The organism is Comamonas sp. FG99 (assembly GCF_057808605.1).
This window is the reverse complement of the sequence record NZ_JBMDII010000007.1, coordinates 1-55,688: the sequence shown is the minus strand read 5'-3', so window position 1 is coordinate 55,688 and position 55,688 is coordinate 1. Positions and strand designations below refer to the sequence as shown.

Here is a 55,688-nt window from a genome sequence, read left to right as displayed (position 1 = left end):
CGCGCATCGCAAACCGGCTGCTGCGGCGCGTGCGCGACTATGCCGACGTCAAGGGCAACGGCCGCATCACGCTGGATATGGCCAGCCGCGCGCTGGCGATGCTGGATGTGGATCCGCAGGGCTTCGACGTGATGGACCGCAAGTTCCTGGAGGCGGTGGTGCACCGCTTCGACGGCGGGCCGGTGGGGCTCGATAATATCGCCGCCAGCATTGGCGAGGAGCCGGGGACGATCGAGGATGTGATCGAGCCCTACCTGATCCAGCAGGGCTTCTTGCAGCGCACGCCGCGCGGGCGGGTGGCCACGCAGGCCGCGTACCGCCACCTGGGCCTGGCCATGGGCCGCGAGCGCGGGCCCGGCGGGCAGCCCGAGCTGCTGTAGGCGCGCGCTATCTCAGTACCCGAGGGCGGGCTCCTGCATGCCCATGTGGGCGCACAGGTAGTCCCAGCCGTCCTGGATGACCGAGCGCCGGTCGGGCGATTTGCGCGTCATCAGGCAGATGCGCCGCGACAGCAGCGGGGCCTGCAGCGGCAGGATGACCACGCCTTCGGCCCGATGGCTCTGGGCATACAGGTTCGAGAGCAGGGCGATGCGCAGGCCGCTGCGCACCATCGCGTAGAGGGATTCGGTGAACGCCACGGTCTCCGTCTGCATCAGGCCCACGCCCTGCTGCTCCAGCGTGTGCGAGATCATCTGGTGGGTGCTGCTGTACGACAGCATGGCCAGCGGCTCGCTGCGCAGATCGGCCCAGCTTAGGCTGAGGCGCTGGGCCAGCGGATGGTTGGCCGGCACGATGGCCACGATGTCGTCCTCGGCCACGAAATGGGTCTCGACCGATGCGGGCACCGTGAAGTCCAGCCCCAGGCCGATATCGATCTCGCCGCTTTCGGTGGCGGCCACCAGGTCTTCGTTGCGCATGTCGCGCCAGTGCAGCAGCACCATCGGGTGCTCTTCCTGCCATTGCGCGATCCAGGGCGCGGCCAGCTGCGCGGCCGAGGGAATGCAGGCGATGCGCAGCGTGTCGGTCTGGTATTTCAGCAGTTGCTGCAGGTCCTGCACGCCCTGCTGGTAGTTGTTAAGCATCCATTCCACCTGCGAGCGGATGGCTTCGCCGGCGGGGCTCAGGCGTACATGGTGGGTGCTGCGGTCGAACAGCGTCGTGCCCATCAGCGATTCCAGCTCCCGGATCGCCGACGACAGCGCCGGCTGGCTCATGGCCAGCGCCATTGCCGCACGGCTGAAGCTGCGGTGCGCCGCGACCTCCTTGAAGCAGGCCAGCTGCCGCAGGGTGGGCGTGGGCGGCTGCTGCTCGGCCGCTGCAGTAGGGGTGCCGCTGGAGGGCGCTTGCTTTTTGGTCATGCGAGCCACGAATGTTTACTGAATATACTTTTTTATCATGATATATAAATATTTGATTGTACGAAACTATTGATTGCGTTTGTCAGGGCTGACTGACAATTCTTGATGGTCTTGGCTCAGGCGAGCCGCTCGTCCATGCCCGGAGCTTCGAGGTGGCGCGCATCGGCCCAGCCCACCAGGGTCAGACCGGTGTCGGGCGTCCACAGGAGGCGGTTGATGGCGGCGTTGCCAAGCTCCCAGGTGCGGGGCGCCTGCAGCGGCTGGCGGGTGGCCAGGCGGTACAGCACGTCAAGCAGTCCGCCGTGGGCCACCAGCGCGATCTGCTGGCCCGCATGCCGCCCGGCCAGCCGGTCGACCGCCGAGGACGCACGTTGTTGCAGTACTTGCAGCGACTCACCTTCGGGCGGGGCGTAGTCGGGGTCGCGCTGGCGCCACCGGGCGGCGTCGGCCGGGTGGCTGGCCGCGATGTCGACGAAGCGCCGGCCCTCGAAGATGCCGAAGGAGCGTTCGCGCAGCGCCGGCTCGGCCGCCAGCGGCGCCCGCGTGCGCGCGGCGATGGCCTGGGCGGTGGCCCAGGCGCGGCGCAGGTCGCTGCTATAGATCGCGGCCAGCGGCTCGTCGGCCAGCGCGTCGGCCACCTGCCGGGCCTGCCACTCACCCTGTGCGTTGAGCGCGATATCGGTATGGCCCTGGATGCGCGCATCGGCGTTCCAGGCGGTTTCGCCATGCCGTATGGCAACGATGCGGGTCGGCAGCTGCATGGCGGGGCGGATCAGAGCAGCGACTTGGCGTTGTCGAGCACGAAGTCGCAGGCCTTTTCCTTGAGGTCGCCCTTGACCTTGTCCAGGCTGAAGCTCTGGCCGTTCGAGCCGGTGATCAAGCCGCCCAGGCCGCTCTGGTAGCCGCTGTCCTTGGGCTCTTCCTTCGTGCCCAGGCCCATCTTGCCGAGCAGCTGGTCCTTGACCTGGGCGGCCTTGTCGGCGTTCAGGTAGTTGTTCTTCATGCAGTAGGTGATGACGCCGGCCGCGTTGCCGGCGGTGCCGGAGCTGGTCAGCCCGCCCAGGCTGCCCAGGCCAAGGGCCGATGCGCCATCGCTGCCGCCGGCCAGGCCGCCGAGGCTGCCCAGGGCCGAGGAGCCGCTGCTGCTGCCGCTGCCGAGCTGCGAAGCGCCGTCGCGCAAGGCATCGCCCAGGCCGGCGGCCTGCGCGGTCAGCGCTGCGGTGCACAGCAGTGCCGAAAGGGCTAATTTCTTCATGGCATCTTCCTTTTCTTGATCCATCCGCGAGACGGACGACGGTAGCACGCTGCAGCCAGGGCATCTGTATACGATTGCAAACCAGGCCCTTGGGCCCGGCCGCTTTCCGGGCCTGGCCTATTTGACGGTGGCGGGCACCGCCGGCTGCGCGGGCTGCGTGGCGGCGCGCACGGTGCGCGGCCCTTGCGGCGGCTTGGGAAAGCCGTTGAGCGCCGAGTCGAACAGCATGCGGTAGATCACGCTGTCATCCGACCACACGTCTTCGTAGACCGCCGAGGTCTCGTAGACCACTTGCTGGGTCTTGAAGTCGCGCATCGTGAGCTGCACCGCGCGGTAGTACAGCGAGGGGCCGGTGTCGCGCATCATGAAGCCGCCGCCCCAGCCCCAGCCGCGGCCGTAGCCCATTCCCCAGCCCCAGCCGGGGCGGCCGTAGGGTGAGTTGTAGTACAGCCAGCTGTCGGGGATGTAGCGGGCCTGGGCGCCGATCTGCACCACCAGCGTGCCGGCGGCGTCGTCGCGCGTGAGCCCCACGCCGGCCAGCGACTGCTCGGCCTGGCGCTCGATGGGGGCAAAGGCTTCGGCCTGCTGCTGCTGCGAGGGCAGGCGCTCCAGGCGGTAGGTGGCGGGCGTGGGCACGGCCTGCAGCGTGGAGTAGCTCTGCACCTGGCTCTCGACGGTGCGCACGCTGGAGCAGCCGGCCAGCAGGGCGGCGCAGGCCAGCACTGGGGCCGTGACGAGATAGGTCATGCGGTTCATGGTTGGCTCCTTCGCGATCGGATTATCTTGATAAAGCGCACCATAGCTGGCTGGAACACGGCTGGCTGTCGGTGGTTGCCGGATTGAAAAAACTTTACCCCAGCTGTATCACCTGCATACCTGGGAGGCTGGGCGCGGCGGGGAATTCCTCGGCGTCGAAGGCCTTGTCGCCGTTCTCGTCGGGAATGCCGGTGGCGCGCGCCTGCCGGAAATCGTACAGCTGATTGTCCGCCAGATGGGTGGGAATGACATTCTGCAGCGCGTGGAACATGTTGTTCACGCGGCCGGGGTACTTGCGGTCCCACTCGCGCAGCATCTCGCCCACCTGCTGGCGCTGCAGGTTCTCCTGGCTGCCGCAGAGGTTGCAGGGGATGATGGGGAAGTCGCGGTACTGTGCCCAGCGCTCGGTGTCCTTCTCGGCGATGTAGGCCAGCGGGCGGATCACCACATGCTTGCCGTCGTCGCTGACCAGCTTGGGCGGCATGGCCTTCATGATGCCGCCGAAGAACATGTTGAGCATCAGCGTCTGCACGATGTCGTCGCGGTGGTGGCCCAGCGCCACCTTGGTGCAGCCCAGCTCGTCGGCCACGCGGTAGAGGATGGCGCGGCGCAGGCGCGAGCACAGGCCGCAGGTGGTCTTGCCCTCGGGCACCACGCGCTTGACGACGCTGTAGGTGTCCTGGTTCTCGATGTGGAAGGGCACGCCGGTGCTCTTGAGGTATTCGGGCAGCACATGCTCGGGAAAGCCGGGCTGCTTCTGGTCGAGGTTGACCGCCACCAGGTCGAACTTGATCGGCGCGCGGGCGCGCAGCTTGATCAGTATGTCGAGCAGGGTGTAGCTGTCCTTGCCGCCCGACATGCAGACCATGACCTTGTCGCCATCCTCGATCATGTTGTAGTCGCCGATGGCGCGCGCCACCTCGCGGCACAGGCGCTTTTCGAGCTTGTGGTTCTCGCGCTGGATCTTCAGGCGCTTGGCGCCGGGGTCCGCGGCGCCCGCGTCCGCGGGCTCATCGTCGCCCAGGCTCCAGGCGTTGGCAGGGATGTCGTTCAGAGTGTCATTGAATACGGCGCTCATAGGCTTACCATTGTCCGGTTTCGATGCGAATGGCTACTTCGCAGTCGTCAAAGATTTCAAGTTTGGCGATTTTCACCCGCACGCCGCGCACACTCGGCAGCTGCAGCAGGCGTTGGGCGAGCTTGCCGATCAGGCTCTCCAGCAGGTTCACATGCTCGGCGGTGCATTCGTCGATGATGATCTGGCGCACCTTGCGGTAGTCCAGCACATGGGTGATGTCGTCGTCGTGCGGCGCCAGTGGCTGCTGGCCCAGACTCAGCTCGGCATCCACCTGGATGGGCTGGGGGCGCTGCTTCTCGTGCGCGAGTATGCCCAGGTTGGCGTCAAAGCGCAGGCCGGTCAGCGTCAGGGTTTGCAACCCGGTGTCAAAAGTCGTCATCGCGGTGCCTTAGAGCGTGTTATGCACTTTTACGTGCCCGCGAAAGCCGGGGAAAGGCCCGGCAACGCGACGCAGGCCGCGCCGCGGTTCGCACACCGCCAGCGGACTGCAACAAAGTGGCCGAGCCTTTCCCCGGCTTTCCCGAAGGGTTGGCCCGCAGGCCGGCGCTCGCGGCGTTGCAGCGCTTGCCAAGGCACCAGCCTTGGCTGCGCACTGCGCCTTGCGATCATCCGGCCTGCGGGCCAACGCGGGTACGTCAAAGTGCATAACACGCTCTAGGGGCTTACATCATCGAAAAATCGCGGTCGAACCGCATCAGGTGCTGGCCGCCGTCCACCAGCAGCGTGGTGCCGGTGATGGCCGGGTTCTCCAGCGCAAAGCGCACGGCCGCCGCCACGTCCTCGGGCGTGGAGGAGCGGCCCAGCGGGCTCATGCGGTGCAGCTGCGCGAACTTGTCTTCGCTCAGGAACTCGCTGGTCAGCGTGAGCCCGGGGGCCACGCCCACCACGCGCACCCGCGGCGCCAGCGCCTGCGCCAGCAGGGTGTTCGCGGCCTCGAGCGCGGCCTTGCTGAGCGTGTAGCTCACGAAGTCCGGGTTCATGTTCCACAGCTTCTGGTCGAGCAGGTTTACCACCGCCCCCGCCGCGTTGCGCGCCTGCAGGTGCTGGTGCAGCGCCTGCGCCAGCACGATGGGCGCGCCGGCATTGCTGCGCAGGTGGCGGGCCAGCGCCTCGTAGCCGAAGCTGGCCACGTCGTCGTGCTCGAACAGCGAGGCGCTGTTGACCACCGCGTCCACCTGGCCGAAATGCGCCGCCACGCGGGGCAGCAGCGCGCGGGTTGCCGGCTCGTCCTGGAAGTCGGCGTCGAAATGGGCGCTTGCGCCCGACAAGGCAGCGCATTCTGCCGCGGTCTGCATGGCATCCGCCGCCGAGTCCCGGTAGTGCACCGCCACCCGCCAGCCCTGGCGGGCCAGGTCCAGCGCAATGGCGCGGCCCAGGCGCCTGGCGGCGCCGGTGACGAGCACGGTGCGGGGGGATGCGGTGGTGGAGGCCATCGGCAATGCGGGAGACAGCGACAATAGGGGGGTGAATACCGAACCCGATAGTTTAACGACCGCGCTGTCCGCGCGCATCGCCAGGGCCATTGCAGGCGCCGGCGGCTGGCTGCCTTTCGACGAATTCATGCGCCTGGCGCTGTACGAGCCCGGCCTGGGCTACTACGCCAACGAGCGGGCCAAGTTCGGCGCCATGCCCGCGTCGGGCAGCGACTTTGTCACCGCGCCCGAGCTGTCGCCGGTCTTCGGCCAGCTGCTGGCCGCGCAGGTGGCCGAGGCGCTGCAGCGCACGCAGAGCGACGAGGTCTGGGAGTTCGGCGCGGGCTCCGGCGCGCTGGCCGAGCAACTGTTGTCCACCTTGGGCGATGCCTGCCGGCGCTACACCATCGTCGACCTGTCGGGCACGCTGCGCGCGCGCCAGCAGGCGCGGCTGGCCGCATTCGGCGACAAGCTGCGCTGGGTGGCCGAGCTGCCGGCGCAGATGCAGGGCGTGGTGGTGGGCAACGAGGTGCTCGATGCGATGCCGGTGAAGCTGCTGGTGCGCCAGCAGGGCGAATGGCAGGAGCGCGGCGTGGTCGTGGCAGGCGACGGCTTTGCCTGGAGCGAGCGCCCCACCGCGCTGCGCCCGCCGCTGGAGCCCGGGCTGCCGGCCGGCGCCGAGTACCTGACCGAGATCCACCCGCAGGCCGAGGCCTTTGTCGCCACGCTGGGCGAGCGCCTGGCGCGCGGCGCGCTGCTGCTGATCGACTACGGCTTCGGCGAGGCCGAGTACTACCACCCGCAGCGCCACATGGGCACGCTGGTCTGCCACCACCTGCACCGGGTGGATGCCGACCCGCTGGCGCTGGTGGGGCACAAGGACATCACCGCCCATGTCAACTTCACCGGCATCGCACTCGCGGCCCAGGAGGCCGGCCTCGACGTGCTGGGCTACACCACCCAGGCGCACCTGCTGATCAACTGCGGCCTGCCACAAAAACTGGAACTGCTCCCACAGACAGAGCGCGCCGCCGCGGCCAAACTGATGATGGAGCAGGAGATGGGCGAGCTGTTCAAGGCCATCCTGTTGTCCAAGGGCGTGGAGCCCTGGCCGGCCCTGGGCTTTGCGCGGGGGGATCGTACGCACCGCCTGTAGCGGCGGCATGGGAGTGTTGGATGAAGGCATGCATTGACATCGGCGGCACCAAGGTGGCGGTCAGCCTGGCGGGCGACACCAGCCGGGGCTCGGGCGGCAAGCCCGTCGGCCGCCGGGCCGAACCCACGGCCACCGCCGGTGATCGGGGAGCGCTGGCGCGGCAGATCCTGCGGCTGGTGGATGAGGTCTGCGCCGCGCAGGGCGTGGATGCGGCGCGGCTCACCCAGGCGGGCGTGTCTTCCTGTGGGCCGTTCGTACATGTGAATGGCGATATCGAGCTGGCCAACCCCAACATCTGTGGTGGCTTGGCGGGCCCGGCACGCGGGCTCTCCAACGACTGGACCTCGGTGCCGCTCGAAGCGCCACTGGCTCAGCGCTTCACGCAGCTGCGCATCGAGAACGACGCGGTGGCCGCGCTCGAGGCCGAGCGCCTGTGGGGTGCCCTGCAGGGTGTGCCGCACTGCGCCTACGTGACCTGGAGCACCGGCGTGGGTGCGGGCCTGTGCGTGGATGGGCGCGTGCTGCGCGGCAAGAACGGCAATGCGGGCCATGCCGGCCACACCTTTGCCAGCGGCGACCCCGTGGGCCTGCTGTGCGGCTGCGGCAACTGGGGCGACGTGGAGGCCCTGGTGGCCGGCAATGCGCTGCAGCGGCGCTTTGCCGAGCGCGGCTGGGCCGACGCCGCGGCGCTGATGCAGGCCGCCGGCGGCGGCGATGGCGCCGCGCTCGCCGTGGTGGACGAGCTGTGCCGCGTGCTGGGGCGCATGCTCTACAACCTGGTGGCGCTGCTCGACCTGCAGCGTATCAGCCTCGGCGGGGCGGTCTTCCTGCACCACCAGCGGCTGCTGCTGCCGCGGCTGCAGGCGGAGGTCTGCAGCCATCTGCCGGCCTTGACCGCAGGCGTGCAACTGGTGCCGGCCGGCCTGGGCCTGGCGGTGGGGGACTATGCGGCGATGGCGTTGGTGGTGTAAGACGAAGGCATCTTTGCAGCGCTGTGGGGTGTTTGTTGGTGGAGGCTGTGGCGCCGTCAGTAGGGGGAGGCAAGCCACCGGGCCGTCGCTGCGCTTGGTCCGCAGGGTGAGCGCTGGGCTCTGCAGTCAAAACATCGTTGCTTATGCTTTCTGTGTAGGCGCAAATGGCTTATTTCATTCAAAGATTTCCAATCACCAAATGCGCCCGGTCCGCGCCATCCCCCGCCTGCTCCAGCGCCTGCAGAAAGGCCTTGCACCACCAGTGCACATCCTGCTCGCGGATGCGCTGCAGCAGCCGCTGGTGGCGGCGCTGGCGCTCGGCCAGCGGCATCTGCAGCGCGGTCTGGATGCTGTCGGCCATGCCTTGGGTGTCGTAGGGGTTGACGAGCAAGGCCTCCTTGAGCTGCTCGGCCGCGCCGGCAAAGCGCGACAGCACCAGTACGCCGGGGTCTTGCGGGTCTTGCGCCACCACGAACTCCTTGGCCACCAGGTTCATGCCGTCGCGCAGCGGCGTCACCAGGCCCACCGCCGCCGCGCGGCACAGCCCCGGCACGCGCCGCCGCGCCACCGTGCGGTGGATGTAGCGCAGCGGCATCCAGTCCAGCTCGCCATAGTCGCCGTTGATGGCGCCGCACAGGCCCTCCAGCTCCTGGCGCAGGTCGGCATAGGCATGGACGCTGTCGCGCGAGGGCGAGGCAATCATCACCAGCGTGGCGCTGCGCTCGTTCTCGGGGTAGCGCTGCAGCAGCTCGCGAAAGGCGCGCACGCGCTGCGGAATGCCCTTGGAGTAGTCGAGCCGGTCTATGCCCAGCAGCAGCCGCCGGCGTGAGTATTCGCTGCGCAGGCTCTCGTAGGTTTCCAGCGCGTCGCGGCAGTGCCCCAGGCGCGTGAATTCCTCCACGTCGATGCCGATCGGAAACGCGCCCACCCGCACCGTGGCGCCGAAGGCGTGCAGCCGCTGGCCGCCGGGCCGGGGCGCATCCAGCTCCTGCGCGCCGGCCTCGTTGCCCAGGTAGCGGGTGAAATGCGCCACGTCGGCCTCGCTTTGCAGGCCCACCAGGTCGTAGGCGAAGAACGAGCGCATCAGCCACTCGTGCTGCGGTATCGCGGCCATGATGAGCGGCGGCGGCACCGGGATGTGCAGGAAGAACCCCATGCGCTGGCGGCAGCCAAGGGCGCGCAGCTCGGCCGCCAGCGGGATCAGGTGGTAGTCGTGCACCCAGAGGATGTCGTCCTCGCGCAGCAGCGGCAGCAGCTTGCGCGCGAACAGCTGGTTCACCCGCCGGTAGCCGGCGATGTAGCGCGCATCGAAGTCGGCCAGGTCGAGCCGGTAGTGGAACACCGGCCACAGCACGCTGTTGGCATAGCCCTGGTAGTAGCTCTGGTGGTCTTCGCGGCACAGGTCCACGGTGGCCAGCGTGACGTTGCCGGCCTGGCGCGTCTGCAGCGCACCCTCGCCGGGTGCGCCACCTTCGTTGATGGCGCCGCTCCAGCCGAACCACAGGCCGCCGGTGCGCTGCAGCGCTTCGCCCAGCGCCACGGCCAGGCCGCCCGCCGCGGGCTTGCGTGGATCGGCCAGGCGGTTGGAGATGACTACGAGACGGGCCATGTCAGATCACGCTTTCCCATGGCGCGGACAGGCGCATGGCCGCGTTGATGATGCCCACCATGGAGTAGGTCTGCGGAAAGTTGCCCCACATCTCGCCGGTCTGCGCATGCGTGTCCTCGGACAGCAGGCCCAGCGGGTTGCGCGCGGCCAGCATGGCCTCGAAGATCTCGCGCGCCTGCGCCTTGCGGCCGATGGCCGCGAGCGCGTTGACGCGCCAGAAGGTGCAGATGTTGAAGCTGGTCTCGGGCTTGCCGAAGTCGTCGGCGGCCTCGTAGCGGCGCATGAAGGGGCCGTCGCACAGCGTGGCCTCCAGCGCATCGACGGTGCTCACGAAGCGCGGGTCCATGGCATCGACCAGGCCCACCTCGGCCATCAGCAGCACGCTGGCATCGAGCGCGCTGCCGCCGAAGCTCTCGGCGAAAGCCTGGCGCTCGGCGTTCCAGGCGCGCTCCAGGATCTCGGCTTGCATGCGGCTGGCATGGGCCTGCCAGTAGCCGGCCCGCTCGGGCAGGCGCAAGGCGCTGGCGATCTTGGCCAGCCGGTCGCAGGCGGCCCAGCTCATCAGCGCCGACGAGGTGTGGATGCGCGCGCGCGTGCGCAGCTCCCACATGCCGGCATCGGGCTGGCCGTACACGCGCACGGCCAGCTCGCCGATCTGCTCCATGCGCGCGAACTCGGCCGCGCCGGCGGGATGCAGCAGGCGCTGATCGTGAAAGGACTGCGCCGCGCCCAGGATGATGTTGCCGTAGACGTCGTGCTGGAAGTGTTCCGCCGCCTGGTTGCCCACGCGCACCGGCCCCATGCCGCGGTAGCCCGCGAGCTGCGGCACCAGGGCCTCGGGCAGCTCGCGCTCCAGCCCGATGCCGTACAGCGGCTGGATGTGGCCGCTGCTGGTCTCCACCACCACGTTGGCCAGCCAGCGCAGGTAGTCCTCCATGGTGGCGGTCTCGGACAGGCTGTTGAGCGCGCGCACCACGAAGAATGCGTCGCGCAGCCAGCAGTAGCGGTAATCCCAGTTGCGGCCGCTGTCGGGCGATTCGGGAATGCTGGTGGTCATCGCGGCCACGATGGCGCCGGTGTCCTCGTACAGCGAGAGCTTGAGCGTGATCGCGGCGCGGATCACGGCGCTCTGCCATTCCAGCGGTATGGCGAGGCGCTGCGTCCAGTGCCGCCAGTACGACAGCGTCTCCTGCTCGAAGTGCCGGGCCGTGTCGGCAATGCCGGCGAGCAGGGTTTCGTCGGCGCCGAGCAGGAAGTTGTACTCGCGCCCCACCACGAAGGGCTGGCCCGACAGCACATAGGCCACCGGCACATCGGTGTTCAGCCGCAGCGTCAGGTGCTCGCCCACGTAGCGGATGTGGTTGCTGCCGCGGGTGATGCCGGGCGCGGCGCTGCCCCATTCGTAGCGCAGCTTCAGCGCCACGCGCACGCGCGGCGAACCCTGGATGGGGCGTATGCGGCGCACCAGCGTCATCGGGCGGAAGAAGCGCGAGCGCGAGTAAAAGCGCGGTGCGAAGTCGGTGACCTCCAGACTGTTGCCGTCCGTGTCGATCAGCAGCGTGCGCAGCACGGCGGTATTGGGCTCGTACCACTGGCGCGTGGAGGCGAGGTTCTCGATCTCGATGGCGAAGCTGCCGCCCTCGCCGCCACTGCCTTCGGGCTGGAGCAGCGCGTTGAAAACCGGGTCGCCGTCGAAGCGCGGCAGGCAGCACCAGACGATGCGGGCCTGCGCGTCCACCAGCGCGCTGATCGAGCAGTTGCCGATGACGCCCAGGTCCAGCGACGGTGCCGCCGGCGGCGCGAAGCTGCCGTTGTTCATGCGATTTCCTCCACACCGTGGCGCAGCCAGGCGCGTACCTGCGCGGGGCCGTCCAGCCGCGCCTGGGCCAGGGTCGGGCCCGGGCCCACCTTCACGCCCAGGCCGCCGAGCTCCTGCACCGTGGCGAAGCCGGTCTCGTCGGTCACGTCGTCGCCGACGAAGATCGGCACGCGGCCCGCGAACGGCGCGCGGCGCATGAAGTCGCCGATCGCGCGGCCCTTGCTGGCCCAGGCCGGCTTAAGCTCCAGCACGCAGCGGCCCTGCATCAGCTCGGTGCCCGGCGCCAGCGGCAGCAGCCGCGCAAGCGTGCCGTGGCACCAGGCTTCGAGCTGCGGCGCCTGGCGGTAGTGCAGCGCCAGGCTGCTGGGCTTGGTTTCGAGCACCAGGGCCGGGTGCCGTGCCAGCAGCGGGCGCAGCGCGGCCAGTACCGGCGCCAGGTCGGGTTCGTCGACCGGGGCGGCGGCGGTTGCCGCGCCGGCGTCCGCGCCCAGCCGGTACCAGGCGCCATGCTCGCTGGCCAGCGGCAGGCGCAGCGGCGCGAGCAGGCCGTCGATGGCGGCTGCGGTACGGCCGGTGACGATGGCCAGCGCGCCATCCAGGCGCTGGTGCAGGCTGCGCAATGTGGGGGCTACCTCGGGCAGGACTTGTACCGCGTCGGGTTGCGCGGCAATGTCGGCCAGGGTGCCATCGAAATCCAGAAACAGCGCGTGTTGCGCGCTCAGCGAGGGCACGATTTGCATGGCACCACCATAGCGGCGGCAGGCCGCGATGGCTGTAGGCCAAAGCCCTTCATCGCCTTTCGCCCAGGCGCTTCATCGCTTTTCGCATAAGCACGGCCGTTTTCATTCGTTGGCAGGCGCGGCCGGGCTTTCTACAGTGCAGCCATGGTTTGACACCGACCGAAAGGAAAAACACCATGCCCGCACTGTTGTCCACCGCCATCGCCGGCGCCCAGGCTGCCTCGCAGGCCTCGCGCGCCCTGGCGCACAAGCCCTGGCTGCCCGCCGCGCGGGCGGTGCAGGAGTGGCGCGAGGACGGCGCCCAGTCCTTCGAGTTGCGCGGCCCCGGCGGCGGGCAGCGCCTGGGCGCCGAGGTGCTGGGGGCCGACCTGGGCCGCCCGCTGGCGCCCGAAGACTTTGCGCGGCTGCACCGCGCGCACCTGGCGCACAGCGTGGTGGTGTACCGCGGCCAGCGCATCACGCCCGCCGAGCATGTGGCCTTTAGCCGCCGCTTCGGCCTGCTGCAGCGCCATGTGCTGCGCAACTTCAAGCTGCCCGGGCATGACGAGGTGCTGATCGTCTCCAACATCCGCGAAAACGGCCAGCCCATCGGGCTGGGGGATGCAGGCCATTTCTGGCATTCGGACCTGTCGTACAAGGAACGCCCGGCGCTCGGCTCGCTGCTGCATGCGCAGGAGCTGCCGGGCGAAGGCGGCGACACCTTGTTCGCCGACCAGCATGCCGCCTATGAGGCCCTGCCTGCCGAAGTGAAGGCGCGCCTGTCGGGCCTGCAGGCCGAGCACAGCTACCTGCTGCGCTATGAGGAGCTGCGCCAGCGCAACCCATTCCGCCCGCAGCTCAGCGCCGAGCAGGTCGCCGAGGTGCCGCCGGCGGTGCATCCGGTGGTGCGCACCCACCCGGAAACCGGGCGCAAGGCCTTGTTCGTGAGCGAGCATTTCACCACCCGCATCCTGGGCCTTTCCGAGCGCGAGAGCGCCGACCTGCTGGCCTATCTGTTCGCGCACAGCACGTTGCCGCGCTTTGTCTACCGCCACCGCTGGCAGGCGCATGACCTGCTGTTCTGGGACAACCGCTCGGTGCTGCACCTGGCCAGCAGCGTGCCCGAGGGGCAGCGCCGCAAGCTCTATCGCACCACGATCGAGGGCGATGTGCCGGTGTGATCGGCACGAGGAAAAGACATGCAGCAATTATTGGTACGCATCTGGTTGGCGCGTTGTTGGTAGGGCATTCATCCGTCTCCTTGCCCATTACGGCCCCTGGCAGGGTCATACCTGCCGGGGCATTTTTTCAGGATTCCTCACCATGACCAATCGCTACCGCGCCACCCCCGCAACGAATACCCCATCTGCCGCCCGGCGGCGCCTGAGCCGCCGCGCCGCCATCGTCCTCAGCGCCACCGCCGCGCTGTGGGGCCTGAGCACCGGCGTGGCCCAGGCCGCCGAGGGGCAGTTGCGCATCGCGCAGCAATACGGCGTCGTCTACCTGCTGCTGAACGTGGCGCAGGACCAGAAGCTGATCGAAAAGCACGGCAAGGCGCAGGGCGTGGACATCAAGGTCGACTTTCTGCAGTTCTCCGGCGGGCCGGCGGTCAACGATGCGCTGCTGTCGGGCAATGTGGACATTGCCGGCGCCGGCGTGGCGCCGCTGTTCACGCTGTGGGACCGCACGCGCGGCCGCCAGAACGTCAAGGGCGTGGCCTCGCTGGGCAATTTTCCGTACTACCTGGTCAGCAACAACCCGAAGGTGAAGACGATCGCCGACTTCAGCGATCAGGACCGCATCGCCACGCCTGCCGTTGGCGTGTCGGTGCAATCGCGGGTGCTGCAGTACGCCTCGGCCAAGCTCTGGGGCGACAAGGAATACCAGCGCCTGGACAAGCTGCAGGTGGCGCTGCCGCACCCCGATGCGGCGGCGGCCATCGTCAAGGGCGGCACCGAGGTGTCGGCGCACTTCGGCAACCCGCCGTACCAGGAGCTGGAGCTGGCCGGCAACCAGAACGCGCGCATCGTGCTCAACTCGTACGACGTGCTGGGCGGGCCGGCCTCGTCCACCGTGCTCTACACCACCGAGAAGTTCCGCCACGAAAGCCCCAAGACCTACCGCGCCTTCCTCGATGCGCTGGCCGAGTCGGCGCAGTTCATCCAGGCCCAGCCCGACAAGGCGGTGGACATCTTCATCAAGGCCAACAACAGCAAGATCGACCGCGAGCTGCTGCGCAAGATCGTCACCAGCCCGCAGGTGCAGTTCACCATCCAGCCGCAGAACACCGTGGGCCTGGGCCAGTTCCTGCAGCGCGTGGGCGTGATCAAGAACAAGCCCGAGGCGGTGAAGGATTATTTCTTCGACGACCCGCGCGTCGTCTCGGGGAGCTGAGCATGCGTTTCGTACCCTTGGGCAATGACTGGGATGCTGCCATCTGGGACACGGCCGCAAGCCCGCTGGCTTTTGAGTCCCTGGCCCAGCCTTTTCTGAACCGAGCCTCGCGCAAGCCGCTGGCCAAGGTGGCGCCGCACCCCGCTGCGCCGGCTGCGCAGCAGGTGCCGCTGCTGGAGGTGGCCGATGCCAGCATCGACTACGCGCTGCCCGATCGCGTGGTGCGCGCCACGCACCAGGTGAGCCTGCAGGTGCACGAGGCCGAGCGCCTGGTGTTGCTGGGCGCCTCGGGCTGCGGCAAGTCCAGCCTGCTCAAGGCCATGGCCGGCCTGGTGCCGCTGGCTGGCGGCGAGATCCGCCTGCACGGCCAGCCCGTGCGCCAGCCGGGGCCGGACCGGGTGATGGTGTTCCAGGAGTTCGACCAGCTGCCGCCGTGGAAGACGGTGCGCGAGAACGTGATGTTCCCGGTGCTGGCGGCGCGCGCCGCCGGCCGTGCCGAGGCGCGCGAGCGGGCCGAGCTGTACCTGGCCAAGGTGGGCCTGGCACGCTTTGCCGATGCCTATCCGCACCAGCTCTCGGGCGGCATGAAGCAGCGCGTGGCGATTGCCCGCGCGCTGGCCATGCACCCGCAGGTGCTGCTGATGGACGAGCCCTTCGCCGCGCTCGACGCGCTGACCCGCCGCCGCATGCAGGAGGAGCTGCTGGCGCTGTGGGAGGAGCTGCGCTTCACGCTGGTCTTCGTCACCCATTCGATCGAGGAGGCGTTGGCGGTGGGCAGCCGCATCGCGATTCTCTCGCCGCACCCCGGCCGCCTGCGCGCCGAGGTCAATGCCCACGAGTTCGACCTGGCCAGCAGCGGCAGCAGCGCCTTCCAGGCGGCGCACCAGCGCATCCATGCGCTGCTGTTCGATGAGCCGCATGCGCCGGATGCGCTGGTGGCGGCGGCCGCTACCCATGCGCAGGCAAGAAGGGCGGCCTGAACATGTCCACGATTGCGCTGAAGACCCCACCCATCCGCCCCGAGGCCGAGTACGCCATCGCCCCCGCGCCTGCGCAGCTGCAGGCCCGCCCCGTGCCGCTGGCGCGCCGCCTGGCGCAGCACAGCGGGCTGCGGCGGGTGCTGATCCTGCTGCTGCTGGCCGCGCTGTGGGAGCTGGCAGCCCGCTGGCAGGACAACGACCTGCTGCTGCCCACCTTCGGGCAGACCGCGCGCGCCCTGGTGCAGGACCTGGCCAGCGGCGAGCTGCTGGCCAAGACCGCGATATCGCTGGCGGTGCTGCTCAAGGGCTATGCGCTGGGCGTGGCGCTGGCGCTGGCCTTCACCGTGCTGGCGGTGGCCAGCAGCTGGGGGCGCGATCTGCTGTCCACGCTGACCGCCATGTTCAACCCGCTGCCGGCGATTGCGCTGCTGCCGCTGGCGCTGCTGTGGCTGGGCCTGGGGCAGGGCAGCCTGATCCTGGTGCTGGTGCACTCGGTGCTGTGGCCGCTGGCGCTGAACACCTATGCGGGCTTCCAGGCGGTGCCCGAAACCCTGCGCATGGCGGGCCGCAACTACGGGCTGCGCGGCGTGCGCTACGTGGTCCAGATCCTGGTGCCGGCCGCGCTGCCGTCCATCCTGTCGGGCCTGAAGATCGGCTGGGCCTTTGCCTGGCGCACGCTGATCGCGGCCGAGCTGGTGTTCGGTGCCTCGTCGGGCAAGGGCGGGCTGGGTTGGTACATCTTCCAGAGCCGCAACGAGCTCTACACCGACAAGGTGTTCGCCGGGCTGGCGCTGGTCATCATCATCGGCTTGCTGGTGGAGACGCTGGGCTTTCACACGCTGGAGCGGCTGACGGTGCGGCGCTGGGGGGCGCAGCGGTAAACTCGGCGCATGATCCGCTGGCTGCTCGTCGTCTTTCTCTCGCTGCTGTTGCTCAACGGCTTCTCGGCCTTGCTGCGCAAGCTGGGGCTGGGCCGGCTGCCGGGCGATTTCCAGGTCACGGTTTTCGGCCGCACCCTGTGGCTGCCGTTCGCCTCCACCATCGTGCTCAGCCTGCTGGCGGCGGGGATCGCGCGCTGGCTGTGACGCGGCCGGCGTAGAAGAAAAGAACGGACACCATACCGTCATCAAACTGCCATCTTTCCTCTTTACATTCCTTCACCACAGCCCGCGCTGCCCCGGTGGCGCGGTTCTTATCTGGAGGGAGTGAAGATGAAGCTCAAATTGTTGTGCGCCGCACTGGCCGGCGCCTCGCTCATGCTCACGGCTTGCGGCAGTGGCGGCAGCGGTAGTGGCAGCAACCCCGGCCCGCAGGCGCCGACCAAGAACGTGCTGTTCTTCCTGGGCGACGGCATGGGCATCACCACGCTGACGGCAGCGCGCATCTACAGCGTTGGCGAAGACGGCGAACTGGCCATCGACCAGCTGCCCGAGACGGCTTTCGTGCACACCTATTCGAACGACGGCCAGGTGACCGACAGCGCGCCGTCGATGGCCGCCTACATGACCGGCGTGAAGATGAACAACGAGGTCATCTCCATGTCGGCCGACACCAAGGCCACCGACGCCGGCGGCAAGCCCTACCACGTCAAGTACGACAGCACCTGCCCCGCCAGCAATGGCAAATCGGTGCCCACGCTGCTCGAACAGATGAAGGCCGCCGGCTACGGCACCGGCGTGGTCAGCACCACGCGCATCACCCACGCCACGCCCGCGGCCACCTATTCGCATGTGTGCCACCGCGATGCCGAGAACACCATCGCCGCGGCCCTGGTGCCCGGCGGCTCCGGCTATAACGCCAGCCTGGGCGACGGCGTGGACGTGGTCTTCGGCGGCGGCACCAGCTACTTCAAGCCCACCAGCGCCGGCGGCAAGCGCAACGACAGCCGCGACCTGGTGGCCGAGCTGCAGAAGGCCAAGTACAGCTTCGCCGCGAACAAGAGCGAATTCGACAAGCTGCCCACCGATGGCAGCACCAAGATCGCCGGCCTGTTCACCAGCGACCACATGGCCTACGACTTGGACCGCGACCCGGCCAAGGAGCCCAGCCTGGCCGAGATGACCGGCAAGGCCATCGACGCGCTGGCCGCGCGCAAGAAGGGCTTCTTCCTGATGGTGGAGGGCGGCCGCATCGACCACGCGCTGCATGCCACCAATGCCCGCCGCGCGCTGCAGGACACGGTGGCGTTCGACAGCGCCATCAAGGCCGCGATCGCCAAGATGCAGGCCATCGACCCCGGCCTGAAGAACACCCTGGTGGTGGTCACCGCCGACCACGACCACACGCTGCAGATGAACGGCTACGCCGCCCGCACCGGCAAGACCGAGCCCGGCAAGCCCGGCGTGCTTGGCTTGGTCAACAACTATGTGGACGGCAAGCCCTCGACCGACGTGGACGGCAATCCCTACACCATCCTGGGTTTCGGCAACGGCCCGAACCGCAAGGCCGCGCGCGGGCCCATCAGCAATGCCGATCTCGAAAATCCTGGCTACCTGCAGGAAGCCGTGGTTCCTCTGGCGACCGAGACGCACGGCGGTGGCGATGTGTTCCTGGGTGCAACCGGCCTGGGCGCCGACAACTTCTCGGGCGTGCTCACCAACAACGAGGTGTTTGGCCTGATCAAGAAATCGATCGGCCTGTGACGGCTTCGCACTCAAAGCGATCACTGCGTTGCCCCGCCTTGCCGTGCTCCAGCACTGTCTGCGGCGAAGCGCCTTGTTCTCGCTTCGATTGCGAATCCGTGTCAGCTACCTCCAGACAAAGGAATCCATCATGAACATCACCATCCGCAAGACCGCACTGGCTGTGGCAATGCTGGCATCGGGCGCGGCGCAGGCCGCGGGCGAGGCCAAGAACGTCATCTTCTTCCTCGGCGACGGCATGGGGCCGGTCACCGTCACCGCCGCCCGCATCTACAAGGGCGAGAAGGAGCTGGCCGCCAACCCCCAGGCCTACGCCAGCAGCGAGCGCGCCAAGCTGAGCATGCAGTCGCTGCCCTATGCGGCGCGCGTCAAGACCTTCTCGCGCGACGGCCAGACCACCGACAGCGCGCCTTCGATGGCAGCCTACATGACCGGCGTGAAGATGAACAACGAGGTCATCTCCATGTCTGCCGAGACCACGGCCTATGCCGCGGATGGCAAGCAGTACATCAACGGCGAGGACACCACCTGCCCGGCCAGCAACGGCACGCCGGCCGTGACCCTGCTGGAGCTGTCCAAGGCCAAGGGCCGCGCGGTGGGCGCCATCTCGACCACCCGCGTCGGCCACGCCACGCCGGCCGCCACCTATGCCCACATCTGCAACCGCAACGGCTACAACAGCATCGCCGAGCAATCGGTGCCCGGCCATGCCAACTACAACACCCGCCTGGGCGACGGCATCGACGTGCTGATGGGCGGCGGCCTGCGCAACTACCTGCCCAAGTCCGTCAACGCCAGTAGCAAGCGCTCGGACGACGCCAACCTCGTCGAGATGATGAAGGCCAAGGGCTATACCTTCGCCAACAGCGGCAGCACGCTCGCCGGCATCGACGCCACGCAGGCCGGCAAGCTGCTGGGCCTGTTCTCGCAAAGCGAGATGGCCTACGAGCTTGACCGTGTGAATCAGCAGCTCGACCAGCCCAGCCTGGCGCAGATGACCGAGAAGTCGCTGCAGGTGCTGTCGCGCAACGCGAACGGCTTTTTCCTGATGGTGGAAGGCGGCCGCATCGACCATGCGCTGCACGGCAGCAACGCCAAGCGCGCGCTCGAAGACACGCTGGCCATGGACAAGGCCATCGACACCGCGCTGGCCTTCATGGAAAAGAGGGACCCGGGCCTGAAAAATACCCTCATCGTGGTGACGGCCGACCACGACCACTCGATGGCCTTCAACGGCTACACCAAGATCGGCAACCCGATCCTGGGCAAGGTGGTCGACTACCAGAGCGGCCAGCTCGCCAAGGCCAGCGATGGCAAGCCCTACACCACGCTGGTGTTCGGCAATGGCGGCCGCCCCAACGCCACGGCGGCCAGCCAGGTCAACGAGGAAGACGGCAAGAAGCCCTGGGTGGCGCCCGCCCGCGCCGCCAGCCGCGAAGATCTGAGCAGCGTGGACACCACGCAGGACAACTTCCTGCAGGAAGTCGGCATCAACCTGGGCACGCCCGGCGCCGAGACCCACGGCGGCGGCGACGTGATGCTGTTCGCCGGCGGCGCCGGCGCCAAGGTCTTCAAGGGCACCATGGACAACACCAAGGTGTTCAGCAAGGTCAAGGAAGCCGCCGGCCTCTGATCGGCTGGGCCGCGCAATCCTGAGTCAAATAGGCTGCCGGTGCTTGTGCGCAAAGCGCCGGCAGCCATTGTTTTGTAGCAATCATGAAATTCAAGAACCTGGCAGCCGCAGCGCTGCTGGCTGCGGTGGGGATGCCGCACGCGGCATTCGCGCAAGGCGCCGCACCCGCCGCGCCGCAGGCCACCACGGCCGCCGTCAAGGCCACGCCGCCGGCGGACCTGCGCGTCACCTACTACACCCGCGCCATCGGCCACGATGGCGTGCTGCGTGAAACCACCCACACCAACCGCGTCTACCGCCGGGTATCGGCCCAAGGCGGCTGGGTATGGACCGAGCGCGAGCTGCCGGCCGCGCTGCGCCAGAGCGAGGGCCACGGCCACGAGCACCGCCACGGCCCGCATGCCGGCCATGCGCACGACGAAGCCAATGGCGCGCCGCTGCGCGTGAGCCGCGGCGACGACGGCCAGGAAAAGGTCGAGGTCATCCTGAACCAGACCCGCCGCGTGATCGAGGTCGAGCGCGCGCACCATGGCAATGTGGGCTACGGCGGATCGTGGGATGCGCAGTACTGGCTGGTGCCGCCGGCCACGCTGCAGGCCATGCAGCCCGTGGGCGCGGTGCGCAATGGCGTGCAGCGCTACCGCCAGGTGGCGGGCGAGCAGACCACGGTGGTGGACTGGGATGTGCGCGGCCAGTACCCGCGCCTGATCGAGCGCAGCGATGGCCACGGCACCGCGCTCACCCGCGTGAAGGCCGAGCGCATCGCCGCCCCCAGCCCCGCGCCCTGGGAGGCCAGCCAGGCATTCGACCGCGGCGACTATTCGGATCTGCTGGATTGATGGCCGGTGGATGCAGTCCTGCTCCATGGCTGGCTTGCTGGGCGGGCTGGGCCGCCCCAAGGTGAAAAGCGCCCTTCTTGGAGGGGCAGCTGCTACACGCGGTGAGAGGGCGTGGGGAGCAATTTTTCGCCATGTGCGCCAGCGGCTCAAACTTCCGCCAATCGCTGTACCGTGTCCGGAAATTTCTCAACCAGGCGGATCAGCACCGCAGCTTGGGCATTGGGCTTGGCTCGGCCTTGCTCCCAGTTTTCCAGGGTGCGGGGATTGGTGCGCAGGTAGCTGGCAAACACGGGGCGCGATAGATGCAGGCGTTCGCGCAGCGCCAACAGCTCGTTGGCGGTGATCTCCACCGCCGGCTTCGCCTCGAGTTCGTGTGTGCGCAGCGTTTGCTTGCCTGTGCGCGCTTCGGCCAAGGCTTCCAGGCCCTCGGATAGTTCTGCAAACAGATTGCGTTTGGTCATTGCCGTGCTTCCAGTTCTGCCTTCAACATGCCTTTGAGCACCTTGCGCTCGCTGGGTGCCAGGTCTGCCATTTCGTCTTTGCCGTACAGGGTGAATAGCCAGAATTGCGCTCTGCCATCCCACCAGTAGTAAATCACTCGCAGGCCTCCACGCTTGCCTTGGCCTCGGCGTGGATCGCCATACCGCATCTTGCGCAGGCCGCCTGTGCCTTCAATTACATCGCCAGCCTCGGGGTGCTTCATCATGGTTTGCTGCAGGTCGTGAAAACCATCGTCATCCAGATAGTCAGACCGGTATCGCACAAAGGCAGGTAGCTCCACAAATACGGCTTTCGTTGCAAAAGTATACGCAGATTGCGTATTGATTGCAATCAACGGATAGGATCTGGCGTTCCCGGCATCCACAGCACAAAGCCCTCATGCGAGGGCTTTGCCTGGGTGCTCAGAACACCCCGTACCGGTACGCGAAGTATGCGGCGGCCAGGATGCCGATGGCGGCGAGGATGGTCATTGCGCGGCCCATGCTTTCTCCTTTGTGGGATACCGGCATGCTACCGCGCCCGCGCGGTCAATAGATCCACGGCACGCCGTAGTAGTCGTTCACCTTGCGGCCGTAGGCCTCGTCGTATTCGGGCGTGGTGGCGCGCTCATAGCGGGGCGCCTGCTCCAGCTGCTCCTTCACCAGCGAGACGACGTAGCCGCCCATGTTGGGGTCGTACTTCAGGGTTTCCCAAGGCAGCGGATAGACCTCAGTGCCCATGCCCAGAAAGCCGCCGAATTCCATGACGGCGTAGCGGACCTTGCCCGAGAGCTTGTCGATCATCAGCGAGTCGATCGAGCCCAGCTTGTCGCCTGCCGGGTTGTACACGTTCGTGCCATTGACCTTGTCCGAAGAAATGACGCTGGATGCGGTGTTTGCGGTGTCCATGGTGTCCTCCTGTTTGGGGGAAGTGTTGACGGAAATGGCGAAAGGCGGCGTTACTTGCAGCGGCTGCGGAACATCACGCCTGCCTTGGTATCCATGGTAGGCACGGCGCCGCGCCGCCGGGGTAGTCATGGCCCCGACCCTGCCGTAGGAGGTTTCGCGCAGGCGGCCCGCCAATGGGGAATAGCTCCCCACGCTCCCCACTGCGTTGGGTCGCTGCCCCTCCGAGAGGGGCGCTTTTTCACCTTGGGGCGGCCCGGCGGTGAAAAAGGCCACCCCTTGGGTGGCCCTGCGGCGCTGCGTTCCCGGCTTACAGCTTGATGCCTTGCGGCGCGCCGGTGAGGTAGCCCACGGCGGCGCCGAACTTGTTCTTGTAGTTGGCCTTGATCAGCGGGTCGAGCTGCTCCTTGACCACGCCGTGGATGCTGCCCCAGTCGCCCGCGTGCTGGAAGTTGCTCATGATGTAGGTCCAGCCGTTGATCTCGTCGACCGCGTGCAGGCCGGTGGATTCGCCGCCGGCCGGGATCGACAGGATGCGCGAGAGCTGCTTGCTGTCGATGTTGTAGGCCCACAGGAAGTTGTTCACGTGCTGGCTGGAGTCTTCGCCGATGAACAGGGTGCGCAGCTTCTCCGAGAACTTGAGGTTGTCGGGGTTGCAGATCTTGTTCGGGTTGCCGGTGTTGCCCAGCGCGTCGGCGCCGATGTCCTCGCCCGCGAGCAGGGCCTTGGTGTCCACCGGCATCCAGTCGCTGTTGATGGCGGCGCCATGGGTGTCCTTCTGGCCGCCGCGCAGGTTCAGCGCCATCACGGCGCCGGCGTTGAGCGCCTTGGGGATGGACACGCCGTTGCCCGGCACATTGGCGGCGTTGCCGGCGACCATCGAGCTTTGGCAGTTCTGCAGCGCCGAGTAGGCGATCTTGTCCTTGGCGTTGACCGTCGTGCCTTCCATCTTGGTGAAACCCATGCTGGCGCCCAGGTAGGCGGCATAGCGGTGGGTCTCCAGGAAGGCCGCGGCCTTTTCCATGCCGGGGTTGATCTTGATCCACTCGGTCTTGCCGTTGGCCACGATCTTGGCGAAGCCGGCATCCGCCGGGTCCTTGCTCGCCACGCTCATGATGTCGGTGGGCTTGAGCGTGTTGGCCAGGTTCTCGATCTCGGCGCTGGTGGCCGAGCCGAGCTTGATCCAGGTGAGCGGCGCGCCGGCCGCGGCGGCCGGGTCGATGGAGAAACCCGCGCCCACCTTGGCCGCGTACAGCGTGCCCGAGGACAGGTCTTTTTCCCTGTCGGCCACGAACACGAAGTAGGCGCTATTGGTGGCGTCGTCGCCCATCAGCGCGGTGCGCTGGTCGGGCATCACCTGCACCAGCTCGTGCGAGATGCGGCCCATGCAGAAGTGCTTCTTGATGCTGGCGGTGCCGTCCTTGTTGACGGTGACCTCGGGCATGTGGCCATAGTGGTAGGGGTTGGCCGTGCCTTCGTTGCCGTACAGGTTCTTGCTGTAGGCCTTGAACTGCGCGTTGCTGGCGGCGGTGAACGCGTCGGGCTCGTATTCCTCGCTGGACAGGTGGGTGCCCCAGGGCGAGAGGCTGGCGCCGCAGGTGATCCACAGGCCGTGCACCTTGGAGGTGTCCACGTTGTGGTACTTGACCAGGTTGAGCTTGCCGCTGGCCTGGTCCTGGTCCAGCGTGAGCACCGCGATCGGCGATGGCAGCCGGCCGTACATATCGGTCTTGCCGTCCTGCGCCCAGGTGGTGTATTCGAACTGCACCACCGCGAACACCGGCTTGCCCTTGACGCCGTCGACCTTGGCGTCGGCCACGGTCAGCAGCGAGGTGCCGTCCGGCGAGTCGGAGAAGAACTGGCGTGCGCTGCCGGCGACCGTGGCATCGATGATGGGCTGGTTGTTGATGTCGACGTAGCCGCCGGCCAGGATCTTGCCGCCCTTGCCGTCGGCCACCATGTCGCCGGTCACGAAGAAGGGCTCGTAGGCGAGCTTGACGTCGCGGCTGCTGCCGTCGTCGTACTGGAGCGTCATGACCGAGGCGGTGGTGGTGGTCGCCATCTCGGCGGCCTTGGCCAGGGTGGGCGCGGCCGTGCTGGAGAAGCTCACCGACTTGAAGGCGGCCTGCGGGTCGTCGCCGCCGCCGCAGGCGGTCAGCACACCGGCTGCCGACAGCGCGGAAGACAGCGGCAGCAGCGGCGCGCCGCCCAGCAGTTGCAAAAGGCGGCGACGCGAGGTCATCGGATCAGACATGGAAAATTCACTCCGTGGGTCAATCGTTGTAGGTCGAGCGACAACGGGGTGAATGCGTTGGACTAGGGTGGGTCGTCCGCCTTGGCACCGTTGTTCGCTTGCGCGCCGAGTATCTGTGGCGGCTGTGACGCATTGATGACGGTGGCATGACCGTGGTGCGCGGCCGCAGCCACGGCTTGCACGCGCGCCGCGTGCACCAGGGCGCCGATCTGCGCTCCCTTCTTGCCTTGGCGCGCGGCGCAGGCCGCCACCTCTGCGGTGTTGACGGCCTGGGCCGCCGCCAGCTGCGCCAGCAGCGCGGCGCGCTGCGGGTAGGGCTGCTCCTGCAGGCCCAGGCGGCCCTGCGCATCGCACTGGCAGGCCAGCAGCAGCTCGGCGAAGCGCGCCGGCTTGCGAAATGCGTCGCAGCGCTCCAGCAGGCGCACGATGGCGGCGGGCGAGAAGCCTTCGCTGCGGTGGATGTTGCCATGCTCGGCGGCCACGGCCAGGGCCAGCTCGGCGCAGTCGTTGGGTACGCGCAGGCGCTGCTGCAAGGGCTTGAGCAGCTGCACGCTGCGCCCTTCGTGGCCGATGTGGCGCGGCAGCACCTCGGCGGGCGTGCTGCCCTTGCCCAGGTCGTGCGCCAGGCAGGCCCAGCGCACCGGCAGGGGCGCCTGCAGCGCGGCGGCGCGGTCAAGCACCATCATCACATGCACGCCGGTGTCGATTTCGGGGTGGTAGTCGGCGCGCTGCGGCACGCCCCACAGACGCTCGAGCTCGGGCAGCAGCACGGCCAGCGCGCCGCAGGCGCGCAGCACCTCGAACATGCGCGAGGGCCGCGGCTCCATCAGGCCGCGCGCCAGCTCCTGCCAGACGCGCTCGGGCACCAGATGGTCGGCCTCGCCGTCGGCCACCATGGTGCGCATCAGCGCCATGGTCTCGGGGGCCACCGCAAAATCGTGAAAGCGCGCCGCGAAGCGCGCCAGCCGCAGGATGCGCACCGGGTCTTCGCGGAAGGCATCGGTCACATGGCGCAGCAGCTTGTCCTGCAGGTCCTGCTGGCCGTGGTAGGGGTCGAAGAGCTCGCTGGCGCGCGTCCAGCCCGCGGGGGCGGCCATGGCGTTGATGCTGAGGTCGCGCCGCGCCAGGTCTTCTGCCAGGGTCACGTCGGGCGCGGTGTGCACCACGAAGCCGCGGTAGCCGCGCCCGCTCTTGCGTTCGGTGCGGGCCAGCGCGTATTCCTCATGCGTCTTGGGGTGCAGGAAGACCGGAAAATCCTTGCCCACCGGCACGAAGCCCTGCGCGCTCATCTGCTCGGGCGTGGCGCCCACCACCACCCAGTCGCGGTCATGCACCGGGCGGCCCAGCAGCTGGTCGCGCACCGCGCCGCCCACCAGGTAGACGCGCATCAGCGTTCGGCCCGGTAGGGCTCGTCCATGGCCACGAAGTCCTGCTCGGCCAGCGCGGCCTGCACCCATTCGCGCACCGCGGGCAGCTGGTGCACGCGCTCCACATAGGCGGCGATCTCGGCCGGCACCGGCAGCGCATAGGTCTTCAGGCGCGAGCACACCGGCGCATAGTAGGCATCGGCCACGCTGAATTCGCCGAACAGCATCGGGCCGCCATGGCGCGCGAGCAGCGCGCTCCACATGGCCACGAGGCGCTCGACGTTCCGGCGCACGCCGGCGTTGTCGCGCCAGACCACGCGCCCGACAGGGGCGAGGTCGGCCTCGATGTTCATGCCGCAGGCGCTGCGCAGCGCGCTGAAGCCGCTGTGCATCTCGGCCACCACGCTGCGCGCGGTGGCGCGGGCGGCGGCGTCCTGCGGCCACAGCTGCTTGGCGGGAAAGCGCTCGGCCACGTATTCCGCTATCGCCAGGCTGTCCCACACGGTGGTTGCGCCGTCGACCAGCACCGGCACGGTGCCGGTGGGGCTCGCCGCGAGCATGGTGCGCTTGAACTGCGAGCCGGCGTCGAAGCTGTCGAAGCGCACGTATTTTTCCTCGAACGCAATGCCGGCCTGGCGCAGCAGCACCCAGGCGCGCATGGACCAGGACGAATAATTTTTGTTGCCGATATAGAGTTGCAGCATGGGGCCTCCAAGAATCGCCCCAGTTTACCGAAGCTATTTCAAGCGCTTTTGCAGCATGACGATCATCCCTGCCGCCAGCGCGATCGCCGCCACCCAGTGGTACAGGTGCTGGCAGGCGATGAAGATGGCCTGCCGGTCCACCAGCGCGCTCAGCTGCCCGATGGCCGCGCCGTGCGCCTGGCCGGCGGTGTAGCCCAGTTGCTCGAAGCGGTGCTGCGCCTGCTGCAGCCACTGCACCGCGGCGGGATTGCCGGGGCTGATGCGGCCGGCCAGCTCGCCGTACTGGGCCAGATGGCCGTTTTGCAGCGCCACCGCGGCCACCGCGGACGCGAGCGATACCGTCATCTGGCGCATCACGTTCTTGGTCTGGTAGCCCTTGGCGAAATGGGCGTCGCCCAGCGCGCGCCAGGTCAGCGCCGCCACCGGCAGGATCATCAGCACGCCGAACAACCCCTTGATGGCCAGCGCGCCGTACAGCGCGGGCAGCGGCGCATCCGGCGGCAGCGAGGCCATCCACCATGCCGCCGCGGCCATGCACAGGCAGCCGGCCATCATCATCGCTCGCTTGTTGGCCACCCGGGCCGAGTAGCGGATGTACAGCACCACCGCCACGAAGGAGACCGCGCCGGCAAAGCTGTTGAGCCAGCCGGTGGTGAGCACCGGAATGCCCAGGCCCTGCTGCGCGAACTGCGGGAACAGGTAGTTGCTGAAGTTGACGATGAAGTAGTACATCGCATACAGCGCCAGCCCCGCCAGGAAGCCCGGGTTGCCCAGGTCGCGCAGGTGCAGCAGCGGCTCGTCGTGGCGCCACTGGTGGAGGCTGAACAGGCCCAGCAGCGTGACGCCCGCGAGCACCGCCAGCGCCAGCAGCTCGGGCCGCTCGAACAGCTCGTAGCGCGCCTCGGAAAACGCCCATTGCACCGAGCCCACGGCCAGCAGGAACAGCGCGATCGGCACCAGCGACCAGCGCACCGGCTGCGCGCTCTTGCCCAGGTGGCGCGGCAGCAGCCAGCGCACGCCCACGGCCACCAGCGCCGCGATGGGCAGCACGATCCAGAACACCCACTGCCAGCCCCAGCCGTCCACCAGCGTGGCCGACAGCAGCGGCGCCACCACGCCCACGCCGAAGATGCTGAGCATGAAGCAGCGCGAGGCCAGCGGCCGCAGCGAGGCCGAGAACAGCAGCGGGATCAGCACCCGCGTGCTCAGGAAGAACGCGCCGCCGCCCATGCCTTCGAGCATGCGGGCGGCGATCAGCTCGGGCAGGCTGGTGGCCAGCGCGCAGCCGATGTCGCCCAGGCCGAACAACGCCAGCGCCAGCAGCAGGTAGTGGCGGTAGCCGAAATGCCGCGTCAGCCACTGCTGCAGGGCCACCATCAGCATATTGCCCACCGCGTAGGCCATCTGCACCAGCGCGAACTCCTGCGGCGCCGCGGCAATCGCGCCCAGGATGTGCGACGAGGCGAACACGAACATCCCGTTTTCGAGGAACTCCATGCCCACCATGGCGCAGATCACCGCGATCAGCAGGCGCTGCTTCTCCTGGTGCACCAACTGCTGGAATGGGCGGGTGGTCATGGCTGGTTGGCGTGCAGATGGGCTTGCACCAGCTGCAGCTGGCCGGCCAGGGCGGGCAGCTGGTGCTCTTGCAGCGGCGCCCAGGCGCTGGCATACACCGCCTCTGCCAGCGGCACCGCGCGCGCCAGCAACTCGGCGCCGGCCTCGGTCAGTGCCAGCTGCTGGCTGCGGCGGTCGCTCTCGTGGGCCGAGCGCGCCACCAGGGCCTTTTTCTCCAGCCCGTCGAGCAGGCGGGTGATCTGCGTGCGCGTGGCATCCAGCGCCACCGACAGCGAGGTGGGCCGCAGCGGCTCGTGCACGCTGTCGGCCAGCAGGCGCAGCGCCAGGTATTCGCGCATGTGCAGCCCGCAGGGCGCGAGCGCTGCGTCCATGCGCTGCTCCAGCAGATGGGCCGCATGCAGCAGCGCGCGCGATGCGGCCACTGCGTCGCGCAGCTGCGGGGATTTGCCTGCGAGCAGGCGGTTGCGGCGGGATTCGATGCTCATGGTGGGTATTTATTTAATTTCATTTGTAATTATATCGTTTGAAATAAATTGCGCGCAACCATGCTCATGTCCAGGGCATGGACATGGGGCCGCCTGCGGCGCCCTGCGCGACGGGCGGCGCGCGGTATCAGGCGCCGCCGGCGTCCTTGAAGCCCGCCGGGGCCTTGCTCCACTTGATGCTGCAGGAGCCGGGCAGGAAGTTCGCCAGCTTGGCGTCCGCATAGCCGCAGGCCCACTGGTTGACCTGCACATTGGCCAGTGGGCTGGCCCCCAGGGTGCTTGCGGCCTTGAGGGCAGCACCCGTGGCATCCCGGGGTTCCAGGTAGATGGCGAGGTTGTCCAGGCTGGCGTCTCCCATGCCCTGAAGCACGACTTCGACCACCCCGTCATCGTTGGTCTTGATGCTTTTCACATGTTTCGACAGCGCCGCCCCGGCCTTGCTCTCGCAGCCCCACGCGCCGGCGCCCGGCGCCGCGATGCCGGTCTGGTATTTTTCGGTGATCGCGGTGCGGCAGGAGCCCAGCGCCAGAATCGGCTCGGATATCCTGGCCTTCTTCGCATGGTCGTTGTACGCCGGCAGCGCCACCGCCGCCAGGATGCCGATGATCGCCACCACGATCATCAGCTCGATCAAGGTAAAGCCCTTTTGCAGCTGCTGGTTCACTTTCATGTTGAATGCCTCCCTCGGTGAAGAATCAGGCTTTTGAGCCTGCGCCAGGCCTTGTGCCTGAACGGAGCCATCCAACGCAACCATCGTGCCAGCCAGGAAAATCCGGTTATTCGATCCTGAGGAGGCCATTTGTCGCCGCCATGCATGCGACATGCAAAAGCTGTCGCACGGGGTGCCGCGACGGCGATTGATCGTCTTTGTAAATCAATGACAAAAATTCAATAGTTCGTTGCTAATATTGGCGCATGAGCCCAGCCATGCCTTCCCTGGCCCTCAGCCTGCATGCCGCCGCGGTGCTGACCGGGCGCAGCGTCCGTACCTGGCAGCGCCGCATCGAGGCCGGCCGGGTGCCGCGCCTGGGCCTGGCCGGTGGGCGGGCGTTGGTGCCGTTCGCGGCGGTGCAGCCATGGCTGCCGTTGGCCCTGGCCGGCGACGAGGTGCAGCTGCTGTTGCGGGCCGATGGGGGCGAGGCGGCGGCCCAGGCCGAGATGGGCGCGCTGCTGGCGCTGGCGGCGTTGCGCGAGGCCGGCAGCGCTGCTGCGGCGGCGCGGTATTTCCTCTTGCAGGCCGCGCGGCAGGGCGAGGCCGATGCCATGCACTGGCTGGCCATCCTGCACGCCGCCGGCCCGCAGCCCGAGGGCGGCGCCGGCCATGCCGAGGCGCTGATGTGGATGGCCAAGGCGGCCACCCACGGCCATGAGATAGCCCGCCGGCAGGTGGCCGATTTGCTGGCGGCAAATTTTCAAAAAGAGTAGCTGCTAGCGCCTATTGCTGCTTATTTTCAAATGGTTTTTATATGGAAATCATTGTGTATAAATCGCTAATAGCTCTTCTTTTGGAAGCGGCTCACACCGGCCACACCACCCCGTTGTCGTTGAGGATGGCGTCGAGCGGCACATCGTGCGGCTCGGGCTCCAGGTCGTCGATGAAGCCGTTGGTATAGCCCAGGCCCACGGTGTAGGGGCGCGGCTGCAGCGCGGCCAGCGTGCGGTCGTAGAAGCCGCCGCCGTAGCCCAGGCGGTAGCCGCCGGGGCCATAGCCCACGCAGGGCACGAACAGCAGCGTGGGCACGATCAGCTCGGTGTCCTTGGGCTTGGGGATGCCGTAGGCGTCTTCCTCCATCGGGCAGCCGGGGTGCCAGGCGTGGAAGGTCAGCGTCTTGTGCTGCTTGTTGACCACCGGCAGCCCGATGCGGCGCAAGAGCGGCTCGTCCATCAGCGCGCCGTCTTCTTTCCAGCGGTGCAGCGCGGGCAGCGGATCGAACTCTCCCTTGATGGGCCAGTAGGCGCCGATCACCGTATCCGTGCGCTCCGTCAGCCAGAAGCGCAGCACCTGCATCAACTGTTCCGACCTGCGCAGCCGGTCGGGCATGTTCAGGCGCTGCTGCACCAGGGTCTTGCGCAGGGCTGCTTTATCCATCCGGGGGCTCCTCCAGTGTCACGACTCGCCGCATTGTGACAGCATGCGGCAGGCCCGCGGCCGAAACCCGCGGGGTGGGGCAATTTGTCCGAGCAATCTTGGTGAAAACACCGAATGTGTATGATTTTTCAGATTGTTTTCGAGGTTGCGGTCCATGCGTTGGAAAGTTTTTCTCAAGCCGCTGCTGGCGGTACTGGTGGGCGCCAGCCTGTGGCCTGCGGCGCAGGCACAGAATGCGGGCGATGAAGTGCTGCTGGACATGCAGCAGGCCTATCTCAAGCGCGACAAGCTGCGGCTCGCGCAGCTGCTGCCCGCCGCCCACGGCCATGTGCTCGAACCCTGGGCCGCCTACTGGGAGCTGCGCGCGCGGCTGGGCGAGGCCGGCTCCGACGAGGTGCAGGCTTTTCTGGCGCGCTGGGCCGGCACCTACCAGGAAGACCGCCTGCGCAACGACTGGCTGCGCCTGCTGGGCCAGCGGCGCGACTGGAGCAATTTCGCGGCGCTGCATCCGGCGTTTCGCATGGGCGACGACCGCGAGGTGCAGTGCTACGCCGGCGTGGTGGAGCTGCTGTCGGGCGGCAAGGCCGACGACATCGCGCGCACCGTCAAGGCCAACTGGTATGCCCAGCGCGACTATGAGGACGGCTGCAACTACGCGGCCGGCGAGCTGTTCACCGCCGGCAAGCTCAGCGAGGGCGACATCTGGCGCCGCGCCCGCATCGCGCTGGAGGCCGGGCGGCTGCGCGCCGCGCGCGCGGCGGTGGAGATCGTCGCGCCCATGCAGCTGCCGGCGCTGAAAGATGTGCTCAATGGCCCCACCAAGTATTTGACCAAGGCCAGGCTGCAGGGCAAGGTGCAGCAGGAGCTGGCCGCGCTGGCGCTGGTGCGGGTGGCGGCCGACAATCCCGACGGCGCGGCCACGCTGATGAGCGCCCGCTGGGGCGAGCTGCTGGCGGCCGAGCAGCGCGACTGGGTCTGGGGCGTGATCGGCAAGGAACAGGCGCTCAAGCTCTCGTCCGATGCGCTGGCGGCCTATGCCCGCGTGGGCAAGGACAGTCGCCTGAGCGACGACATGCTGGCCTGGAAGGCGCGCGCTGCGCTGCGCGTGGGCAACTGGCAGGCGGTGCGCAAGAGCATCGAGGCGATGAGCGACGAGGCCCGCGCCGACAGCACCTGGATCTACTGGCGCGCCAAGGCGCTGCAGCAGGGCAAGGTGAGCGAGACCGAGGCCAGCCAGGCGCGCGAGCTGTTCCAGAAGATCGCCGGCCCCCAGGGCTTCTACGAGCAGCTGGCGCTGGAGGAGCTGGGCCAGAAGGTCAGCATGCAAAGCGGCGCTCCCGGCATCGACGAGCAGGCCAAGGCCAGGGTGCGCGCCGACCCGAGCCTGGTGCGCGGCCTGTACGCCATCAACATCGGCCTGCGCAGCGAAGGCGTGCGCGAGTGGAACTACGGCGTCGCGCTGCACACGCCCGGCGGCTACGGCGATGCCGAGCTGCTGGCCGCCGCCGACTGGGCCTGCCAGCGCCAGGTGTGGGACCGTTGCATCAACACCAGCGAGCGCACCAAGTCGGTGGTGGATGTGCAGCAGCGCTTTCCCATGCCCTACAAGAGCGCGGTGGTGGCGCGCGCGGGCGAGATCGGGCTCGATCCAGCCTATGTCTACGGCCTGATCCGGCAGGAAAGCCGCTTCATCATGGATGCGCGCTCGGGCGTGGGCGCTTCGGGGCTGATGCAGATCATGCCGGCCACGGCGCGCTGGACCGCGCGCAAGATCGGCATGGCGGATTTCTCGCCCGCCGCCATCAACGACCGCGACACCAACATCACGCTGGGCACGGCCTACCTCAAGCTGGCGCTGGAGGATTTCGACGGCTCGATGGCGCTGGCCGCCGCCGGCTACAACGCCGGCCCGGGCCGCCCGCGCTCGTGGCGCAACGGCCCGGTGCTGGATGCCGCGATCTGGGCCGAGAACGTGCCTTTCGCCGAAACCCGCGACTATGTGAAGAAGGTGCTGTCCAACACCACCAGCTACGCGGCGCTGATCACCGGGCAGCCGCAGTCGCTCAGGAGCCGGCTGGGCACGGTGGGGCCGCGCGCAGCCGGGGCGCTCGAAGCCTACAAGGATCTGCCTTGAGGGGGTGAGCGGCCCGGTGTGCCAACTCAGAACTTCATGTTCGCGCTCAGCAGCACGGAGCGGGCCGCGCCGGGCGTATAGCGGCCGCCGTTGTTGTTGAGGTTGGCCAGGTATTTCTTGTTCGCCAGGTTGTAGATGTTGAGCTGCAGGCGCAGGTTCGGGTTGACCTGGTAAGCGGCGAAGGCATCGAAGACCCAGAAGTCCCGCGTGCGCAGCATGCTGGTGTTGGCGGCGTTGGCCGTGTTGTCTATCCTGCGCGATGTCGAGTCCTGGTAGCGGGCACCGCCGCCCAGGGTCAGGCCGTTGCCGAAGCTGTAGGTGGTCCAGCTGGTGAAGCTCATCCTGGGCGACCAGTACAGCTGCGCGCCGGTCTGGGTGTTTTCGCCCCTCACGACCTTGGTCGACATGTTCGCCAGGCCGGCGCTGATGTTCCAGGCCGGGGTGATCTGGCCGGCCACGCCGAGCTCGATGCCCTTGACCTGCTTCTTGCCGAACTGGGTCACTTCTCCGGTGGCGCGATCCACGGTGCTCAAATCGTTGCGCACCGTGGTCTGGAACAGCGCGCCAGTGAGCAGCAGGCGGTTGTCCAGCAGCTCCCACTTGCTGCCCAGCTCCAGGTTGACGGCCTTGGATGGGTCCATGTTGGGGTTGTCGATATTGCCTTCCCGCGCGCTCAGCGAGAAATTGCTGCCGCCCGGGGGCTGCTGCGAGGTGGAGACGCTGGCATAGACGCTGCCGTTGGCCGCCGGCTTGAACACCAGGCCGAGCTTGCCGCTCCACAGCGTGCCGCTGGTGCGCAGCTGCGTTCGGGTCTGCACGCCGGTGGTGGCGTTCGGCGCGGTGATGCTGTCGTTGCTGGTGCGGTAGCGGTCCATGCGCAGGCCGCCGATGAGCTGCCACTGCGGCGTGAACTCGATGTTGTCGAAGGCGTAGAGCGCCAGCGTCTTGGTGTCGCCCTTGCTTTGCTGGCCCGAGAAGACGATGTTCTGGCCGCTGATGGGATCGTCCGGATCGGGGTGGTACAGGTTGGCCGGCGGCGCGGTGCCGGCGCCTGAGCGGCCCTTGGAGAGCTGCTTTTCATAGATCAGCTCCAGTCCGGTGGACAGCGAGTGCTTCAGGCCCCCGGTGTCGAAGCGGGCCGTCAGGTTCGTCTGGTTGGTGACCAGGGTGTTCTCTTGCCAGCGCAGCTGGCGCGAGCGCGAGGCGGTCCAGGTGGTGGGGTCGATCCGGGCCACGGCGTTCGCGCCGCGCCCGTCGCTGACGATGCCCGAGGTGCCGGTGATCAGCTGGTCGATCTTGTTGCGGCTCACCCGGGTGGTGTTGCGCAAGGTGGTGCCGGCGGCGAGATCATGCTCGATGCGCACGGTGGCCTGGTCCAGGCCGGTGCGGCTGTAGTCGCTCAGGCTACCGTAGAAGTTCGATGGGTTGACACCGGGGATGTGGCCGACATCGATGCCCGCGCTCGCCAGCAATGCGTTGAGGTAGCCGGGCAGGCCCACCGTGGGCACGCCGCCGTCGGGGCGGTTGTCATAGCGCAGCAGCTGCAGGTCGGCGGTGATGCGCGTGGGCGTGCCCAGGCCGAACGCGATCGATGGCGCGATGCCTATGCCTTTGTTGCGCACGAAGTCGCGGCCTGGCGCGCCGCTGTTCTGGCCCATGGCATTGAGCCGGAAGGCGGTGGTGTCGTTGATCTGCCGGTTCAGGTCGATGGTGGCGCGCTTGCGGTCGGCGCTGCCGCCGGAGACGCGCCCTTGCGTCAGCGTGCCGGCGAACGGCGTCTTGGTCTCCATGTTGACGCTGCCCGAAGGCGCGCCGCGGCCATATTCGGAGCCGGATGCGCCCTTGATCACCTCGATCTGCTCCACGTTGAAGGTGTCGCGCACGCTGCTGCCAAGGCTGCGCACGCCATCGGCGAAGATGCTGCCGCTGGTGTCGAAGCCGCGCATGAAGATGCTGTCCTTGGCATTGGAGTTGCCGCCTTCGCCCAGCAGCAGCGTCACGCCGGGGGTGTTGCGCAGCGCCTCCTGCAAGGTGGTGGCGTTTTGCTCCGCCATCACCTCCTGGGGGATCACCGTGATGGTCTGCGGCGTATCCACCAGCGGCTGGGTGAACTTGGGCGACGACAGCGCCTCGGGCTTGTAGCCGCCCTGGCGGGCGCCTTTCACATGCACTTCCTTGAGCGTGAGCTCCTGGCTGGTGGCTGGTGTCGTTTGCGCGTGCGCCGGCAGGCCCAGCGCCAGCACGGTGGCGGCCAGGCTGGCTGCATGCGGCAGGGCCGGGGTTGGCGGGCGTTTGCGGCTGACGATATAGACGGAGGTATGCGCCATGCGGGTACTCCTGTGTCGAAAGAGGAAGAAACCGGCTGGCGGTGGGAGCGCCGCTGCGGCGCCCATGGGCTGGCTGAGAGGATCAGGCGGCGCAGGCGGTGTTGCCATTCCTGCGCGTCGCTTGATTCAATCGATTGTAACTATTGAAATTAAACTATCGGTTGTTTTTTTGAAACGCATGCGTGGCCTGGGGCCTGGCAGGCCTGGCGTTCTATGCGTTGAGCACCCAGTCGCCCTCGCGCGACGCCGCGCCGGAGCGCTCCAGCTCCGCCACGAGCTGCACCATCCAGTCCGCGCGGCCCTGGCCGGCGAAATAGCGGGCGTGGAGGATGCCGAAATACGGCGTCGCGGCGGCCCAGGCCTGCAGCTCGGCGGCGCGGATGCGCTGCCACTCCAGCAGCTTGTACTTGAGCAACACCTTGGCCGCATAGAGCGCGTGGCGCTCGGGGTGGCGCACAAAGCCTTCGAGCCGGCGGCGCGCCTGCACGAGAGCCGGGGCCAGCCCGGTGAACACCGGGCCGTGGCCGGGGATGACGACGCGCGGCTGCAGCCGCTCGATCACATCGAGCGTGGCCGCGACTGCGTCGAACGCGGCCGTGCCCTCGATCTCGGGGAAGACCACGCCAAAGCCGTTCTCCCACAGCGCATCGGCCGATACCAGCGTGCGGCTGGCGGGCTCGAACAGCACCACCGAGTGCGGATCGTGCCCCGGCGCCGCATGCACCTGCCAGCGCCGCTCGCCCAGCAGCGCCTCGGTGCCGGGCGCGAGCAGCTCGTCGAAGGCAAAGCGCGGGCAGTGCTGGCCGGTGGGCGCGTAGCTCAGCGCCGCCTCATCCCAGGCGGCCACCGCCCGCGCCTCGCCGGGGGCGATGGCGATGCGCGCCGCGGGCCAGCGCGCCCGCAGCGCGGCATTGCCGCCGCAGTGGTCGCTGTGCAGGTGGGTGTTGGCGATGCGCGCCAGCGGCGCGCCGTTCAGTGCCGCCTCCACCAGCGCCACCGTCTGCCCGGCATGGGTGTGGTAGCCGGTGTCGACCACCGCCGCCTCGCCCGCCTGCCCCGGGCGCACCGCCAGCACGATGTTGTTGGCAGACAGCCAGCCGCGCTCCAGGACCTGGACGCCGGGGGGGAGTTCGTAGGCAGCGGTGTTCATGCGCGCAAGCGTAGCAGTTTGCCCGGCTTGGCGGGCAAGGGGCGGCACGAGCCGGGCACGGGCCGCGGCTTCTACAATCCGCCCATGACCAGCCAGCCCCCTGCGCTCGACAAGCTCGATCGCGCCATCCTCCAGTGCCTGCAGGGCAATGGCCGCGAAACCTATGACGTGATCGGCGAGCGGGTCGGCCTGTCGCCCAGCGCGGTGCTGCGCCGCGTCAAGCGGCTGGAGGAGGGCGGTGTGATCGACCACTACGTGGCCCTGCTGCGCCCCGAGGCGGTGGGGCTGGGGATGACGGCCTATCTGAATGTGCGGCTGGAGAAGTTCACCGACGCGCACAAGCGCAGCCCCATGGACCTGTTTCGCGCCAGCGTGGCGGCCTGGCCCGAGGTGGTGGAGTGCGTGGCGCTGACCGGCGAGATGGACTACCTGCTGCGCGTGGTGGTGGCCGACATGGCGCACTACAGCCGCTTCGTGATGGACACCCTGCTGCGCCACCCCAGCGTGCAGGACTGCAAGACCAGCTTCGTGCTCGAGAGGGTCAAGAACACCACTGCGCTGCCGCTGGAGTGGTAAGCGCATACTGCCGCCGCTAAGTGCACCATGGCAGGAGGGAATTGCACACTGGTTCACAATGTTGCGGTGCAGCATAATTGCGCTTCCTAGGGGAAACCCTTATATTGAGGGGCATGATGATGACTAAAGAATGGTTTCAAGACACGATGGGCGCCGGCTTGCAGGCGTTTGGCCCGTTCTTGGGTCGTTCCAATCCGCAGCCCGATGGCTCGCCCGGCGGCGGGCGCAAAAGGCGCGGCAGTGCTGCACTGGTGCCGATCCGCGCGCTCAGCGAGCGCCACCGCCCGCGCATCGCGGCGCACCTGCTCAGCCTCGACGAGACCGACCGCTACCTGCGCTTCGGCTACAGCGCGAGCGACGCGCAGATCGAGCGTTACGTGGAGCAGCTCGATTTCAAGCGCGACGACATCTACGGCATCTTCAACCGGCGCCTCAAGATGATCGCGATGGCGCATGTGGCCTTCGCCGACACGCCGGGCATGGAAAGCTGCGCGGAGTTCGGCGTCTCGGTGCTGAAGACGGCCCGCGGCAAGGGCCTGGGTGCCCGGCTGTTCGACCGCGCGGTGATGGATGCGCGTGCCCACGGCGTGCACATGCTCTTCATCCATGCGCTGTCGGAGAACACGGCCATGCTCCGGATCGCCCGCAATGCCGGCGCCAAGGTCGAGCGCGACGGCTCCGAGTCCGAGGCCTACCTGAAGCTGCCGCCCGCCGGCTTCGACACGCGCATGGCCGATCTGGTGGAGAACCAGATGGGCGAGATGGACTACCAGTTCAAGAAGCAGGCCCGGCAGTTCTGGGGCTTCCTGGCCACGGTGCAGGAAGTGCGCCGCAGCGTGCAGGAAGGGCGGCACCGCTCTGGACAATAGGCGCTATTTCGCGATTGTGAGTGCTTTGCGCGGGTTTCGAAGAATCCGCTATCCTAGGGGCCTGTTTCACTACCGCACGTCCTGCATTCCAAGACAGTGTCAGACCCCCATCCTTCGCGCTTTCCCGAGAAAGAAGACAAGCGCAGCTTCCTGCAAAAGGTTGTTGAATTCATCCACCCCGGCCCCGATTCGCCCGACGAGCTGATCGAGACCCTGGCCGAGGCCGAGGACAATGAGGTGATCAATGCCGACTCCCGCGTGATGCTGGAGCGGGTGATCCGAATGGAAGGCATGACGGCGGGCGACGCCATGGTGGCCGCGCCGCGCATGGATCTGGTCGACATCGATGCCGACTACGACGACGTGCTGCGTGCGGTGATCAGCACCGCGCATTCGCGCTTTCCGGTGTACCAGGGCGAGCGCGAGAATATCATCGGCATCCTGCTGGCCAAGGATTTGCTCAAGCTGCAGCGCTCGCCGCAGCTGAACATCCGCGCGCTGCTGCGCCCGGCGGCGTTCGTGCCCGAGAGCAAGGGCCTGAACGACCTGCTGCGCGAGTTCCGCGGCAACCGCAACCACCTGGCCATCGTGATCGACGAGTTCGGCCGCGTGGCGGGGCTGATCACCATCGAGGACGTGCTCGAACAGATCGTCGGCGAGATCGAGGACGAGTTCGATATTCCCGAGGAAGAAGGCGATATCTTCGCGCTGGCCGACGACACCTACCGCATCTCGGGCGACACCCCGGTCGAGCGGGTCGCAGAGAGCTTCGGCGTGCAGCTGGAGAGCAGCGACCCGGACGAATCCTTCGAGACCATCGGCGGGCTGATCTCCCACGAACTGGGCCATGTGCCCAAGCGCGGCGAGCAGATCATGCTGGGCGGCCTGCATTTCGAGGTGCTGCTCACCAAGGGCGGCGCGGTGCGCTGGTTCCGCGTGCAGCGCAGCGCGGCCGCGGCCGTCAACGGCGCCGCCGCCTGATGCCTGCCTTCACCCGCTGATGGGCGCCACCGCTGAATCCCGCTGGCGCTGGCCCGTGGCCGCCGCCATCTGCGTGCTGGCCGGCGTGCTGCAGGCCTGGTCGCTGGCCTGGCCCTGGCCCGGCGCCGGCAGCCTGCTGGCCCACGGGCAGCCGCTGTGGTGGCTGCAGCTGCTGTCGCTGGCCGTGCTGGCGGCGCAGGTGCAGCGCGCAGCGCGCGCCCGGCAGGCGGCCTGGCTGGGCTGGCTCTTCGGCACCGCCTGGCTGAGCGCCACCTTCTGGTGGTTGTTCATCAGCATGCACACCTATGGCGGCCTGCCCGCACCGCTGGCGGCCCTGGCGGTGCTCGCGCTGGCCGGCTTCCTGGCCCTCTACTACGGCCTGGCCTGCTGGGCGTACCGCCGCTGGCGGCCGCCGGGCGGCCTGGGCTGCGCGCTGCTGTTCGCCGCGCTCTGGCTGCTGGCGGAGCTGGCGCGGGGCGTGCTGTGGACCGGCTTTCCCTGGGGCGCTGGCGGCTATGCCCATGTCGATGGCCCGCTGGTGCCGCTGGCCCGCTGGGTGGGCGTGTACGGCTTGGGCGCAGTGGCGGCGGCGGCGGCCATGGTGCTGGCCCTGTGGCGGACCGACTGGCTGCGGCGCCCGGCGCTGTACCTGGCGCTGGCACTGGCCGGCGCGGTGCTGCTCACGCTGGACTGGCAGCGCGAGCTGGCGCTGAACGCGGGCGCAGACCCGGCGCACAAGCCGGTCGATGTGGCGCTGCTGCAGGGCAATATCCCGCAGGACGAGAAGTTCCAGCCCGGCTCGGGCGTGCCGATGGCGCTGGACTGGTACGGGCAGCAGCTGGCCGCGGCCCAGGCCAGCTTGGTGGTGGCGCCGGAGACAGCGATCCCGGTGCTGCTCAAGGACGTGCCGCCCAACTACTGGCAGGCGCTGGAGCAGCGCTTTGCCGGCGGCCGGCAGGCGGCGCTGATCGGCGTGCCGCTGGGCAATTTCACCGAGGGCTATACCAACTCCATGGTGGCGCTGGCGCCTTCGGGCCAGGGCTACCGCTACGACAAGCACCACCTGGTGCCCTTTGGCGAGTTCATTCCGCCGATGTTCCGCTGGTTCACCGATCTGATGCACATCCCGCTCGGCGATTTCAACCGCGGCGGCGTGGGCCAGGCCTCGTTCGCCTGGGCGGGCGAGCGCTGGGCGCCCAATATCTGCTACGAAGACCTGTTTGGCGAAGAGCTGGCGGCCCGCTTCACCGACCCGGCGCGCGCGCCCACGGTGCTGGTGAATGCCAGCAATATCGCCTGGTTCGGCGACTCGATCGCCATCGACCAGCACCTGGCGATCAGCCGCATGCGCACGCTGGAGCTGGAGCGGCCCATGCTGCGCGCGACCAACACCGGGGCGACGGCCGTCATCGACTACCGGGGCGAGGTGCGGCAGCAATTGCCGCACCACACCCGCGCCGTGCTGAGCGCGCAGGTGCAGGGGCGCGATGCGCCGGTCACGCCCTTTGCCTGGTGGGCCGCCCGCCTGGGGCTGTGGCCGCTGTGGCTGCTGGGCGGTGTGCTGGCCACGGCCCTGGCCTGGCATGGCCGGCGCCAGGGCCGCGTTGTGCGCTGAATGGTTTCGGCGGCAGATCGGCAGCATTGCGCATCATTTGATGCGTGATGCAGGCTTTTACGGCCTCGGCTCGTTGGTCGATACTTGCTTGCACAATCTGACCAAAGCTACGTTTTTTGCGCAAAGCACAGTGAAATTGATGGCTTTCTCATGTGGCGCGGCTTCGGTTAGGCTGGATAATGTGGGGTATTTCTATAGAGTTTCGCCCTGCGAGATAAGAAGCGGCGGCGCTGTCCGCCCCCTGGAGCACGAACCATAATGGCTGATTCTTTTTCCTACGAACAACTCATAGCCTCGGGAGAGGGCAAGCTGTTTGGTCCCGATAGCGGCCGCCTGCCGCTGCCGCCGATGCTGATGTTCGATCGTATCACCCACATCGACGACAAGGGCGGTGCGTTCGGCTTGGGCAAGATCGTCGCGGAACTCGATGTTCGGCCGGATTTGTGGTTTTTTGAATGCCACTTCCGGGGAGATCCGGTCATGCCCGGCTGCCTGGGGCTGGACGCCATGTGGCAGCTGATCGGCTTTTACCTCACCTGGCTGCGCCTGCCCGGCCGTGGCCGTGCCCTGGGTGCCGGCGAGGTGAAATTCACCGGCGAGGTCGGCCCCGAGGTGAAGCTGGTAACCTACGAAATCGACATCAAGCGCGTGATCAAGCGCAAACTGAACATGGCCATCGGCGATGCGCGCCTGCTGGCCGATGGCAAGGAAATCTACGTCGCCAGCGATCTGCGCGTGGGACTGTTCCTGCGTGAGGGCGATGCGAAGGAAGCTGCATGAAGCGTCGGGTGGTTATCACGGGGGCGGGCATCGTCTCCTGTATCGGTAACGATTGGGCCTCGGTCGAGGCCTCGCTGCGCGAAGGCCGTTCGGGCATTCGCGCCATGCCTGAATTCAAGGAGCTGGGCCTGCGCAGCCAGGTGGCCGGCAAGCCCGACATCGACGTCGAGGCACGCATCGACCGCCGGCAGCTGCGCTTCATGGGCGATGCCGCCGCCTATGCGCAGATTGCGCTCGAAGACGCGATCGCGCAGGCGGGCCTGGCGCCCGAGCAGATCAGCCACCCGCGCACTGGCCTCATCATGGGCTCGGGCGGCGGCTCGCCCGCGAACCAGATCGAGGCCGCCGACACGCTGCGCAGCAAGGGCATCCGCCGCGTTGGCCCCTACCAGGTCACGCGCTGCATGGGCTCGACGGTGTCGGCCAACCTGGCCACCAACTTCAAGATCAAGGGCATCAACTACTCCATCACCTCGGCCTGCTCCACCTCGGCGCACTGCATAGGCGCGGCCGCGCAGCAGATCGCCTGGGGCATGCAGGACGTGATGTTCGCCGGCGGCGGCGAAGAGCTGTCCTGGGGCCTGGCCATGCTGTTCGACGGCATGGGCGCCATGTCCAGCAAGTACAACGACGAGCCCGAGAAGGCCTCGCGCGCCTACGATGCCGGGCGCGACGGCTTCGTGATCGCCGGCGGCGGCGGCGCGGTGGTGCTCGAAAGCCTGGAGCATGCCCAGGCCCGTGGCGCCACCATCCTGGCCGAGATCGTGGGTTTCGGCATTTCCTCGGACGGCGAAGACATGGTCGCCCCGTCGGGCGAGGGCGCGGTGGCCGCCATGCGGCAGGCCATCGCCGGGCTCGACGGCGCGATCGACTATGTCAACACCCACGGCACCTCGACCCCCGTGGGCGACATGCAGGAAGTTGGCGCGCTGAAGACGGTTTTTGGCGACAAGGTGCCGCCGTTTTCCTCCACCAAGTCGCTGACCGGCCATTCGCAGGGTGCCACTGGCGCGCAAGAGGCCATCTACTGCCTGATCATGCTGAACAAGGGCTTCATCGCCGGCTCGGCCAATGTGGACGCGCCCGATCCGGCCCTGGGCGACATGCCGCTGGCCACGCAATCGCGCGCTGCCGAGCTGCGCCAGGTGATGTCCAACAGCTTCGGCTTCGGCGGCACCAACGCCTGCCTGGTGCTGCGGCGCTGGGAAGATTGACAAATCCTCTGCCCAAAACAAGGCGCCTTCGGGCGCCTTTTTGCCGCTGCTGCCAACTTGCGGCGCCAAGCCCCTAGAATCAACAGCTTCGATCCAGCAGGCGCCGTGCCTGCGCCAACGGTCTTTGAGAACATGCGCACATTCCAACAAATCATCCTCACGCTGCAGCAATACTGGGACGCCCAGGGCTGCGCGCTGCTGCAGCCTTATGACATGGAAGTGGGCGCTGGCACCTCGCATACCGCGACTTTCCTGAGGGCCATCGGCCCCGAGCCCTGGAAGGCCGCCTATGTGCAGCCCAGCCGCCGCCCCAAGGACGGCCGCTATGGCGAGAACCCGAACCGCCTGCAGCACTACTACCAGTACCAGGTGGTGCTCAAGCCCGCGCCGGCCAATATCCTGGAGCTGTACCTGGGCTCGCTGGAGGCGCTGGGGTTCGATCTGAAGAAGAACGACATCCGCTTCGTCGAGGACGATTGGGAAAACCCCACGCTGGGCGCCTGGGGCCTGGGCTGGGAGGTCTGGCTCAACGGCATGGAGGTGACGCAGTTCACCTACTTCCAGCAGGTCGGCGGCATCGACTGCAAGCCCGCCACCGGCGAGATCACCTATGGCCTGGAGCGCCTGGCCATGTACCTGCAGGGCGTGGACAATGTCTACAACCTGAAGTGGACCGACACGCTGAGCTACGGCGACGTCTACCACCAGAACGAGGTGGAGCAGTCCACCTACAACTTCGAGCATTCGGATGCCGATTTCCTGTTTACCGCGTTCAACGCGCACGAAAAGCAGGCCAAGCACCTGATGGAGCAGCAGCTCGCGCTGCCGGCCTACGAGCAGGTGCTCAAGGCGGCCCACACCTTCAACCTGCTGGATGCGCGCGGCGCGATCAGCGTGACCGAGCGCGCCGCCTACATCGGCCGCATCCGCAACCTGGCCCGCGCGGTGGCGCAGAGCTACTACGAAAGCCGCGAGCGCCTGGGCTTTCCGATGGCGCCGCGCGAATGGGTGGCGCGGATGACTCCCAAGGCTGCATAACGCGCCCATGCCTACGATCTTCTCGCATGTCGCCGTGCCCGTGGCCGCCACGCTGGCGCTGGGCAGCCGCCGCGTGCCGCCCGGCATGCTGCTGGCGGGCATGCTGGCCGCGATAGCGCCGGATTTCGATGGCGTCCCGCACCAGTTCGGCATCAACCTGGGTGTGAACCTGGGGGGCATGTGGGGCCACCGCGGCTACACGCACACGCTGGGCTTCGCGCTGGCGCTCGGGCTGGTGGGCCTGCTGCTGGCGCGGCGCTGGGGCGTGCCGCGCCTGGCCGGCTATGCCTGGATGGTGCTGTGCTGCTTCTCGCACCCGCTGCTGGACATGCTGACCAGCGGCGGCAGCGGCATCGCCGCGCTGTGGCCTTTCACATCCGAGCGATTTTTCAGTCCCTGGCGGCCGATCGAGGTATCGCCGATCGCGGCAACCCGCTTTTTCTCGCAGCGCGGCCTGCAGGTGGTGAGCAATGAGCTGTTCACCGTATGGTTCCCCTTGCTGACCATCGGCCTGTCGATTTTCGCGCTGCGCCATACCCGGAAATCCTGATGACTTCGTCCCAGAACCTACTCGTTGAACTGTTCGTTGAAGAGCTGCCGCCCAAGGCGCTGAAAAAGCTTGGCGATGCCTTTGCGCAGGCCCTGCTGGCGCAGCTGCGCCACCAGGGCCTGGCCTCGGACGCCTCGCGCCTCACCGCCTATGCCTCGCCGCGCCGCCTGGCGGCGCACATCACGGCCGTGCTGCCCAAGGCCGCCGACAAGCAGGTGTCGCAAAAGCTCATGCCGGTGAGCGTGGGGCTCTCGGCCGATGGACAGGCCACGCCGGCGCTGCTCAAGAAGCTGGCGGCGCTGGGCGCCGATGCCTCGGCCGTCGCCGGCCTCCAGCGCGCGCAGGACGGCAAGGCCGAGGCGCTGTTCTACGACAGCACCGCGCCCGGTGCGCTGCTGGCCGATGGCCTGCAGAAGGCGCTGGCCGAGGCGATTGCCAAGCTGCCGATTCCCAAGGTGATGACCTACCAGCTCGAAAGCGGCACCCCGCTGCCGGGTTGGGACAGCGTGCAGTTCGTGCGCCCGGCCCATGGCCTGGTGGCGCTGCATGGCAGCGCGGTGGTGCCGGTGACGGCGCTGGGCCTGGCGGCGGGCAACACCACGCACGGCCACCGCTTCGAGGCCCAGGCCGATCCGGTGCAGCTCGCCGATGCCGATGGCTACGCCGCCGTGCTGGCCGAGCAGGGCGCGGTGATCGCCAGCTTCGATGCGCGCCGCGCGGCGATCGAGTCCCAGCTGAAGGCGGCCGCCGCCAAGGCCGGCCAGGCGCTGACGCCCATCGAGGACGACGCCTTGCTCGACGAGGTGACCGCCCTGGTCGAGCGCCCGAACGTGCTGGTCTGCGAGTTCGAGCCCGAATTCCTCGGCGTGCCGCAGGAATGCCTGATCCTGACCATGAAGGCCAACCAGAAGTACTTCCCGCTGCTGGATGCGGGCGGCAAGCTCACCAACCGCTTTTTGGTGGTCAGCAACATCAGCCCGCAGGATGCCAGCGCGGTGATTGGTGGCAACGAGCGCGTGGTGCGCCCGCGCCTGGCCGATGCCAAGTTCTTCTTCGACCAGGACCGCAAGAAGAGCCTGGAATCGCGCGTGCCGCTGCTGGCCAAGGTGGTCTACCACAACAAGCTCGGCACCCAGGGCGAGCGCGTGGAGCGCGTGCGCGCGATTGCCAGGCTGATAGCCGCGCAAATGGGCGCCGATGCGGCCCAGGTCGACCAGGCCGCGCTGCTGGCCAAGACCGACCTGCTGACCGACATGGTCGGCGAGTTCCCCGAGCTGCAGGGCACCATGGGCCGCTACTATGCGCTCAACGACGGCCTGGATGCGGCCGTGGCGGACGCCATCGAAGACCACTACAAGCCCCGCTTTGCCGGCGACGAGCTGCCGCGCGGCGCTGTCGGCGTGGTGGTGGCGCTGGCCGACAAGCTCGAAACCCTGGTGGGCATGTTCGGCATCGGCAACCTGCCCACCGGCGACCGCGATCCGTTCGCGCTGCGCCGCCATGCGCTGGGCGTGATCCGCATGCTGGTCGAGAAAGACCTGCCGCTGGACCTGCAGCCGCTGCTGGCCGGCAGCCTGCCCGCCTTCGGCGACAAGGTGCAGGATGCCAGCGCGCAGCTGCTCGACTTCATCTACGAGCGCCTGGCCGGCAGCCTGCGCGAGCAGGGCTTCAGCGCCCAGGAGGTGGACGCGGTGCTGGCGCTGCGCCCGCAGCGCCTGTCGGATGTGCCAAAGCGCCTCGACGCGGTGCGCGCCTTTGCCGCGCTGCCCGAGGCGCAGGCGCTGGCCGCCGCCAACAAGCGCGTGGGCAATATCCTCAAGAAGGCCGATGGCGCGGTCGCGGCGCGGGTGGATGCCGCGCTGCTGGCCGAGGCCGCCGAGAAGGATTTATACGCCGCGCTGCAGTCGGTCGCGCCCCAGGCGCAGCAGCAATTCGCCGCCGGCGACTACACCGCCAGCCTGCAGACCCTGGCCGCGCTGCGCGCGCCGGTGGATGCCTTTTTCGAGCATGTGATGGTCAACGCCGACGACCCGGCGCTCAAGGCCAACCGCCTGGGCCTGCTGGCTACGCTGCACGAGGCCATGAACCGCGTGGCCGACCTCTCGCGCCTGGCCGCGGCCTGATCCCGCCCTGCCCGCGCCTCGGGACTTGCCCCGTGGCGCGGCGCGGGGCCCGCCGATATGCTGCCGGCATGCATTCATGTAGGAGGGAGCGGCAATGAAACTGGCAGTCCTGGATCGCTACGGCACGCTGTGCGCGGAGCCGCCGCCCCACACGCCGCGCCTGGGCGAATGGAACGCCTTGCCAGGCGCGCTGGAGGCGGTTGCGCGCCTGAACCAGGCGGGCTGGCATGCGGTGCTGATGACCACCCAGCCGGGCCTGGGGCGCGGGCTCTACGATTGCGCCGCGCTCAACGAATACCACCGCCAGATGTACAAGCAGCTGGCCGCCGCCGGCGCCAAGCTGGATGCGGTGTTCTTTTGCCCGCATGCCCCCGAGGACCAGTGCGACTGCCTGGCGCCCCAGGCCCAGCTGCTGCGCCAGGTGCTGGAGCGTTTTGGCGTGGAGGCCTCGAAGGTGGCGGTCATCGGCAGCCGCGGCGCCTTGCTGCAAGCCGGAGCGGTGGTGGGCGCGCGCCTGTACCGCGTGGGCACCGCGGCGCTGCCCGGCGTGGAGCTGCCCGAGCTGCCCATGCCCTGCATACCAGCCTACGACACCTTGCAGGACTGCGTGGCCGCGCTGGTCGAGCGCGAGCATGGGTGTGCCGCGGCCGCGCCGGCCTGATACGGTTTCGCAATCAAACGATAACTTTGTTGCTTCGCCTGGTCGTACCACCTGTACTGCCTGCGGCTTCGTGTCGCGTTCTCGATTGATTGCGAAACCGTATGAGGCCCGGGATGCATTGACATGGCCGTGTCATGCGCGCCGGGCAGGATGGCGGTTTTCATCCTGATCCGCATTTCGTCGCATGTTCTCCATTCACCGTATTGCCGCCGGCGCGCTGCTGGCTTGCGCAGCCCTCTCGTGCGTCCAGGCGCAGCAGGCCTATCCCGCCACGCTGGCGGGCCACGCCGTGCTGCCGGCGCAGAGCTTCATTCCCGCGCCCAAGGATGCGCCCGCCGACCTGCAGGCCAGCGGCAAGTTCACCACCGCGCAGCGCGCTGACCAGCTGGGCAGCATCGAGGGGCTGTCGGCCGGCCGGCCCACCGGCGTGTCGCTGCCGTTCAAGGGCCAGCCCTTGCAAGGCCATTCGGGCATCAAGCGCATGGCCGATGGCTCGTTCTGGATACTCACCGACAACGGCGCGGGCGCCAAGGCCAATTCGCCCGACTTCATGCTCTACCTGAACCACTATGCCGTGGATTTCAAGAGCGGCCAGTTCCAGCGCAAGCAGACCGTGTTCCTGCACGACCCCGACAAGAAGGTGCCGTTCCGCATCGCCGAGGAAGGCAGCCGGCAGCGCTACCTGACGGGCGCGGACTTCGATCCCGAGAGTTTCCAGTTCGCGGGCGGCGCGCTGTGGATCGGCGAGGAGTTCGGCCCTTATCTCATCAAGGCCGACTTGAACGGCAAGGTGCTGGCGGTGTTCGAGACCCAGGTGGATGGCAAGGTGGTGCGCTCGCCCGACCACCCCGCCGTCACCACCGCGGGCGCGCCGGATGCCAAGGCGCCGGCGTTCCAGATCAAGCGCTCCAAGGGTTTCGAGGGCATGGCCTCCAGCAAGGATGGCAGCAAGCTCTACGCGCTGCTCGAAGGCCCGGTGTGGAACGAAGACGCCAAGGCCTACGAGGCTGTGGATGGCAGGCAGTACCTGCGCGTGCTCGAATTCGACGTGAAGCGCGAGCAATGGACGGGCCGCTACTGGAAGTACCCGCTGGAGGCCAACCAGCATGCCATCGGCGACTTCAACATGATCGACGAGAGCACCGGCCTCATCATCGAGCGCGACAACGGCGAAGGCACGGCCGACAAGGCCTGCCCCGCAGGCGAGAAGCGCCAAGACTGCTTCCACGATCTCGCGAAGTTCAAGCGCATCTACAAGGTGGAGCTCACCGACGCCAACGCGGGCGGCGAGCTGCGCAAGATCGGCTACATCGACCTGCTGGACATCCAGGACCCGCGGCGCCTGGCGCGCAAGCCGCTCAATGGCGGCGTGCTCAGCTTCCCGTTCTTCACCATCGAGAATGTGGACGTGGTGGACGGCTCGCACATCGTGGTCGGCAACGACAACAACCTGCCTTTCAGCTCCAGCCGCGAGCCCAACCGGGCCGACGACAACGAGCTGGTGCTGCTGGAGGTGGGCGATTTCCTGAAGGCCCGCTAAAAGGGGCGGCTACGAGCCGCTGCGGCGCATGGCCCGCGACTGCGCGTGCACCGCCTCGACCAGCGCCGCCACATGCTCGGGCGGCGTGAACTGGCTGATGCCGTGGCCCAGGTTGAAGATGTGCGTGGGGCCGGTGGCGGCCTGGTCGGTGTGCGGCGCGCCAAAGCTCTCCAGCACCGCGCGCACCTGCTCGGCGATGCGCGCGGGCGGCGCGAACAGTACGTTCGGGTCGATATTGCCCTGCAGCGCATGGCGCGCGCCGACGATGGCGCGGGCCTGGCCCAGGTTGGCGGTCCAGTCCAGGCCCAGCACCTCGCAGTCCAGGTCCTTCATGGCCTCCAGCCAGATGCCGCCACCCTTGGTGAAGACGATGCGCGGCACGTCGGCGCCGTCCACGCCGCCACGCCTGAGCTGCGCCAGCACGCGCCGGGTGTAGGCCAGGCTGAACTGCTGGAAGGCGCCATCGGCCAGCACGCCGCCCCAGCTGTCGAAGATCATCACCGCCTGGGCGCCGGCGTCGATCTGCGCGTTCAGGTAGGCGGCCACGCTGTCGGCATTGACCGCGAGGATGCGGTGCATCAGATCGGGGCGGCTGTACATCAAGCTCTTGACGAGGCGGTAATCGTCGCTGCCCTTGCCCTCGACCATGTAGCAGGCCAGCGTCCAGGGGCTGCCCGAGAAGCCGATCAGCGGCACGCGGCCGTTCAGCGCGCGGCGGATGCTGGTGACCGCATCGAACACATAGCGCAGCTTGTCCATGTCGGGCACCGCGAGTGCGGCCACCGCCGCCTCGTCGCGCACCACCTTGGCAAAGCGCGGGCCTTCGCCCTCGGCGAACGACAGGCCCAGGCCCATGGCATCGGGCACGGTGAGGATGTCGCTGAACAGGATGGCCGCATCCAGCGGGAAGCGCTCCAGGGGCTGCAGCGTCACCTCGGTGGCATAGTCCACATTCGTGGCCAGGCCCATGAAGCTGCCGGCCTTGGCGCGCGTGGCCTTGTACTCGGGCAGGTAGCGGCCGGCCTGGCGCATCAGCCACAGCGGGGTGTAGTCGGTGGCCTGGCGGCGGCAGGCGCGCAGAAAGCTGTCGTTCGACAGCGGGGCGAAAGTCGTGCTCATGCCCGCATTGTCGTTCACCGCGGCGCCGCTCTTGCGGCAAAAAGGGCGCGGCAGCCGCCCGGTATTGATATCAATCCGGGGCTGCGCAATCAGGCCGGGTGCTGTGTGCTCTTGTTTTGATAGTGCGGGCCGGCGCTGCGCGGGGGGTAGATGCGCTCGCCGGCCGGCAGCAGCAACTGCTGCTCGGCCTGCTGCTGCAGCAGGGCCAGCGCGGCATCGAGCTGCCCGAGCGCGGCGGGCGCCAGCGGCGCGAGCATGCGCAGGTTGATCTCGCGGATCTGCGGAAACAGCGCCTGGTGCAGCTGCCGGCCGGCAGCGCTGAGCTGCAGCACCGCCAGGCGCCGGTTGCCGGGCCAAGCCTGCCTGTGTACCAGCCCCTTGGCCTGCAGCGAGGCGATGGCCCGCGAGATGCGGGCGCGGTCCAGCTCCAGCCGCTCGGCCAGCGCCGAAGGCGGCAGCCCCGGCTGCTGCGCCAGCCACATCAGCACGCCCCATTCGCGCCGGGTGATGCCGTACTGCCCCTCGCACAGCCGCGTGACCAGCCGCGCCGATACTGCGGCGAGCTTGGCGAGCCGGTACAGCAGCAGGTCGCTGGCCTGCTGCGGATCGGTGAGCGGATGGGCGGCTGCGGGGGCTGGCATGCGGGAAATTCCTCACAACAGTTGATTTCAACAATCGTCTTGATGCTGGCTACATTGTGGCAACGGCCGGCCGCGCAGCATCGGCAGGCCGATAGATCGTTCGGTGAATAGCTTATGGCCTGCGCGATGAAGCCATGGTGCACCATGTTCGGTTTTTGATTTGTGGAGAGCAACAACATGATCCAGCGCCGCCAGTTCCTGACCCAGTCCGCCGCCTTTGCGGGCGCGCTCAGCGGCGCCGCCGCACTGCCCGCCTGGGCCCAGGAGCATACCTTGCGCGTGGTGGTGGGTTACCCCGCCGGCGGCTCCAGCGACCGGGTGGCGCGCATCGTGGCCGACAAGCTGCAGGCCGCGCTGCGCCAGCCGGTGATCGTGGAGAACAAGGTAGGCGCGGGCGGGCGCGTGGCCGCGCAGTACGTGAAGAACGCGCCGCCCACCCAGCCCATGCTGATGCTGGCCAACCCCGCGGTGATGGTAGTGGCGCCGCTGGTGATGAACGAGGTGGGCTACGACGCGGCCCGCGATTTCGTGCCGGTCAGCGAGGTCAACAGCTATGTGTTCGGCGTGGCCGTGTCCACCGCCGTGCCGGTCAAGGAGCTCAGGCACCTGCTGGCCTGGCTCAAGGCCAACCCCAGCCAGGCCAACATCGGCGTGCCGGCCACCGGCAGCCTGCCGCACTTCTTTGCGCTGATGCTGGGCCAGCAGGCCGAGGTGAAGGCCGAGGCGGTGGGCTACAAGGGCTCGGCGCCGCTGGTGACCGACCTGATCGGCGGGCAGATTCCGGCGGCGGTGGACACGCTGGACGTGCTGCTGCCCCAGCACGAGGCCGGCAAGCTGCGGCTGCTGGCCGTCTCCAGCGAGCAGCGCCATCCGCTGGCGCCGCAGGTGCCCACGCTCAAGGAGGCGGGCGTCAATCTGGCGGCCGCGGGCTGGAACACCTTTTTCGCCTCGCGCAGCATGCCGTCGGCCCAGGTGGCGCGCTACGAGGCGGCGATCCGCGCCGTGATGCAGGAGCCCGAGACGGTGCGGCAGTTCAGGTCGTCCAATCTCGATCCGGTGGTGGCCAGCGCCGCCCAGACCCGCCAGCGCCTGGCCGCCTACCGCCAGCAATGGGAGCCGGTGATCCGCGCGTCGGGCTACCGGCCCTGATATTGGCCTGGAAGCATTCGATGACACGCCCCAATATCATCTTCATCGTCGCCGACGATCTGGGCTATGCCGACCTGGGCTGCTACGGCGGCCGCGACGCCGGCTTCGGCCCGGTCTCGCCGGTGCTCGACCGCCTGGCGGCCAACGGCCTGCGGCTCACCCAGGGCTATGCCAATTCGCCGGTATGCTCGCCCACGCGCTTTGCGCTGATGACCGCGCGCTACCAGTACCGCCTGCGCGGCGCGGCCGAGGAACCCATCCGCACCGCCACGCGCGGCAACGACCAGCTCGGCCTGCCGCCCAGCCACCCGACGCTGCCGTCGCTGCTCAGGGACGCGGGCTACCGCACCGCGCTGATGGGCAAGTGGCACCTGGGCTACCCGCCGCACTTCGGCCCGCTGCGCTCGGGCTATGAGGAATTCTTCGGCCCCATGTCGGGCGGCGTGGACTATTTCACGCACTGCGGCGCCAACGGCCAGCACGACCTGTGGTTCGGCGACGAGGAGAAGGCGCAGCAAGGCTATCTCACCGACCTGATCACCGACTACGCGGTGGACTACATCGAGCGCATGGCCGGGGGCGCGCGGGCCGGCACGCCGTTCTTCCTGAGCGTGCACTACACCGCGCCGCACTGGCCCTGGGAGACGCGCGAGGACGAGGCGCTGGCGCGCGAGCTGCGCGACAGCCAGCAGGCCATCTACCATCTGCATGGCGGCAATGTAGAGAGCTACCGCCGCATGATCCACCACATGGACGAAGGCATAGGCCGGCTGATGCAGGCGCTGTACACGCAGGGGCTGGTGCGCGACACGCTGGTGGTCTTCACCAGCGACAACGGCGGCGAGCGCTTCTCGGACAACTGGCCGCTGGTGGGCGGCAAGATGGACTTGACCGAGGGCGGCATCCGCGTGCCGTGGATCGCGCACTGGCCGGCGGCGGTCGCGCCCGGCGGCGTGAGCCGCCAGGCCTGCATGACCATGGACTGGTCCGCCACCATGCTGGAGCTGGGCGGCGCCGTGGCGCCCGCCGGCTACGCCTGGGATGGCGCCTCGCTGCAGCCGCTGCTGCGCGATGCCCGGTGGCTGCAGGAGCGGCCGCTCTTTTGGCGCATGAACCACCGCGGCCAGCGCGCCATGCGCGCCGGCGACTGGAAATACCTGCGCGTGGACGGCATCGACTACCTTTTCGACTTGGCGGCCGATGAGCGCGAGCGCGCCAACCTGGCCCAGGTGGCGCCCGCGCGGCTGCAGGCCATGGTCAGCGCCTGGGAAGCCTGGAACGCCGGCATGCCGGCGATTCCGGGCGAGGCGACGGTGAGCCTGTGCTACACCGAGCAGGACATGCCGCAGCGCTGACGCCTATTTGCCGGCCCGGCGCCTGCGCTGGCGGCTGAGCGCGGCACCCACCCCGAAGATGCCGGCAGAGGTGAGCAGCAGGGCAGCGCCGCCCACGGCGGGCACCGGTGTCGGCGTGGCAGCGGGTACCGCCTTGTCGTCGTCCTGCACCTCGACCTGGGCCGGCCCACCGGCCACTGTGTAGAGCCCGGCCGTGCTGGGCGGCGCCACCGATAGCGTTGCGGTCACGCTGCCGTCGCCCACCACGGTATTGGGCGTGGCGGTAATGGTGCAACTGGCCGATGTGGCGCCTGCGGCGATCAGCAGCGGGCTGGCGCAGGTGCTGGTGTAGCGCGGGTTGGACGCGGGCAGATTCAGGTTCACGCTCAGGCCGTCCGGCCCCGCGGGCGAGGTGGAGCTCACCGTGCAGGTCGAGACTTGGTTGGGCGAGTCGGTGATGGTGGGTGGCACGCAGGCCACGCTCACTTGCGCAGCGGTGTAGCTGCAGCTCAGCTCGGCCGCGGCGGCTGTACCCATCTGGCCCAATGCGGTGTTGAATTGCGCAGGCGGCGCGATGGTATTGGTCACGCTGGGAGTTGCCAGGCAGGCGCCGATGCCAGCGTTGGTCCCGGGCCACTGCACCTGGGCCGTGATCTGGCAGCCTGCCACCGGAATGGTGGTCCCCGACAGGCCAACGCTGCTGCTGCCCGCCGTGGCCGACAGCGTGCCCCCCGTACAGGTGTGTGTGGCGCTGACCAGTTGCAGCGGCGCAGGCAGCGCATCGGTCACGTTCACGCCGGGCACGGGCGTATCCGGGGTCGTATTGCTCAAGGTGATGGTCAGCGTGCTCTGGCCGCCGGGCTGTACCGCAGCGGGCGCAAAGCTCTTCGTGACGCTCGGCGCATCGGCCACCGAGAGGCTATGTATCGTGAAGTCGGTATTGCCGCTATGGTTGACTTGGACCCGAAGTACGCGCAAGTTGGCAGGCAAGTGCACATAGTAGCTGTCCGACTGAATGCAGTTGTTGTTGGGCGCATTGGTATACAGAGTCAGTACTCCAGCAGAATTGTCATAGTGCTGGAGCCCGGTGCCGCAGTAACCTGAGCCGCTGGTTTGACCGGTGTATTGGCCGGGCAGGTTACGAAAATCACAGGCCTCCAGGCCTGTGCCTGCGGCATTCATGCAATCGCCGCTGATATCAGTCCAGGTGTCGTAACGCTGATCCGATATCCAGAAATTCTGGGCCACCACCTGACTGCCCAGTTGGTAGGTGAACGTGGCAGTGCTGCGTGCCTGGCTCACAACCACGCCGGTGCGGGCATTGCCGGCCCCCACAAAGGGCGCTGCCAGTGGATTGGGCCCGCCGTCATTGCCGGCATTGGCGAACCCGATGGGTGCATTGCCGGACACCGTCATGGTCACGCTGCCATCGTTGCTGGTCAGCGTTGCGGGATAGCTGGCTACCGAGGGTGCCGTTTGTCCGGAGAAATCGATCCAGCGGTAATTCGGGCCAACCTGCGCCTGCGCGGCGAGGCCGGAAAGCAGCAGTGAGAGCATGACCAGAGCGCGGCCACCACTACCCCGCAATGATCGAAAAGAAAGCGCAGTCCCGTGGACTGAAAGGAAAGATCTGATATTCAACATACTTGTTCTCCATGCAAATGAGCAGTCCCCGATGGCTCTTGGCACCCTTGGAGTCATTGGGCGACGATCTGCTGGCACGGGTGCCGGAACTAGGCACGCCCTGGCATGCATTCTGGTAATTTTTAGATTTCCAAAATTATCAGACGCTCTTTGATAGAACAGGTATATGAATTGTCAACTCCAGGCGGAGTGCGCACGCCAGCAACGCAGGTGCGTGAGTGCGCCAGAGACCGGCTGCCTGCGCGGGGTCAGCCCCACAGCCCCGGCTTGTCGCCTCCTACCTTGGTGGCGATCAGCCCGATGCCCGAGAGCAGGCCGAGGATGACCGCGAACAGGTAGACCGCGTTGGCGATGGCCAGGCTCAGGCTGTAGCTCCACTGCAGGCCGCTGCACAGTGCCGCGTTCGGGTAGATGTCGCCGCACTGGCTGAGCGCGGGCATGTGCATGTACCACAGCAGCGCCAGCGCGGCAAAGCCGATGGCCAGCGCCGCGCCGATGGCATTGCGGTGGTAGCGCAGCGCCAGCAGCAGCGAGAGCGGCACGGCCGTGCCCCAGAGCAGCATCAGCAGCCAGCTCGCCAGCGGTGCGCGGGCCAGCAGCTGCTGCAGCCCGGCCCACTTGGGCAGCTCGGCCAGCAGCGCCAGCACATTCCATTCCATCGGCAGGACGATGCCGGCAATCGCCAGGCTGGCCAGCAGGATGCCGAAGCACACCAGCTTGGGCGAATGGTGCGGGGCGCCGGCGCGGGAGGTATGAACGATCGAGGCCATGGTGCATCTCCTGGTGGGCACCGCGGCAGGCACGCCGGCGGTGCGGTTCATACAGCCATGGCGGAGCGGTGGGAGGATTCGCAGCCAGACCGCCACGGCACCATGGCCCCACTATAGGGCCATGGTGCCGTGTTGGCTAGCCGGGCCTGGCATGCATGCGACGCGCATGCGGCCATGCCCCCTGTGGCGTCAGCGCAGCGCGCGCCGGCCCAGCCAGGCGGCAGCCGCGCCCAGCGCCAGCAGGGCCCACGGCGCATTGGCGGGTACGGGCGTGGGCGTGGGCGTGCCCGTGTTGCCGCCGCCCGTTTGCCCCTTGGGGGTGGTGGCGCTGCACGAAGCCTGCTGAGCGCCGCCCTGGCTGCAGGCGGCGCCGCCGGGCACGGTGGCCGTGGCGGTGTTTTCGGTGCTGGCGACGGCGCTGCTGCCGGCCTGGGCGGTGATCTGGTAGCTCACCGTGGCGCCGGGCTGCAGGTCGAAGGTCTGGTTCAGCAGCGCGGCTGGCACGGTGGCGCTGCCCGCAGGCGCGGCGCAGGCCTGCACCGGCGTGCCGCCGCTGGCGCTGCAAGTCCAGCTGGCCGATACCAGGCCGGGCGGGAAGGCATCGCTTAGCTGCAGCTGCGCCGCCGCCACCATGCCCACGTTGGCTACGGTGACGGTGTAGCTCACCGAGCCGCCGGCAGCCACCGGCCCGGCGGTGCTGGAGGTCTTGGCGATGGTGATCTCGGGCTTGGGAGACACGCTGTTGCCAGGCGTGGTGGCGCTGCACGACGCCTGCTGCGCGCCGCCCTGGCTGCAGGCGGCGCCGCCGGGCACGGTGGCTGTGGCGGTGTTTTCGGTGCTGATGACCGCCGCGGCGTCGGCCAGCGCGGTGATCTGGTAGCTCACCGTGGCGCCGGGCTGCAGGTCGAAGGTCTGGTCGAGCAGCGCGGCTGGCGCGGTGGCGCTGCCCGCAGGCGCGGCGCAGGCCTGCACCGGCGTGCCGCCGCTGGC

52 protein-coding genes and 1 pseudogene (1 of these 53 running past the window's edge) are annotated in these 55,688 nt (G+C 68.1%); 26 read left to right on the top strand and 27 right to left on the bottom strand.

Annotated features, from left to right (window positions below):
• Window positions 1-380, top strand: partial view of a Holliday junction branch migration DNA helicase RuvB gene (gene ruvB, locus ACODRX_RS06685; protein ID WP_488870410.1) — the end only. Its footprint begins 703 nt before the window's first position; the window shows 380 of its 1,083 coding nt (coding positions 704-1,083); its start codon lies off the left edge, out of view; its stop codon occupies window positions 378-380.
• Window positions 381-392: 12 nt separating this feature from the next.
• Here ruvB and ACODRX_RS06680 read toward each other — a convergent pair whose 3' ends face one another.
• The 7 genes from ACODRX_RS06680 to ACODRX_RS06650 form a co-directional block, all read right to left on the bottom strand.
• On the bottom strand, window positions 393-1,358 hold the full coding sequence (locus ACODRX_RS06680; RefSeq protein WP_488870408.1) for a LysR family transcriptional regulator: 966 nt from the start codon (window positions 1,356-1,358) through the stop codon (window positions 393-395).
• Between the two features lie 116 nt (window positions 1,359-1,474).
• Window positions 1,475-2,119, bottom strand: coding sequence for a histidine phosphatase family protein (locus ACODRX_RS06675; RefSeq protein ID WP_488870407.1), 645 nt, complete (start codon window positions 2,117-2,119; stop codon window positions 1,475-1,477).
• A gap of 11 nt (window positions 2,120-2,130) precedes the next feature.
• On the bottom strand, window positions 2,131-2,613 hold the full coding sequence (locus ACODRX_RS06670) for a YjjA family protein (protein WP_488870406.1): 483 nt from the start codon (window positions 2,611-2,613) through the stop codon (window positions 2,131-2,133).
• Between the two features lie 117 nt (window positions 2,614-2,730).
• Complete coding sequence (locus ACODRX_RS06665) at window positions 2,731-3,360, bottom strand: DUF4136 domain-containing protein (RefSeq protein ID WP_488870552.1); 630 nt, start codon at window positions 3,358-3,360, stop codon at window positions 2,731-2,733.
• A gap of 103 nt (window positions 3,361-3,463) precedes the next feature.
• Window positions 3,464-4,447 carry a tRNA 2-thiocytidine(32) synthetase TtcA gene (gene ttcA, locus ACODRX_RS06660; RefSeq protein WP_488870405.1) on the bottom strand — a complete coding sequence of 328 codons (984 nt, stop codon included), beginning with the start codon at window positions 4,445-4,447 and terminating at the stop codon, window positions 3,464-3,466.
• A gap of 4 nt (window positions 4,448-4,451) precedes the next feature.
• Window positions 4,452-4,826 (bottom strand): dihydroneopterin aldolase, encoded by a 375-nt coding sequence (locus ACODRX_RS06655; protein WP_488870404.1) that lies wholly within the window; start codon window positions 4,824-4,826, stop codon window positions 4,452-4,454.
• 283 nt (window positions 4,827-5,109) lie between these two features.
• Window positions 5,110-5,880 (bottom strand): SDR family oxidoreductase, encoded by a 771-nt coding sequence (locus tag ACODRX_RS06650; RefSeq protein WP_488870402.1) that lies wholly within the window; start codon window positions 5,878-5,880, stop codon window positions 5,110-5,112.
• 31 nt (window positions 5,881-5,911) lie between these two features.
• Between ACODRX_RS06650 and ACODRX_RS06645 the strand changes: the two genes are divergently transcribed.
• Both ACODRX_RS06645 and ACODRX_RS06640 read left to right on the top strand, forming a co-directional pair.
• Complete coding sequence (locus tag ACODRX_RS06645; protein ID WP_488870401.1) at window positions 5,912-7,015, top strand: class I SAM-dependent methyltransferase; 1,104 nt, start codon at window positions 5,912-5,914, stop codon at window positions 7,013-7,015.
• 20 nt (window positions 7,016-7,035) lie between these two features.
• Window positions 7,036-7,986 carry an ROK family protein gene (locus ACODRX_RS06640; protein ID WP_488870400.1) on the top strand — a complete coding sequence of 317 codons (951 nt, stop codon included), beginning with the start codon at window positions 7,036-7,038 and terminating at the stop codon, window positions 7,984-7,986.
• Between the two features lie 178 nt (window positions 7,987-8,164).
• Here the strand turns inward: ACODRX_RS06640 and ACODRX_RS06635 are convergent, their stop codons facing one another.
• From ACODRX_RS06635 to otsB, 3 genes are read right to left on the bottom strand one after another with little or no spacing between them, the layout of a single operon-like run.
• Window positions 8,165-9,595 carry an alpha,alpha-trehalose-phosphate synthase (UDP-forming) gene (locus ACODRX_RS06635; protein ID WP_488870398.1) on the bottom strand — a complete coding sequence of 477 codons (1,431 nt, stop codon included), beginning with the start codon at window positions 9,593-9,595 and terminating at the stop codon, window positions 8,165-8,167.
• A 1-nt stretch (window position 9,596) separates the two neighbouring features.
• Window positions 9,597-11,414, bottom strand: a complete 1,818-nt coding sequence (locus ACODRX_RS06630; protein ID WP_488870396.1) for a glycoside hydrolase family 15 protein — start codon at window positions 11,412-11,414, stop codon at window positions 9,597-9,599.
• A complete protein-coding gene (gene otsB / locus ACODRX_RS06625; protein ID WP_488870395.1) occupies window positions 11,411-12,154 on the bottom strand; it encodes a trehalose-phosphatase in 744 nt (247 codons plus the stop codon). The genes ACODRX_RS06630 and otsB overlap by 4 nt, the downstream gene beginning before the upstream one ends.
• A 176-nt stretch (window positions 12,155-12,330) precedes the next feature.
• On the opposite strand from otsB, the gene ACODRX_RS06620 reads away from it, so the two are divergent.
• The 8 genes from ACODRX_RS06620 (at window position 12,331) to ACODRX_RS06585 (ending at window position 20,621) form a co-directional block, all read left to right on the top strand.
• Window positions 12,331-13,314, top strand: a complete 984-nt coding sequence (locus ACODRX_RS06620) for a TauD/TfdA dioxygenase family protein (RefSeq protein WP_488870393.1) — start codon at window positions 12,331-12,333, stop codon at window positions 13,312-13,314.
• Window positions 13,315-13,456: 142 nt separating this feature from the next.
• Window positions 13,457-14,527, top strand: a complete 1,071-nt coding sequence (locus ACODRX_RS06615; RefSeq protein ID WP_488870391.1) for an ABC transporter substrate-binding protein — start codon at window positions 13,457-13,459, stop codon at window positions 14,525-14,527.
• Window positions 14,528-14,529: 2 nt separating this feature from the next.
• The gene (locus tag ACODRX_RS06610; RefSeq protein WP_488870389.1) at window positions 14,530-15,507 is read left to right on the top strand and encodes an ABC transporter ATP-binding protein; all 978 of its coding nucleotides are present in this window, start codon (window positions 14,530-14,532) and stop codon (window positions 15,505-15,507) included.
• A 2-nt stretch (window positions 15,508-15,509) separates the two neighbouring features.
• Window positions 15,510-16,388, top strand: coding sequence for an ABC transporter permease (locus ACODRX_RS06605; RefSeq protein WP_488870387.1), 879 nt, complete (start codon window positions 15,510-15,512; stop codon window positions 16,386-16,388).
• 9 nt (window positions 16,389-16,397) lie between these two features.
• Complete coding sequence (locus tag ACODRX_RS06600) at window positions 16,398-16,592, top strand: DUF2905 family protein (protein WP_488870385.1); 195 nt, start codon at window positions 16,398-16,400, stop codon at window positions 16,590-16,592.
• 126 nt (window positions 16,593-16,718) lie between these two features.
• A complete protein-coding gene (locus ACODRX_RS06595; RefSeq protein ID WP_488870383.1) occupies window positions 16,719-18,149 on the top strand; it encodes an alkaline phosphatase in 1,431 nt (476 codons plus the stop codon).
• Window positions 18,150-18,279: 130 nt separating this feature from the next.
• The gene (locus ACODRX_RS06590) at window positions 18,280-19,782 is read left to right on the top strand and encodes an alkaline phosphatase (RefSeq protein ID WP_488870382.1); all 1,503 of its coding nucleotides are present in this window, start codon (window positions 18,280-18,282) and stop codon (window positions 19,780-19,782) included.
• A gap of 83 nt (window positions 19,783-19,865) precedes the next feature.
• Complete coding sequence (locus ACODRX_RS06585) at window positions 19,866-20,621, top strand: hypothetical protein (RefSeq protein ID WP_488870381.1); 756 nt, start codon at window positions 19,866-19,868, stop codon at window positions 20,619-20,621.
• A gap of 146 nt (window positions 20,622-20,767) precedes the next feature.
• On the opposite strand, the gene ACODRX_RS06580 is transcribed toward ACODRX_RS06585, so the two are convergent.
• The 9 genes from ACODRX_RS06580 to ACODRX_RS06540 form a co-directional block, all read right to left on the bottom strand.
• Complete coding sequence (locus tag ACODRX_RS06580; RefSeq protein WP_488870380.1) at window positions 20,768-21,082, bottom strand: helix-turn-helix domain-containing protein; 315 nt, start codon at window positions 21,080-21,082, stop codon at window positions 20,768-20,770.
• On the bottom strand, window positions 21,079-21,486 hold the full coding sequence (locus tag ACODRX_RS06575; protein WP_488870379.1) for a toxin: 408 nt from the start codon (window positions 21,484-21,486) through the stop codon (window positions 21,079-21,081). The genes ACODRX_RS06580 and ACODRX_RS06575 overlap by 4 nt, the downstream gene beginning before the upstream one ends.
• Window positions 21,487-21,649: 163 nt before the next feature.
• Window positions 21,650-22,009: a PRC-barrel domain-containing protein gene (locus ACODRX_RS06570; protein WP_488870377.1), complete on the bottom strand. Its 360-nt coding sequence runs from the start codon at window positions 22,007-22,009 to the stop codon at window positions 21,650-21,652.
• A gap of 307 nt (window positions 22,010-22,316) precedes the next feature.
• Entirely contained in the window at window positions 22,317-24,260 is a 1,944-nt protein-coding gene (locus tag ACODRX_RS06565; RefSeq protein WP_488870376.1) for a PhoX family protein, read from the bottom strand.
• A 62-nt stretch (window positions 24,261-24,322) separates the two neighbouring features.
• Window positions 24,323-25,648: a multifunctional CCA addition/repair protein gene (locus ACODRX_RS06560; RefSeq protein WP_488870374.1), complete on the bottom strand. Its 1,326-nt coding sequence runs from the start codon at window positions 25,646-25,648 to the stop codon at window positions 24,323-24,325.
• On the bottom strand, window positions 25,648-26,331 hold the full coding sequence (locus ACODRX_RS06555; RefSeq protein ID WP_488870372.1) for a glutathione S-transferase family protein: 684 nt from the start codon (window positions 26,329-26,331) through the stop codon (window positions 25,648-25,650). The genes ACODRX_RS06560 and ACODRX_RS06555 overlap by 1 nt, the downstream gene beginning before the upstream one ends.
• A gap of 33 nt (window positions 26,332-26,364) precedes the next feature.
• Window positions 26,365-27,909, bottom strand: coding sequence for an MFS transporter (locus ACODRX_RS06550; RefSeq protein ID WP_488870370.1), 1,545 nt, complete (start codon window positions 27,907-27,909; stop codon window positions 26,365-26,367).
• A complete protein-coding gene (locus tag ACODRX_RS06545) occupies window positions 27,906-28,394 on the bottom strand; it encodes a MarR family winged helix-turn-helix transcriptional regulator (RefSeq protein WP_488870369.1) in 489 nt (162 codons plus the stop codon). The genes ACODRX_RS06550 and ACODRX_RS06545 overlap by 4 nt, the downstream gene beginning before the upstream one ends.
• A 127-nt stretch (window positions 28,395-28,521) precedes the next feature.
• Window positions 28,522-29,064: a pilin gene (locus ACODRX_RS06540; RefSeq protein ID WP_488870367.1), complete on the bottom strand. Its 543-nt coding sequence runs from the start codon at window positions 29,062-29,064 to the stop codon at window positions 28,522-28,524.
• A 257-nt stretch (window positions 29,065-29,321) separates the two neighbouring features.
• Between ACODRX_RS06540 and ACODRX_RS06535 the strand changes: the two genes are divergently transcribed.
• Complete coding sequence (locus ACODRX_RS06535; RefSeq protein WP_488870366.1) at window positions 29,322-29,819, top strand: hypothetical protein; 498 nt, start codon at window positions 29,322-29,324, stop codon at window positions 29,817-29,819.
• A gap of 91 nt (window positions 29,820-29,910) precedes the next feature.
• On the opposite strand, the gene ACODRX_RS06530 is transcribed toward ACODRX_RS06535, so the two are convergent.
• The gene (locus ACODRX_RS06530) at window positions 29,911-30,483 is read right to left on the bottom strand and encodes a 5-formyltetrahydrofolate cyclo-ligase (RefSeq protein ID WP_488870365.1); all 573 of its coding nucleotides are present in this window, start codon (window positions 30,481-30,483) and stop codon (window positions 29,911-29,913) included.
• A 154-nt stretch (window positions 30,484-30,637) separates the two neighbouring features.
• On the opposite strand from ACODRX_RS06530, the gene ACODRX_RS06525 reads away from it, so the two are divergent.
• A complete protein-coding gene (locus ACODRX_RS06525) occupies window positions 30,638-32,617 on the top strand; it encodes a lytic transglycosylase domain-containing protein (RefSeq protein WP_488870363.1) in 1,980 nt (659 codons plus the stop codon).
• A 26-nt stretch (window positions 32,618-32,643) separates the two neighbouring features.
• Here ACODRX_RS06525 and ACODRX_RS06520 read toward each other — a convergent pair whose 3' ends face one another.
• Complete coding sequence (locus ACODRX_RS06520) at window positions 32,644-34,944, bottom strand: catecholate siderophore receptor Fiu (RefSeq protein ID WP_488870361.1); 2,301 nt, start codon at window positions 34,942-34,944, stop codon at window positions 32,644-32,646.
• A 211-nt stretch (window positions 34,945-35,155) separates the two neighbouring features.
• Window positions 35,156-36,094 (bottom strand): MBL fold metallo-hydrolase, encoded by a 939-nt coding sequence (locus tag ACODRX_RS06515; RefSeq protein WP_488870359.1) that lies wholly within the window; start codon window positions 36,092-36,094, stop codon window positions 35,156-35,158.
• A gap of 84 nt (window positions 36,095-36,178) precedes the next feature.
• Here ACODRX_RS06515 and ACODRX_RS06510 point away from each other — a divergent pair, with 84 nt between their 5' ends.
• The 11 genes from ACODRX_RS06510 to ACODRX_RS06460 all read left to right on the top strand — a co-directional run bounded on the left by ACODRX_RS06510 (window position 36,179) and on the right by ACODRX_RS06460 (window position 48,041).
• Complete coding sequence (locus ACODRX_RS06510) at window positions 36,179-36,670, top strand: Lrp/AsnC family transcriptional regulator (RefSeq protein ID WP_488870358.1); 492 nt, start codon at window positions 36,179-36,181, stop codon at window positions 36,668-36,670.
• A gap of 113 nt (window positions 36,671-36,783) precedes the next feature.
• Entirely contained in the window at window positions 36,784-37,539 is a 756-nt protein-coding gene (locus tag ACODRX_RS06505; RefSeq protein ID WP_488870356.1) for a GNAT family N-acetyltransferase, read from the top strand.
• A 96-nt stretch (window positions 37,540-37,635) separates the two neighbouring features.
• A complete protein-coding gene (locus tag ACODRX_RS06500) occupies window positions 37,636-38,520 on the top strand; it encodes a CorC family transporter (protein WP_488870354.1) in 885 nt (294 codons plus the stop codon).
• A gap of 19 nt (window positions 38,521-38,539) precedes the next feature.
• Entirely contained in the window at window positions 38,540-40,135 is a 1,596-nt protein-coding gene (gene lnt / locus ACODRX_RS06495; protein WP_488870352.1) for an apolipoprotein N-acyltransferase, read from the top strand.
• A 258-nt stretch (window positions 40,136-40,393) separates the two neighbouring features.
• Window positions 40,394-40,915 (top strand): 3-hydroxyacyl-[acyl-carrier-protein] dehydratase FabA, encoded by a 522-nt coding sequence (gene fabA / locus ACODRX_RS06490; protein ID WP_488870350.1) that lies wholly within the window; start codon window positions 40,394-40,396, stop codon window positions 40,913-40,915.
• A complete protein-coding gene (gene fabB, locus ACODRX_RS06485; protein WP_488870349.1) occupies window positions 40,912-42,129 on the top strand; it encodes a beta-ketoacyl-ACP synthase I in 1,218 nt (405 codons plus the stop codon). The genes fabA and fabB overlap by 4 nt, the downstream gene beginning before the upstream one ends.
• 132 nt (window positions 42,130-42,261) lie before the next feature.
• Complete coding sequence (gene glyQ / locus ACODRX_RS06480) at window positions 42,262-43,167, top strand: glycine--tRNA ligase subunit alpha (protein WP_488870348.1); 906 nt, start codon at window positions 42,262-42,264, stop codon at window positions 43,165-43,167.
• A gap of 7 nt (window positions 43,168-43,174) precedes the next feature.
• Window positions 43,175-43,717 carry a metal-dependent hydrolase gene (locus ACODRX_RS06475; protein WP_488870347.1) on the top strand — a complete coding sequence of 181 codons (543 nt, stop codon included), beginning with the start codon at window positions 43,175-43,177 and terminating at the stop codon, window positions 43,715-43,717.
• Window positions 43,717-45,840, top strand: coding sequence for a glycine--tRNA ligase subunit beta (gene glyS / locus ACODRX_RS06470; protein WP_488870345.1), 2,124 nt, complete (start codon window positions 43,717-43,719; stop codon window positions 45,838-45,840). Before ACODRX_RS06475 ends, glyS begins: the two co-directional genes overlap by 1 nt.
• A 94-nt stretch (window positions 45,841-45,934) precedes the next feature.
• On the top strand, window positions 45,935-46,501 hold the full coding sequence (locus tag ACODRX_RS06465) for a D-glycero-alpha-D-manno-heptose-1,7-bisphosphate 7-phosphatase (protein ID WP_488870344.1): 567 nt from the start codon (window positions 45,935-45,937) through the stop codon (window positions 46,499-46,501).
• 184 nt (window positions 46,502-46,685) lie between these two features.
• On the top strand, window positions 46,686-48,041 hold the full coding sequence (locus ACODRX_RS06460) for an esterase-like activity of phytase family protein (RefSeq protein WP_488870342.1): 1,356 nt from the start codon (window positions 46,686-46,688) through the stop codon (window positions 48,039-48,041).
• Window positions 48,042-48,050: 9 nt separating this feature from the next.
• On the opposite strand, the gene hemE is transcribed toward ACODRX_RS06460, so the two are convergent.
• Window positions 48,051-49,160 (bottom strand): uroporphyrinogen decarboxylase, encoded by a 1,110-nt coding sequence (gene hemE / locus ACODRX_RS06455; RefSeq protein ID WP_488870341.1) that lies wholly within the window; start codon window positions 49,158-49,160, stop codon window positions 48,051-48,053.
• An 89-nt stretch (window positions 49,161-49,249) separates the two neighbouring features.
• Window positions 49,250-49,801 (bottom strand): MarR family winged helix-turn-helix transcriptional regulator, encoded by a 552-nt coding sequence (locus tag ACODRX_RS06450; RefSeq protein WP_488870339.1) that lies wholly within the window; start codon window positions 49,799-49,801, stop codon window positions 49,250-49,252.
• Window positions 49,802-49,978: 177 nt separating this feature from the next.
• Here ACODRX_RS06450 and ACODRX_RS06445 point away from each other — a divergent pair, with 177 nt between their 5' ends.
• Window positions 49,979-50,950 carry a Bug family tripartite tricarboxylate transporter substrate binding protein gene (locus ACODRX_RS06445; protein ID WP_488870337.1) on the top strand — a complete coding sequence of 324 codons (972 nt, stop codon included), beginning with the start codon at window positions 49,979-49,981 and terminating at the stop codon, window positions 50,948-50,950.
• A gap of 20 nt (window positions 50,951-50,970) precedes the next feature.
• On the top strand, window positions 50,971-52,305 hold the full coding sequence (locus tag ACODRX_RS06440) for a sulfatase family protein (RefSeq protein ID WP_488870336.1): 1,335 nt from the start codon (window positions 50,971-50,973) through the stop codon (window positions 52,303-52,305).
• Window positions 52,306-52,308: 3 nt separating this feature from the next.
• Here ACODRX_RS06440 and ACODRX_RS06435 read toward each other — a convergent pair whose 3' ends face one another.
• From ACODRX_RS06435 to ACODRX_RS06425, 3 genes and pseudogenes are all read right to left on the bottom strand, one after another.
• Window positions 52,309-53,928 carry a DUF7933 domain-containing protein gene (locus ACODRX_RS06435; RefSeq protein ID WP_488870335.1) on the bottom strand — a complete coding sequence of 540 codons (1,620 nt, stop codon included), beginning with the start codon at window positions 53,926-53,928 and terminating at the stop codon, window positions 52,309-52,311.
• Window positions 53,929-54,176: 248 nt separating this feature from the next.
• Window positions 54,177-54,698, bottom strand: a complete 522-nt coding sequence (locus tag ACODRX_RS06430; protein ID WP_488870334.1) for a hypothetical protein — start codon at window positions 54,696-54,698, stop codon at window positions 54,177-54,179.
• 189 nt (window positions 54,699-54,887) lie between these two features.
• A pseudogene (locus ACODRX_RS06425) lies at window positions 54,888-55,688 on the bottom strand (hypothetical protein); the annotation flags it as partial.

Bases quoted from the DNA above. Each gene is read 5' to 3' on its own strand.
- glyS (WP_488870345.1), top strand. From the start codon at position 43,717: ATGACTTCGTCCCAGAACCTACTCGTTGAACTGTTCGTTGAAGAGCTG.
- ACODRX_RS06605 (WP_488870387.1), top strand. From the start codon at position 15,510: ATGTCCACGATTGCGCTGAAGACCCCACCCATCCGCCCCGAGGCCGAG.
- ACODRX_RS06570 (WP_488870377.1), bottom strand. From the start codon at position 22,009: ATGGACACCGCAAACACCGCATCCAGCGTCATTTCTTCGGACAAGGTC.
- ACODRX_RS06615 (WP_488870391.1), top strand. From the start codon at position 13,457: ATGACCAATCGCTACCGCGCCACCCCCGCAACGAATACCCCATCTGCC.
- ttcA (WP_488870405.1), bottom strand. From the start codon at position 4,447: ATGAGCGCCGTATTCAATGACACTCTGAACGACATCCCTGCCAACGCC.
- ACODRX_RS06665 (WP_488870552.1), bottom strand. From the start codon at position 3,360: ATGACCTATCTCGTCACGGCCCCAGTGCTGGCCTGCGCCGCCCTGCTG.
- ACODRX_RS06655 (WP_488870404.1), bottom strand. From the start codon at position 4,826: ATGACGACTTTTGACACCGGGTTGCAAACCCTGACGCTGACCGGCCTG.
- ACODRX_RS06430 (WP_488870334.1), bottom strand. From the start codon at position 54,698: ATGGCCTCGATCGTTCATACCTCCCGCGCCGGCGCCCCGCACCATTCG.
- ACODRX_RS06610 (WP_488870389.1), top strand. From the start codon at position 14,530: ATGCGTTTCGTACCCTTGGGCAATGACTGGGATGCTGCCATCTGGGAC.
- ACODRX_RS06530 (WP_488870365.1), bottom strand. From the start codon at position 30,483: ATGGATAAAGCAGCCCTGCGCAAGACCCTGGTGCAGCAGCGCCTGAAC.
- ACODRX_RS06670 (WP_488870406.1), bottom strand. From the start codon at position 2,613: ATGAAGAAATTAGCCCTTTCGGCACTGCTGTGCACCGCAGCGCTGACC.
- ACODRX_RS06535 (WP_488870366.1), top strand. From the start codon at position 29,322: ATGCCTTCCCTGGCCCTCAGCCTGCATGCCGCCGCGGTGCTGACCGGG.
- ACODRX_RS06560 (WP_488870374.1), bottom strand. From the start codon at position 25,648: ATGCGCGTCTACCTGGTGGGCGGCGCGGTGCGCGACCAGCTGCTGGGC.
- ACODRX_RS06640 (WP_488870400.1), top strand. From the start codon at position 7,036: ATGAAGGCATGCATTGACATCGGCGGCACCAAGGTGGCGGTCAGCCTG.
- hemE (WP_488870341.1), bottom strand. From the start codon at position 49,160: ATGAGCACGACTTTCGCCCCGCTGTCGAACGACAGCTTTCTGCGCGCC.
- ACODRX_RS06590 (WP_488870382.1), top strand. From the start codon at position 18,280: ATGAACATCACCATCCGCAAGACCGCACTGGCTGTGGCAATGCTGGCA.
- ACODRX_RS06525 (WP_488870363.1), top strand. From the start codon at position 30,638: ATGCGTTGGAAAGTTTTTCTCAAGCCGCTGCTGGCGGTACTGGTGGGC.
- lnt (WP_488870352.1), top strand. From the start codon at position 38,540: ATGGGCGCCACCGCTGAATCCCGCTGGCGCTGGCCCGTGGCCGCCGCC.
- ACODRX_RS06600 (WP_488870385.1), top strand. From the start codon at position 16,398: ATGATCCGCTGGCTGCTCGTCGTCTTTCTCTCGCTGCTGTTGCTCAAC.
- ACODRX_RS06565 (WP_488870376.1), bottom strand. From the start codon at position 24,260: ATGTCTGATCCGATGACCTCGCGTCGCCGCCTTTTGCAACTGCTGGGC.
- ACODRX_RS06545 (WP_488870369.1), bottom strand. From the start codon at position 28,394: ATGAGCATCGAATCCCGCCGCAACCGCCTGCTCGCAGGCAAATCCCCG.
- ACODRX_RS06580 (WP_488870380.1), bottom strand. From the start codon at position 21,082: ATGACCAAACGCAATCTGTTTGCAGAACTATCCGAGGGCCTGGAAGCC.
- ACODRX_RS06520 (WP_488870361.1), bottom strand. From the start codon at position 34,944: ATGGCGCATACCTCCGTCTATATCGTCAGCCGCAAACGCCCGCCAACC.
- ACODRX_RS06635 (WP_488870398.1), bottom strand. From the start codon at position 9,595: ATGGCCCGTCTCGTAGTCATCTCCAACCGCCTGGCCGATCCACGCAAG.
- ACODRX_RS06435 (WP_488870335.1), bottom strand. From the start codon at position 53,928: ATGTTGAATATCAGATCTTTCCTTTCAGTCCACGGGACTGCGCTTTCT.
- ACODRX_RS06540 (WP_488870367.1), bottom strand. From the start codon at position 29,064: ATGAAAGTGAACCAGCAGCTGCAAAAGGGCTTTACCTTGATCGAGCTG.
- ACODRX_RS06450 (WP_488870339.1), bottom strand. From the start codon at position 49,801: ATGCCAGCCCCCGCAGCCGCCCATCCGCTCACCGATCCGCAGCAGGCC.
- ACODRX_RS06675 (WP_488870407.1), bottom strand. From the start codon at position 2,119: ATGCAGCTGCCGACCCGCATCGTTGCCATACGGCATGGCGAAACCGCC.
- ACODRX_RS06475 (WP_488870347.1), top strand. From the start codon at position 43,175: ATGCCTACGATCTTCTCGCATGTCGCCGTGCCCGTGGCCGCCACGCTG.
- ACODRX_RS06555 (WP_488870372.1), bottom strand. From the start codon at position 26,331: ATGCTGCAACTCTATATCGGCAACAAAAATTATTCGTCCTGGTCCATG.
- ACODRX_RS06510 (WP_488870358.1), top strand. From the start codon at position 36,179: ATGACCAGCCAGCCCCCTGCGCTCGACAAGCTCGATCGCGCCATCCTC.
- ACODRX_RS06595 (WP_488870383.1), top strand. From the start codon at position 16,719: ATGAAGCTCAAATTGTTGTGCGCCGCACTGGCCGGCGCCTCGCTCATG.
- ACODRX_RS06465 (WP_488870344.1), top strand. From the start codon at position 45,935: ATGAAACTGGCAGTCCTGGATCGCTACGGCACGCTGTGCGCGGAGCCG.
- otsB (WP_488870395.1), bottom strand. From the start codon at position 12,154: ATGCAAATCGTGCCCTCGCTGAGCGCGCAACACGCGCTGTTTCTGGAT.
- ACODRX_RS06445 (WP_488870337.1), top strand. From the start codon at position 49,979: ATGATCCAGCGCCGCCAGTTCCTGACCCAGTCCGCCGCCTTTGCGGGC.
- fabB (WP_488870349.1), top strand. From the start codon at position 40,912: ATGAAGCGTCGGGTGGTTATCACGGGGGCGGGCATCGTCTCCTGTATC.
- ACODRX_RS06620 (WP_488870393.1), top strand. From the start codon at position 12,331: ATGCCCGCACTGTTGTCCACCGCCATCGCCGGCGCCCAGGCTGCCTCG.
- ACODRX_RS06515 (WP_488870359.1), bottom strand. From the start codon at position 36,094: ATGAACACCGCTGCCTACGAACTCCCCCCCGGCGTCCAGGTCCTGGAG.
- ACODRX_RS06585 (WP_488870381.1), top strand. From the start codon at position 19,866: ATGAAATTCAAGAACCTGGCAGCCGCAGCGCTGCTGGCTGCGGTGGGG.
- ACODRX_RS06630 (WP_488870396.1), bottom strand. From the start codon at position 11,414: ATGAACAACGGCAGCTTCGCGCCGCCGGCGGCACCGTCGCTGGACCTG.
- glyQ (WP_488870348.1), top strand. From the start codon at position 42,262: ATGCGCACATTCCAACAAATCATCCTCACGCTGCAGCAATACTGGGAC.
- ACODRX_RS06650 (WP_488870402.1), bottom strand. From the start codon at position 5,880: ATGGCCTCCACCACCGCATCCCCCCGCACCGTGCTCGTCACCGGCGCC.
- fabA (WP_488870350.1), top strand. From the start codon at position 40,394: ATGGCTGATTCTTTTTCCTACGAACAACTCATAGCCTCGGGAGAGGGC.
- ACODRX_RS06505 (WP_488870356.1), top strand. From the start codon at position 36,784: ATGATGATGACTAAAGAATGGTTTCAAGACACGATGGGCGCCGGCTTG.
- ACODRX_RS06440 (WP_488870336.1), top strand. From the start codon at position 50,971: ATGACACGCCCCAATATCATCTTCATCGTCGCCGACGATCTGGGCTAT.
- ACODRX_RS06680 (WP_488870408.1), bottom strand. From the start codon at position 1,358: ATGACCAAAAAGCAAGCGCCCTCCAGCGGCACCCCTACTGCAGCGGCC.
- ACODRX_RS06460 (WP_488870342.1), top strand. From the start codon at position 46,686: ATGTTCTCCATTCACCGTATTGCCGCCGGCGCGCTGCTGGCTTGCGCA.
- ACODRX_RS06550 (WP_488870370.1), bottom strand. From the start codon at position 27,909: ATGACCACCCGCCCATTCCAGCAGTTGGTGCACCAGGAGAAGCAGCGC.